Below are 57671 nucleotides of genomic sequence, written 5' to 3'. Positions count from 1 at the left end.
TTTCTGCTCCATAGCTTAATTGTTCGTGATACAGAGCAATCAGCTTGCGCACCCACGTGTTTTCTTCATCCGATAGCTGCTCGCTTACCTTGCCTGCCTTTTGAAGATGCGGAAGTGTTAACGCAACAACCTGATCAAGATCAAGTGCTTTCACGTATTGGTTATTCACCCATTTTAGTTTATGCATATCGAATAGAGCTGGTGACTTAGAAAGTCGGTTTACATCGAAAATGTCGATGAATTGCTCTTTTGTAAACAGTTCTTCTTCGCCCACTGGAGACCATCCAAGTAGTGCAATGAAGTTGAACAGGGCTTCTGGTAAATAGCCCAAGTTTTTATATTGCTCGATGAATTGAATAATGGATTCATCACGCTTGCTTAATTTCTTGCGGTTCTCGTTCACAATCAGCGTCATATGTCCGAATAGCGGAACATCCCAGCCAAATGCATTGAAGATCATGATTTGTTTAGGCGTATTCGAAATGTGATCCTCTCCGCGGAGAATGTGAGTCATTTTCATCAAATAATCATCCACTGCTACAGCGAAGTTATAAGTTGGCGTCCCATCTTTCTTCACAATGACAAAGTCACCGATGCCGTCTGTCTCAAATGAAATATCGCCTTTGACCATGTCGTCAAATTTGATGATTTCTCCTTTTGGCACTCGGAAGCGGATGCTTGGCTCTCTTCCTTCAGCAATCAGCTTGTCCTCTTCTTCTTTTGATAAATGACTGCATTTACCAGAATATCGAGGCATTTCACTGCGGGCGATTTGTGCTTCACGCTCTTCCTCTAGCTCTTCAGCCGTACAATAGCACTTATACGCCAAGTCCTTCTCTAGCAGCTCGTCATAATACTTTTTATAAATATCATTACGCTCTGATTGTCTGTAAGGGCCGTAGCCGCCATCTTTATCAATGCTCTCATCCCACTCAATACCGAGCCATTGCAGGTGGCGAAGCTGGCTTTCTTCTCCGCCTTCTACATTACGCTTTTGATCCGTATCTTCGATTCGAATAATAAATTTGCCGCCTTGACTGCGTGCGAACAAATAGTTGAAAAGAGCCGTTCTAGCATTCCCAATATGTAAATGACCAGTTGGACTCGGTGCATAACGAACACGCACTTCATTTCCCATGAGTTTAACTTCCTTTCATCTGCATCATGTTGTCTGACACCAATTTTTTATAAACGTATTTTATCATCAAATCTCATTCTCATCAAAATGAGTTTTACTTTTTCTGAAGAAGCACCGTTGCCTGAGAGGCAATTCCTTCGCCTCTTCCTGTAAATCCGAGTTTCTCTGTCGTTGTTGCTTTCACATTCACCTGTGTGACATCTGCCTCAAGCGCTTCAGCAATCTTCTCACACATTGGTTGAATGTAAGGTGCCATTTTGGGCTTTTGCGCCATGATGGTGCAATCAATATTCACAAGTGTGTAGCCTTTTTCCTTTACTAGTGCCCACACATGCTGCAGTAATTTAAAAGAATCCGCATCCTTAAACTCAGGATCTGTGTCTGGGAAATGTCTGCCGATATCTCCTTCAGCAATCGCACCTAGGCAGGCATCTGCCACTGTGTGAAGCAGTACATCAGCGTCTGAATGCCCAAGCAGCCCCTTTTCATAAGGGATGGTGACCCCGCCGATAATCAAAGGTCTCCCCTCTGTTAATTGATGTACATCAAAGCCTTGTCCTATTCTCAACATGATCTAGTACCCTCTTTCCGCATCCATAATTGCCTTGGCAACCAATAAATCATCCGGTGTCGTCAGCTTAATATTGGTGTAATCTCCTTGGACAATATACACGTTTTCACCATGTAATTGTTCCACAAGACTGGCGTCGTCTGTTCCAAGGAAACCGGTCCGCTCTGCATATTCATGCGCCTCTTTTAAAATAGAATGACGAAAAGCTTGTGGGGTCTGGACTGCCCACAAGCTCTGACGTTCAATGGTTTGTTCCACTTTGCCTTCTTGAACGCGTTTGATTGTGTCTTTCACTGGTACCGCTACAACTGCGGAGCCTTTTTCAATCGCTGCTTTAACGAGCAAGTCAATCTGTGTATGCTTAATAAAAGGCCTTGCCCCATCATGAACAAGCACGATGTCCGCATCTTTCACAGCCTTTAATCCTTCGTATACACTTTGCTGACGTTCTTCACCGCCAGTGACAAGTGAAACAGGCGTTTGAAAAGCGTGTACCTTGAGTAGCCTTTCAAAGTCTTGACGCTCCTCTTCATTGATCGCTAGGATCATGCGTTTGCATTGCGAATGAGCGTCAAATACCTTTAGTGTATGAATAATGACCGGCATTCTTTTCAGCTCAATAAAAAGCTTATTGCGGCCGGCCTTCATTCGTTTCCCCTGCCCCGCAGCCGGAATAACTACTTCATAATACATGTTCGTTCTCCCTTTAGAGCGCCTTCTCCAGAAGTTTTGGCTTCGCAAAAATCATTCTTCCAGCAGCAGTCTGCAGCACACTTGTGACGAGCACTTCGATGTCTTTTCCAATGTAATTGCGTCCTTCTTCGACCACAATCATCGTACCGTCATCTAAGTAAGCAACACCTTGGTTATGCTCTTTCCCATCTTTAATGACCTGTACCTTCATTTCTTCCCCAGGCAGCACAACCGGTTTCACCGCATTGGCTAGATCATTGATGTTTAACACTGCTACTTTTTGAAGTTCGCATACTTTATTTAAATTAAAATCATTTGTCACAACAACACCTGAAGTTAATTTAGCGAGCTTCACAAGCTTGCTATCAACCTCTTGAATGTCTTCAAAGTCACCTTCGTAAATTTCAACTTTGATATCTAATTCTTTTTGAATACGATTTAAAATATCAAGACCTCTTCGGCCTCTATTTCTCTTTAATACATCAGAAGAGTCTGCAATATGCTGTAATTCCTCGAGCACAAATTGAGGAATGACCATGACACCTTCTAAGAATCCAGTTTGACAAATATCTGCGATTCTTCCATCAATGATAACACTTGTGTCTAAAATTTTCAGCTTTTTATCTTCTATTTCAGGTTCATCATCGGCTGCTCCTTTTTTCTTGGTGACCTTTGCAGATCGGGAGAACAGCCCCATCATTTCATCCTTCTTTTTAAACCCTACCTGAAATCCAAGGTATCCTAAAAAGAAAGCCAGGAAAATCGGAATAATAGTACCAAAAATATGATATGGGATATTGTTTAGCGGGATCACGTTTACAATAAGATATGCTAGAATAAGTCCAAATACTAATCCGAAACTTCCAGAAATAAGATCAGGAAGAGGCGCCTTTAATAGAGAATCCTCGATCCATTTCACCCAATTAACCACATAGCCTGTGCACCATTTACCGATGATAAAGAACACAGCGGCTCCTATTAGTGCTGAAGAGTAAGCATTTGTTATAAAAGGTATGTCCTTTACATTTAACAGCAGAAATAACTCTGGAATGATAAAAATCCCTACAACTGCACCAAAAATGATAAAAAACGCCTGAACGATTCTTTTTAACATACCTTCACCTCCTTTATTTTTCATCTGTCAATCCACCCTCACCTGACATTGATATATGTTTAAGTTTCCTATCATGATCAATAGAAAACAAAAGCATCATTAATATACCCATATTCATCCATTTTTAACCGTGTTTAGAGAAAATTTCTCTTCTTACAGCTGTCGGTCGATATAATGTTTTTCTTGCAGCCTCTTTAATCCTTTTTTTATCTTTTTCGCTCTTACTTCTCCAATTCCTTCTACTTCATCCAAATCTTGTACATCTGCTTCCATAATTCGATCTAACACACCGAACGCTTCAACCACGTTTTCGACGATTGGCATAGGCAATCTAGGGATTTTGTGAAGCAATCTATAGCCTCTTGTGTACACATATTCGTCAATATTTGTAGAAGCTGGATAGCCAAGTAACTTGTACAGAATGGAGTCATCTAAAAGCTCAAAGCTAGACATATCTTGGAGCTGTTTAAGCAGAACATACGGATCTTTAATTTTTTCTTTCACGTAATCTTTAATAAATAAAGCCGCTTCCTGCTCCATATCTGTAATCAATTCATTGACTTGCAGACGGATCAAATGTCCTTCTGTTCCGAGCTCTTTGATATACATATTGATTTCATTTTTGATTCTAAGCACCATCTCGTAACGATGCAGCACGGATAATACATCACCAAAGGTCACAAGCTCTTCAAATTCTAGGGCGCTTAGCGCAGAAATGGCGTGATCTAAAATGGTTTTATATTTCTCAAGTGTTTGTATGGCTTGGTTGGCCTTCGTTAAAATAAAACCAATATCTTTCAGCGTGTAACGACGATTCCCTTGGTATAAGGTAATGACATTCCTCCGTTCAGAAATCGCAATGATTAAGCAACCTGTCTGCTTCGCTACACGTTCAGCAGTACGGTGTCTCATGCCCGTTTCCGATGAATGGATGGTTGCATCTGGCATGAGCTGTGTATTCGCATACAAGATCTTTTGACCAGAATCGCTTAAAATAATGGCCCCATCCATTTTCGCCAATTCATATAAGTGTGCTGGAGAGAAGGCAGAATTAATGTGAAATCCTCCATCGACAACACTCTTTACTTTGTCGTTATAACCAACAACAATAAGCCCGCCAGTATTGGCTCTCAGGACATTTTCGATCCCAGCCCGAAGAGGTGTCCCTGGTGCCACAAACTGTACGATATCTAAGAGATCGAGTTCTTTCGCTCCTTTTTTCTCTTTTTCCATTTCTATGATCCCCCTAGTGAAATTCGAAGTGCCTCCGCTACATTTTCTACACCAACTAACTCAATCCCTCTCGGCTTTTTCCATCCATCTATATTCGCCTGAGGAATAAACATTCGCTTAAATCCTAGTTTCGCAGCTTCCTGCACACGCTGTTCAATTCTTGATACTCTTCTGACTTCTCCCGTCAAACCGACCTCTCCTATAAAGCAATCCGCTTGATGCGGCGCTGCGTCTTTAAAGCTCGATGCAATGCTGACCGCAATGGCCAAGTCAATTGCTGGTTCGTCAAGCTTCACACCGCCTGCGACCTTTAAATACGCATCCTGGTTTTGCAGCAGTAGTCCAACACGTTTTTCTAAAACCGCCATGAGTAGTGACACTCGATTATGATCAAGACCAGTGGCCATTCTACGCGGATTTCCGAAGCTTGTCGGTGAAATTAATGCTTGTATTTCGACAAGAACAGGTCTTGTTCCTTCCATTGAGGCAACAACACACGAACCAGATACACCTGCCGAACGTTCTTCTAAGAAAATTTCGGATGGGTTTAATACTTCCGTGAGCCCTTCCTCTCTCATTTCAAAAATCCCTAGTTCATTCGTCGAACCAAATCGGTTTTTCACCGCACGCAAGATACGAAACGTATGGTGACGCTCGCCTTCAAAATAAAGAACCGTGTCCACCATATGCTCTAAAAGGCGTGGACCTGCGATCGAGCCTTCTTTGGTCACGTGACCAACGATAAATATTGGAATACCATTTGTCTTGGCAATCTTCATCAGCTGTGCTGTACATTCTCTCACTTGAGATACAGACCCAGGAGCTGACGTAATATCGCTTTGATAAACGGTTTGAATCGAATCCACCACGACAAAAGCGGGTTTCATCTCTTGTATAGCAGACGTTATATACTCCATATCGGTTTCAGCCAAAACATGTAAAGAGGTGCTTTTTATGCCAAGGCGGTCCGCTCTTAGCTTCGTTTGTTTAATGGACTCCTCACCAGATATGTATAATACATTCTGATTTTTGTCTGAGAGCTGTGCTGATACTTGTAATAATAATGTGGACTTCCCAATCCCAGGATCTCCGCCAATGAGAACAAGAGAGCCTTTGACAATTCCACTTCCTAATACTCGGTTAAATTCTTCTAAATTCGTTTTGATTCGGGGTTCATCAGATGTTTCAATTGCAGATATAGGTGAAGGTTTTTGAATGGTTTGAACAGAATGATTAAAAGCACTTCGACGGTTTGCCGGCTCTTTGCGAACGACCTCTTCTGTCATACTGTTCCACGTGCCGCAGCCTGGACATTTCCCCATCCATTTGGCTGACTCATAACCGCACGATTGGCATATAAATTTTGATTTTGTCTTAGCCATAGATTGAAGAATACAACTCCTTATACTGGTCAGAAAATAAGTAAAGGGAGGCATACACCTGACTGGTATGCCTCACACTTTTTTCTTACTATATTAGTTCGTAGCAGCCGTCGTTTTTACGACAATTTCTCCATCTTCCACATCTAATACGATATGTTGACCTTTTTCAATATTACCCTTCAGAAGCTCCTCAGAAAGTCGATCCTCCACATGCTTTTGAATCGCTCTTCTTAACGGACGCGCACCGTACTCAAGGTCTACACCTTCGTCGGCAATCTTCGCTTTTGCTGCTTCTGTCAATTCAATTGAAAGGTCTTGTTCTTTTAATCGTTTCGTCAATTGATCAGACATGAGAGAAACGATCTCTTTTAAATGTTTCTTTTCAAGTGAATGGAAGACAATGATTTCATCAATACGGTTGATGAATTCTGGTCTAAACGCACGTTTCAACTCGCCCATCACTTTGCCTTTCATATCTTTGTAATTTTGACCTTCATCCTGCACGTTAAAGCCAACATATTTATTTCGCTTCAGTTCACTAGCTCCAACGTTGGATGTCATGATCAAAATCGTATTTCTAAAGTCAACGGTACGCCCTTTAGAATCAGTCAGACGACCATCCTCTAACACTTGCAGTAAGATGTTGAATACATCTGGATGCGCCTTTTCAATCTCGTCTAAAAGCACAACAGAATAAGGTTTTCTTCTCACTTTTTCAGTCAGTTGTCCGCCTTCTTCATAGCCAACATACCCTGGAGGTGACCCCACAAGTCTAGATGTAGAGTGTTTCTCCATGTATTCAGACATATCGATACGGATCATCGCTTCTTCATCACCGAAAATAGACTCTGCGAGTGCTCTTGCAAGCTCCGTTTTACCAACCCCTGTTGGGCCTAAGAAGATAAATGAGCCGATTGGACGTTTTGGATCTTTTAGACCAGCACGCGCACGTCTCACAGCTTTTGCTACAGCGACAACCGCTTCATCCTGCCCGATTACACGAGAATGGAGTAATTGTTCCATATTCAGAAGCTTATCTGTTTCTGTTTGGGCAATTTTTGAAACAGGCACTCCCGTCCAGCTAGAGACAACCATTGCGATATCATCAACTGATACCTCTGAATTCTCCTGTCCTTGCTTTTCTTTCCAAGATTTCTTGGTGACTTCTACTTTTTCACGCAAACGCTGCTCTGTATCGCGAAGAGAAGCTGCTTTTTCAAATTCTTGACTTTGAACAGCCGCATCCTTTTCCTTGCGTACTTCATCTAGCTTTTGCTCTAGTTCTTTTAGGTTAGGCGGTGTTGTGAAAGAACGTAAACGGACTTTCGAACCTGCCTCATCAATTAAATCAATCGCCTTATCTGGAAGGAAACGATCAGAAATATAACGGTCAGACAGCTTCACCGCCGCCTCAATCGCTTCATCTGTGATGGACACACGGTGATGTGCCTCATAACGATCTCTAAGACCTCTTAAGATTTGAATACTTTCATCAACAGATGGCTGATCTACTTGAATTGGCTGGAAACGTCGTTCAAGCGCAGCATCCTTTTCAATATATTTACGGTACTCATCTAACGTTGTCGCCCCGATACATTGAAGCTCTCCACGTGCTAAGGATGGTTTGAGAATGTTAGATGCGTCAATCGCACCCTCTGCTCCACCAGCACCAATCAGTGTATGAAGCTCATCAATGAAGAGAATGATATTTCCTGCCTGACGAATTTCGTCCATGACTTTTTTCAAACGATCCTCAAATTCACCACGATATTTCGTACCCGCTACAACGGTTCCCATATCAAGTGTCATCACTCGTTTATCGCGCAGGATTTCAGGCACTTCATTATGAATAATTTGCTGTGCAAGACCTTCAGCGATGGCTGTTTTACCAACACCAGGCTCACCAATTAGCACAGGGTTATTTTTTGTTCTTCTGCTTAGTACCTCAATGACACGCTGAATTTCTTTGCTTCGTCCAATGACTGGGTCCAAGCTGTCTTCTTTCGCAATAGCTGTTAAATCTCTTGCCAAGCTATCTAATGTTGGTGTATTTGCATTGCTATTAGAACCAGCGGCAGATGCACCTGTTTCATTGCTGCCAAGCAGCTGCAGGACTTGCTGACGTGCTTTATTTAAGCTCACTCCGAGGTTATTTAAAACGCGGGCAGCTACACCCTCTCCCTCGCGAATAAGACCTAATAGAATATGTTCTGTCCCTACATAGGAATGACCTAGCTTTCTTGCTTCATCCATTGAAAGCTCCGTGACCTTCTTCGCTCTAGGCGTATAATGAGGAATAGCTTGAGACACCTCTTGCCCTCTTCCAATCAAGCTTTCGACTTCTTTTTGGATTTTATCTGAAACAAGGCCCAGTGCTTCTAACGCTTTTGCGGCGATGCCCTCACCCTCACGTACTAGACCAAGTAAAATGTGTTCAGTACCAATGTTCTTATGGCCTAGGCGAATGGCTTCTTCTTGTGCAAGTGCTAATACCTTTTGAGCTCTTTCAGTGAATCTTCCAAACATCATATCGTTTCATCCTCCTGTCCATTCCTATGCATTTCTAAACGCAGCCTTTCTCTAATAATCGCTGCTCGTTTTATATCTCGTTCATTTGGCTCCAAAGCTCCTCCAGAATATTGTTGAAGAAAGCCAGGCTGTGTCAAAATCATGAGTTCATTCAGTATATTACTTGAAAGCCCCTTAATGATACCTAAATCAATTCCAAGGCGCACATCTGACAAACACTTAGCTGTTTCCTTTGATTCAATCATGCGACAATTGGACAAAATCCCTAACGAACGGTACACTCTGTCCTCAAGTTCAATTTTAGATGTTTGATATAACGCTTTTCTTGCAGATCGCTCTTGTTCAATGAGCTGAGCGGTCACACTATTTAAATCATCTACAATATCCTCTTCTGATTGACCAAGTGTCATTTGATTTGAAATTTGAAAGATGTTCCCTATTGCTTCGCTGCCTTCACCATAAATTCCTCTGACGACAAGACCTAATTGATTAATCGCCGGAATTATTCGGTTCATTTGTCTTGTGAGGGCTAAAGCTGGTAAATGCATCATGACCGAAGCCCTAATACCTGTACCTACATTGGTTGGACAGCTTGTTAAGTATCCTCGTTTTTCAGAAAACGCATAATCCACTTGCTCTTCAATCCAGTCATCTACCTGGTTAGCCGCTTTCAGTGCATTGGCTAGTTGGAATCCTGGGAATAAGCATTGGATCCGAATATGGTCTTCTTCATTCAGCATCACACTGATTTCTTCATTTTCAGAAAGCAAACAACCACCAAATCTTGATTCTGCTAAGTTTGGGCTGATCAAATGCTTTTCAACAAGTACTCTCTTTGCTAAAGGCTGCGTTTCATTCATTCGAATCAGAACAAAGTTTCCGATGTCCTTCACTTCCTGGCTAGCAAACTTTTGCTCGAATTGCTTGAGAACAGCTTCAGCCTCTTCCTGAGAAAACTGAGTTGGGAAACGAACATGCTCTAGGTTTCGTGCTAGCCTGATTCGACTGCTTAGAACAATGTCACTTTCTGGTCCTTTTTGTTTCATCCATTGACTTAAAGCGTCTTGAATAAAATGCTGGAGCGACATGTTGTTAATCTCCCTCCCTCTGCTGAGATTGTTCATGCTCTAATGCACGAATTTGATCTCGAACTTCCGCTGCTTTTTCAAACTCTTCTTGTTCAATTAACTGCTTCAGTTCTTGCTGCATCAACTCAAGTTTCCGGCGCACATGAAGACTGCCGGCAATCCGTTTAGGCACTTTTCCATGATGGACTGTATTTCCACTATGGACTTTCCTTAAAACAGGGTTCAGATACTGATCAAATGAACGGTAGCATTCTGCACAGCCAAAACGGCCTGTTTTTCTGAATTGTTGAAAGGTTAAGCCACACTTAGGACATTGATCCACTTCTCTTGCTTCTTGAAAAATAGATGATCCCTTATTCGCACTTGTGGTAAAGCTAGGATCAATATTCAATAAACCCGATAATAAGTTGTGAATCGAGAAACCTTGGTTTCCACTCATAGCATATGAATCACTATTTTCTTTTGCACATTGTTCACATATGTGCATTTCCTGTTTTTCTCCATTTATAACTTTCGTAAAGTGAAAAGTGGCTGGTCTCTCATTGCATTCTTGACAAATCAATCTTTTCACCCGCTTTACTTTAATTTCAAAGCATTTAACATCGCTATCATCATCCGAGCCCGCAATTCATCCCGTTCAGGTAAATCAATGTGCAAAACAGAACGGTCCATGACACTGATCATCATCTTTGCTTCTCTTTCAGATAAAATGTTATTTTCGACAAGACGCATGATGATATGATCAGAGGCAGCCTGTGATAAACGATGATATATTTGGGAAATAATGTTGTTCAATAAGTCGACTTCATCATTCATTTTGACTTTAATGATGCGGATATAGCCACCGCCGCCACGCTTACTTTCAACGATATAGCCTCTCTCGCTCGTAAAGCGTGTATTGATAACATAGTTAATTTGTGAAGGTACGCATTGAAACTTATCTGCAATTTCATTGCGCTTAATTTCTAATATTTCTCGACCATTCTGATCCAAGACTTCTTTCAAATACTGCTCGATGATATCAGAAATATTTTGTGCCACTCCGCCTCCTCCTCCATTGACTTTGACTATATTTGACTTTAATCTTACTATAAATTTTTTCGGTCGATTTTTCAAGATAATCGCTCAACTAAGAATATTATTTCCACATTTATATGGTGTCAAACCTCTCAAAAACACAAAAAAAGATCAGTTCCTTATGGAACTGATCCTTAGAAAAGCTTGGCGGCGTCCTACTCTCACAGGGGGAGACCCCCAACTACCATCGGCGCTGAAGAGCTTAACTTCCGTGTTCGGTATGGGAACGGGTGTGACCTCTTCGCTATCGCCACCAAACCTGATGGAGAGAATGTTCTCTCAAAACTAGATAACAATGTTCAAGCTTCACATTAGAATATAGGTTAAGTCCTCGATCTATTAGTATCTGTCAGCTCCACGTGTCACCACGCTTCCACCTCAGACCTATCAACCTGATCATCTTTCAGGGATCTTACTTCCTTGCGGAATGGGAAATCTCATCTTGAGGGGGGCTTCATGCTTAGATGCTTTCAGCACTTATCCCGTCCGCACATAGCTACCCAGCGATGCCCTTGGCAGAACAACTGGTACACCAGCGGTGCGTCCATCCCGGTCCTCTCGTACTAAGGACAGCTCCTCTCAAATTTCCTGCGCCCGCGACGGATAGGGACCGAACTGTCTCACGACGTTCTGAACCCAGCTCGCGTACCGCTTTAATGGGCGAACAGCCCAACCCTTGGGACCGACTACAGCCCCAGGATGCGATGAGCCGACATCGAGGTGCCAAACCTCCCCGTCGATGTGGACTCTTGGGGGAGATAAGCCTGTTATCCCCGGGGTAGCTTTTATCCGTTGAGCGATGGCCCTTCCATGCGGAACCACCGGATCACTAAGCCCGACTTTCGTCCCTGCTCGACTTGTAGGTCTCGCAGTCAAGCTCCCTTGTGCCTTTACACTCTGCGAATGATTTCCAACCATTCTGAGGGAACCTTTGGGCGCCTCCGTTACATTTTAGGAGGCGACCGCCCCAGTCAAACTGCCCACCTGACACTGTCTCCCTGCCCGATAAGGGCAGCGGGTTAGAAGGTCAATACAGCCAGGGTAGTATCCCACCGATGCCTCCACCGAAGCTAGCGCTCCGGTTTCCAAGGCTCCTACCTATCCTGTACAAGCTGTACCAACATTCAATATCAGGCTGCAGTAAAGCTCCACGGGGTCTTTCCGTCCTGTCGCGGGTAACCTGCATCTTCACAGGTACTATAATTTCACCGAGTCTCTCGTTGAGACAGTGCCCAGATCGTTGCGCCTTTCGTGCGGGTCGGAACTTACCCGACAAGGAATTTCGCTACCTTAGGACCGTTATAGTTACGGCCGCCGTTTACTGGGGCTTCAATTCGCACCTTCGCTTACGCTAAGCGCTCCTCTTAACCTTCCAGCACCGGGCAGGCGTCAGCCCCTATACTTCGCCTTACGGCTTCGCAGAGACCTGTGTTTTTGCTAAACAGTCGCCTGGGCCTATTCACTGCGGCTTCTCGGGGCTTTAACACCCTAAGAAGCACCCCTTCTCCCGAAGTTACGGGGTCATTTTGCCGAGTTCCTTAACGAGAGTTCTCTCGATCACCTTAGGATTCTCTCCTCGCCTACCTGTGTCGGTTTGCGGTACGGGCACCTCTCACCTCGCTAGAGGCTTTTCTTGGCAGTGTGGAATCAGGAACTTCGCTACTAAATTTCGCTCGCCATCACAGCTCAGCCTTCACGGGAAACGGATTTGCCTATTTCCCAGCCTAACTGCTTGGACGCGGATATCCAATACCGCGCTTACCCTATCCTCCTGCGTCCCCCCATTGCTCAAATGGTGAGGAGGTGGTACAGGAATATCAACCTGTTGTCCATCGCCTACGCCTTTCGGCCTCGGCTTAGGTCCCGACTAACCCTGAGCGGACGAGCCTTCCTCAGGAAACCTTAGGCATTCGGTGGACGGGATTCTCACCCGTCTTTCGCTACTCATACCGGCATTCTCACTTCTAAGCGCTCCACCAGTCCTTCCGGTCTGACTTCACAGCACTTAGAACGCTCTCCTACCACTGTTCGTAAGAACAGTCCGCAGCTTCGGTGATACGTTTAGCCCCGGTACATTTTCGGCGCAGAGTCACTCGACCAGTGAGCTATTACGCACTCTTTAAATGGTGGCTGCTTCTAAGCCAACATCCTGGTTGTCTAAGCAACTCCACATCCTTTTCCACTTAACGTATACTTTGGGACCTTAGCTGGCGGTCTGGGCTGTTTCCCTTTCGACTACGGATCTTATCACTCGCAGTCTGACTCCCAAGGATAAGTCATCGGCATTCGGAGTTTGACTGAATTCGGTAACCCGGTAGGGGCCCCTAGTCCAATCAGTGCTCTACCTCCGAGACTCTTACCTTGAGGCTAGCCCTAAAGCTATTTCGGAGAGAACCAGCTATCTCCAGGTTCGATTGGCATTTCACCCCTACCCACACCTCATCCCCGCACTTTTCAACGTGCGTGGGTTCGGGCCTCCATTCAGTGTTACCTGAACTTCACCCTGGACATGGGTAGATCACCTGGTTTCGGGTCTACGACCACGTACTCATGCGCCCTATTCAGACTCGCTTTCGCTGCGGCTCCGCATCTTCTGCTTAACCTTGCACGGGATCGTAACTCGCCGGTTCATTCTACAAAAGGCACGCCATCACCCTTTAACGGGCTCTGACTACTTGTAGGCACACGGTTTCAGGATCTATTTCACTCCCCTTCCGGGGTGCTTTTCACCTTTCCCTCACGGTACTGGTTCACTATCGGTCACTAGGGAGTATTTAGCCTTGGGAGATGGTCCTCCCGGATTCCGACGGAATTTCACGTGTTCCGCCGTACTCAGGATCCACTCTGGAGAGAACAACATTTCAGTTACAGGGCTGTTACCTTCTTTGGCGGGCCTTTCCAGACCTCTTCGCTTATATCGTTCCTTTGTAACTCCGTATAGAGTGTCCTACAACCCCAAGAGGCAAGCCTCTTGGTTTGGGCTGTTCCCGTTTCGCTCGCCGCTACTCAGGGAATCGCATTTGCTTTCTCTTCCTCCGGGTACTTAGATGTTTCAGTTCCCCGGGTATGCCTTCTCATACTCTATGTATTCAAGTATGGATACTACTCCATTACGAGCAGTGGGTTTCCCCATTCGGAAATCTCCGGATCAAAGCTTGCTTACAGCTCCCCGAAGCATATCGGTGTTCGTCCCGTCCTTCATCGGCTCCTAGTGCCAAGGCATCCACCGTGCGCCCTTTCTAACTTAACCATTTCTTACTTTAGAAAGAATCACTATGTGTGATGAACTTTGCATTGCATTCAATGTGAATGTATTACTTATTGTTATCTAGTTTTCAAAGAACAATCCTGTCTCGTTAGAGACATGTTTTGAAGGAATGATCCTTCAAAACTAAACAAGACGAAAACGCACACTGCTCCATATATCCTTAGAAAGGAGGTGATCCAGCCGCACCTTCCGATACGGCTACCTTGTTACGACTTCACCCCAATCATCTGCCCCACCTTCGGCGGCTGGCTCCATAAAGGTTACCTCACCGACTTCGGGTGTTGCAAACTCTCGTGGTGTGACGGGCGGTGTGTACAAGGCCCGGGAACGTATTCACCGCGGCATGCTGATCCGCGATTACTAGCGATTCCAGCTTCACGCAGTCGAGTTGCAGACTGCGATCCGAACTGAGAACAGATTTATGGGATTGGCTAAACCTTGCGGTCTCGCAGCCCTTTGTTCTGTCCATTGTAGCACGTGTGTAGCCCAGGTCATAAGGGGCATGATGATTTGACGTCATCCCCACCTTCCTCCGGTTTGTCACCGGCAGTCACCTTAGAGTGCCCAACTAAATGCTGGCAACTAAGATCAAGGGTTGCGCTCGTTGCGGGACTTAACCCAACATCTCACGACACGAGCTGACGACAACCATGCACCACCTGTCACTCTGTCCCCGAAGGGAAAGCCCTATCTCTAGGGTTGTCAGAGGATGTCAAGACCTGGTAAGGTTCTTCGCGTTGCTTCGAATTAAACCACATGCTCCACCGCTTGTGCGGGCCCCCGTCAATTCCTTTGAGTTTCAGTCTTGCGACCGTACTCCCCAGGCGGAGTGCTTAATGCGTTAGCTGCAGCACTAAGGGGCGGAAACCCCCTAACACTTAGCACTCATCGTTTACGGCGTGGACTACCAGGGTATCTAATCCTGTTCGCTCCCCACGCTTTCGCTCCTCAGCGTCAGTTACAGACCAGAGAGTCGCCTTCGCCACTGGTGTTCCTCCACATCTCTACGCATTTCACCGCTACACGTGGAATTCCACTCTCCTCTTCTGCACTCAAGTTTCCCAGTTTCCAATGACCCTCCCCGGTTGAGCCGGGGGCTTTCACATCAGACTTAAGAAACCGCCTGCGAGCCCTTTACGCCCAATAATTCCGGACAACGCTTGCCACCTACGTATTACCGCGGCTGCTGGCACGTAGTTAGCCGTGGCTTTCTGGTTAGGTACCGTCAAGGTGCGAGCAGTTACTCTCGCACTTGTTCTTCCCTAACAACAGAGCTTTACGATCCGAAAACCTTCATCACTCACGCGGCGTTGCTCCGTCAGACTTTCGTCCATTGCGGAAGATTCCCTACTGCTGCCTCCCGTAGGAGTCTGGGCCGTGTCTCAGTCCCAGTGTGGCCGATCACCCTCTCAGGTCGGCTACGCATCGTCGCCTTGGTGAGCCATTACCCCACCAACTAGCTAATGCGCCGCGGGTCCATCTGTAAGTGACAGCCGAAACCGTCTTTCATCCTTGAACCATGCGGTTCAAGGAACTATCCGGTATTAGCTCCGGTTTCCCGGAGTTATCCCAGTCTTACAGGCAGGTTACCCACGTGTTACTCACCCGTCCGCCGCTAACATCCGGGAGCAAGCTCCCTTCTGTTCGCTCGACTTGCATGTATTAGGCACGCCGCCAGCGTTCGTCCTGAGCCAGGATCAAACTCTCCGAAAAAGTACAAAACCGAAGTTTTGTTTTTCGTCAGCGTTTGACTGACTACCTATGATATAACATAGGATTTTTTTATAAAACTCGAATTAACAGGTACGTTTTGTCTTGTTTAGTTTTCAAAGATCATATTGGTGGAGCCTAGCGGGATCGAACCGCTGACCTCCTGCGTGCAAGGCAGGCGCTCTCCCAGCTGAGCTAAGGCCCCATAAAAGATGGTCGGGAAGACAGGATTCGAACCTGCGACCCCTTGGTCCCAAACCAAGTGCTCTACCAAGCTGAGCTACTTCCCGATCTTAATGGCGCGCCCGAGAGGAGTCGAACCCCTAACCTTTTGATCCGTAGTCAAACGCTCTATCCAATTGAGCTACGGGCGCTTATTGTATAATGCCGAGGGCCGGACTTGAACCGGCACGGTAGTCACCTACCGCAGGATTTTAAGTCCTGTGTGTCTGCCAATTCCACCACCCCGGCGTGGATGGTATAAGCGGAAGACGGGATTCGAACCCGCGACCCCCACCTTGGCAAGGTGGTGTTCTACCACTGAACTACTTCCGCATTACAGGATTTCTTTATTTTATTTGGCTATGCGGGTGAAGGGACTTGAACCCCCACGTCATAAAGACACTAGATCCTAAGTCTAGCGCGTCTGCCAATTCCGCCACACCCGCATGAAAATGGTGAGCCATGAAGGACTCGAACCTTCGACCCTCTGATTAAAAGTCAGATGCTCTACCAACTGAGCTAATGGCTCGCTTTAAAAGCGACTTGTCTATCTTACCATATGAAAGTGGTGCCGGCAAGAGGACTTGAACCCCCAACCTACTGATTACAAGTCAGTTGCTCTACCAGTTGAGCTACACCGGCTTTATCTATCCCAACATTATGTAAGAATAAATATGGTGGAGGATGACGGGCTCGAACCGCCGACCCTCTGCTTGTAAGGCAGATGCTCTCCCAGCTGAGCTAATCCTCCATATTGTGTTGTCATTTCGAATGTCTCTCGATCCGACAAGTAGTATTATATAATGATAAGATATTGTTTGTAAAGACTTTTTTAAAATAATTTTCGAATTTATTTTAACGTTGTTTTTTTCATCTTTTCATTAAGGCACCTAAAGAAGTTTACCACTTGTCTCATCATTTTAAAAGTCTTTTTTTCATTTTTTTATGTTTTTTTGTTAAAAACCGCTCTAATAAAGCTTTATTGGTGTGAAATGACCCTTTTCATGCTTTTTATATGCTTGTTTTATTCAATATATCTTCTCATACAAATCATCTAGAGAAGGGGAATCTTTTATTATTTTATTTTTCTGAGAAATCATTTTCGTGTGAAAATATCCGTAAATGATGCTGTTCTTTACTATCTTCAATATTAAAGTGTTACTGGGGCAACAAGTTGTTTGTTGATTCTTTCTTGTTCTTACTTAGAGCGGGTGAAAAAATTAACTGAAGGTGCTATATGTTCTTTGGCAATACTCAGTTATCTAGTGTGTCTCTAAAAAGCCCTCTGTATCTGGATGCCAAAGAAAATTCTTATTGGCTGCTTTCTATGTTTTGATTTTCATCCTAAACGAATTGAACGACCGATCCACACAACAGCTCCGTCGTTCAATGAGAATACATGAAAGTGAGACGAACGGAAGGATTAATTGATCGATGAGGCTTACTACATCATCACTTCTCACTTTACAAAGTGATTTAATAGAAGTAATTTTTTCAAAAACACAAAAAAGACCAGTTCCTTATGGAACTGATCCTTAGAAAAGCTTGGCGGCGTCCTACTCTCACAGGGGGAGACCCCCAACTACCATCGGCGCTGAAGAGCTTAACTTCCGTGTTCGGTATGGGAACGGGTGTGACCTCTTCGCTATCGCCACCAAACCTGATGGAGAGAATGTTCTCTCAAAACTAGATAACAATGTTCAAGCTTCACATTAGAATATAGGTTAAGTCCTCGATCTATTAGTATCTGTCAGCTCCACGTGTCACCACGCTTCCACCTCAGACCTATCAACCTGATCATCTTTCAGGGATCTTACTTCCTTGCGGAATGGGAAATCTCATCTTGAGGGGGGCTTCATGCTTAGATGCTTTCAGCACTTATCCCGTCCGCACATAGCTACCCAGCGATGCCCTTGGCAGAACAACTGGTACACCAGCGGTGCGTCCATCCCGGTCCTCTCGTACTAAGGACAGCTCCTCTCAAATTTCCTGCGCCCGCGACGGATAGGGACCGAACTGTCTCACGACGTTCTGAACCCAGCTCGCGTACCGCTTTAATGGGCGAACAGCCCAACCCTTGGGACCGACTACAGCCCCAGGATGCGATGAGCCGACATCGAGGTGCCAAACCTCCCCGTCGATGTGGACTCTTGGGGGAGATAAGCCTGTTATCCCCGGGGTAGCTTTTATCCGTTGAGCGATGGCCCTTCCATGCGGAACCACCGGATCACTAAGCCCGACTTTCGTCCCTGCTCGACTTGTAGGTCTCGCAGTCAAGCTCCCTTGTGCCTTTACACTCTGCGAATGATTTCCAACCATTCTGAGGGAACCTTTGGGCGCCTCCGTTACATTTTAGGAGGCGACCGCCCCAGTCAAACTGCCCACCTGACACTGTCTCCCTGCCCGATAAGGGCAGCGGGTTAGAAGGTCAATACAGCCAGGGTAGTATCCCACCGATGCCTCCACCGAAGCTAGCGCTCCGGTTTCCAAGGCTCCTACCTATCCTGTACAAGCTGTACCAACATTCAATATCAGGCTGCAGTAAAGCTCCACGGGGTCTTTCCGTCCTGTCGCGGGTAACCTGCATCTTCACAGGTACTATAATTTCACCGAGTCTCTCGTTGAGACAGTGCCCAGATCGTTGCGCCTTTCGTGCGGGTCGGAACTTACCCGACAAGGAATTTCGCTACCTTAGGACCGTTATAGTTACGGCCGCCGTTTACTGGGGCTTCAATTCGCACCTTCGCTTACGCTAAGCGCTCCTCTTAACCTTCCAGCACCGGGCAGGCGTCAGCCCCTATACTTCGCCTTACGGCTTCGCAGAGACCTGTGTTTTTGCTAAACAGTCGCCTGGGCCTATTCACTGCGGCTTCTCGGGGCTTTAACACCCTAAGAAGCACCCCTTCTCCCGAAGTTACGGGGTCATTTTGCCGAGTTCCTTAACGAGAGTTCTCTCGATCACCTTAGGATTCTCTCCTCGCCTACCTGTGTCGGTTTGCGGTACGGGCACCTCTCACCTCGCTAGAGGCTTTTCTTGGCAGTGTGGAATCAGGAACTTCGCTACTAAATTTCGCTCGCCATCACAGCTCAGCCTTCACGGGAAACGGATTTGCCTATTTCCCAGCCTAACTGCTTGGACGCGGATATCCAATACCGCGCTTACCCTATCCTCCTGCGTCCCCCCATTGCTCAAATGGTGAGGAGGTGGTACAGGAATATCAACCTGTTGTCCATCGCCTACGCCTTTCGGCCTCGGCTTAGGTCCCGACTAACCCTGAGCGGACGAGCCTTCCTCAGGAAACCTTAGGCATTCGGTGGACGGGATTCTCACCCGTCTTTCGCTACTCATACCGGCATTCTCACTTCTAAGCGCTCCACCAGTCCTTCCGGTCTGACTTCACAGCACTTAGAACGCTCTCCTACCACTGTTCGTAAGAACAGTCCGCAGCTTCGGTGATACGTTTAGCCCCGGTACATTTTCGGCGCAGAGTCACTCGACCAGTGAGCTATTACGCACTCTTTAAATGGTGGCTGCTTCTAAGCCAACATCCTGGTTGTCTAAGCAACTCCACATCCTTTTCCACTTAACGTATACTTTGGGACCTTAGCTGGCGGTCTGGGCTGTTTCCCTTTCGACTACGGATCTTATCACTCGCAGTCTGACTCCCAAGGATAAGTCATCGGCATTCGGAGTTTGACTGAATTCGGTAACCCGGTAGGGGCCCCTAGTCCAATCAGTGCTCTACCTCCGAGACTCTTACCTTGAGGCTAGCCCTAAAGCTATTTCGGAGAGAACCAGCTATCTCCAGGTTCGATTGGCATTTCACCCCTACCCACACCTCATCCCCGCACTTTTCAACGTGCGTGGGTTCGGGCCTCCATTCAGTGTTACCTGAACTTCACCCTGGACATGGGTAGATCACCTGGTTTCGGGTCTACGACCACGTACTCATGCGCCCTATTCAGACTCGCTTTCGCTGCGGCTCCGCATCTTCTGCTTAACCTTGCACGGGATCGTAACTCGCCGGTTCATTCTACAAAAGGCACGCCATCACCCTTTAACGGGCTCTGACTACTTGTAGGCACACGGTTTCAGGATCTATTTCACTCCCCTTCCGGGGTGCTTTTCACCTTTCCCTCACGGTACTGGTTCACTATCGGTCACTAGGGAGTATTTAGCCTTGGGAGATGGTCCTCCCGGATTCCGACGGAATTTCACGTGTTCCGCCGTACTCAGGATCCACTCTGGAGAGAACAACATTTCAGTTACAGGGCTGTTACCTTCTTTGGCGGGCCTTTCCAGACCTCTTCGCTTATATCGTTCCTTTGTAACTCCGTATAGAGTGTCCTACAACCCCAAGAGGCAAGCCTCTTGGTTTGGGCTGTTCCCGTTTCGCTCGCCGCTACTCAGGGAATCGCATTTGCTTTCTCTTCCTCCGGGTACTTAGATGTTTCAGTTCCCCGGGTATGCCTTCTCATACTCTATGTATTCAAGTATGGATACTACTCCATTACGAGCAGTGGGTTTCCCCATTCGGAAATCTCCGGATCAAAGCTTGCTTACAGCTCCCCGAAGCATATCGGTGTTCGTCCCGTCCTTCATCGGCTCCTAGTGCCAAGGCATCCACCGTGCGCCCTTTCTAACTTAACCATTTCTTACTTTAGAAAGAATCACTATGTGTGATGAACTTTGCATTGCATTCAATGTGAATGTATTACTTATTGTTATCTAGTTTTCAAAGAACAATCCTGTCTCGTTAGAGACATGTTTTGAAGGAATGATCCTTCAAAACTAAACAAGACGAAAACGCACACTGCTCCATATATCCTTAGAAAGGAGGTGATCCAGCCGCACCTTCCGATACGGCTACCTTGTTACGACTTCACCCCAATCATCTGCCCCACCTTCGGCGGCTGGCTCCATAAAGGTTACCTCACCGACTTCGGGTGTTGCAAACTCTCGTGGTGTGACGGGCGGTGTGTACAAGGCCCGGGAACGTATTCACCGCGGCATGCTGATCCGCGATTACTAGCGATTCCAGCTTCACGCAGTCGAGTTGCAGACTGCGATCCGAACTGAGAACAGATTTATGGGATTGGCTAAACCTTGCGGTCTCGCAGCCCTTTGTTCTGTCCATTGTAGCACGTGTGTAGCCCAGGTCATAAGGGGCATGATGATTTGACGTCATCCCCACCTTCCTCCGGTTTGTCACCGGCAGTCACCTTAGAGTGCCCAACTAAATGCTGGCAACTAAGATCAAGGGTTGCGCTCGTTGCGGGACTTAACCCAACATCTCACGACACGAGCTGACGACAACCATGCACCACCTGTCACTCTGTCCCCGAAGGGAAAGCCCTATCTCTAGGGTTGTCAGAGGATGTCAAGACCTGGTAAGGTTCTTCGCGTTGCTTCGAATTAAACCACATGCTCCACCGCTTGTGCGGGCCCCCGTCAATTCCTTTGAGTTTCAGTCTTGCGACCGTACTCCCCAGGCGGAGTGCTTAATGCGTTAGCTGCAGCACTAAGGGGCGGAAACCCCCTAACACTTAGCACTCATCGTTTACGGCGTGGACTACCAGGGTATCTAATCCTGTTCGCTCCCCACGCTTTCGCTCCTCAGCGTCAGTTACAGACCAGAGAGTCGCCTTCGCCACTGGTGTTCCTCCACATCTCTACGCATTTCACCGCTACACGTGGAATTCCACTCTCCTCTTCTGCACTCAAGTTTCCCAGTTTCCAATGACCCTCCCCGGTTGAGCCGGGGGCTTTCACATCAGACTTAAGAAACCGCCTGCGAGCCCTTTACGCCCAATAATTCCGGACAACGCTTGCCACCTACGTATTACCGCGGCTGCTGGCACGTAGTTAGCCGTGGCTTTCTGGTTAGGTACCGTCAAGGTGCGAGCAGTTACTCTCGCACTTGTTCTTCCCTAACAACAGAGCTTTACGATCCGAAAACCTTCATCACTCACGCGGCGTTGCTCCGTCAGACTTTCGTCCATTGCGGAAGATTCCCTACTGCTGCCTCCCGTAGGAGTCTGGGCCGTGTCTCAGTCCCAGTGTGGCCGATCACCCTCTCAGGTCGGCTACGCATCGTCGCCTTGGTGAGCCATTACCCCACCAACTAGCTAATGCGCCGCGGGTCCATCTGTAAGTGACAGCCGAAACCGTCTTTCATCCTTGAACCATGCGGTTCAAGGAACTATCCGGTATTAGCTCCGGTTTCCCGGAGTTATCCCAGTCTTACAGGCAGGTTACCCACGTGTTACTCACCCGTCCGCCGCTAACATCCGGGAGCAAGCTCCCTTCTGTTCGCTCGACTTGCATGTATTAGGCACGCCGCCAGCGTTCGTCCTGAGCCAGGATCAAACTCTCCGAAAAAGTACAAAACCGAAGTTTTGTTTTTCGTCAGCGTTTGACTGACTACCCATGATGTTTCATAGGATTTTTTTATAAAACTCGAATTAACAGGTACGTTTTGTCTTGTTTAGTTTTCAAAGATCATTTTCGTTATCGCTCGTAAGCGACTTTAATATCTTAACATTTCGTATTGGTTAAAGTCAAGAATTTTTTTCAATTTCTTTTTTTAACCTCGTTGCTGTTTTGCGGCAACGAATAATAATATACCATCTTGATTCTTTCCTTGCAATAGTTTTTTTAAAAAAAGTTTCATTTTATGAAAAATAAAAAGCGCCATAGTTAAAATGGCGCTTTAATTGATGTATTAGCGGTTTCTCATTTGTGGGAAAAGCAGTACATCTCTGATTGATGGAGAATTTGTTAATAGCATGATTAACCGGTCGATACCGATTCCTAGTCCGCCTGTTGGAGGCATACCGTATTCTAATGCTTCAACAAAATCGTCATCCATTAGATGCGCTTCGTCATTTCCTTCTTCACGTTCTTTTAATTGAGCTTCAAATCGTTCTCTTTGATCGATTGGATCGTTTAGCTCTGTGAATGCATTAGCATGTTCACGACGTACGATAAATAGCTCAAAGCGATCAGTGAAGCGAGGGTCTTCAGGATTTTTCTTAGCTAATGGAGAAATCTCCACTGGGTGTCCGTAAATAAATGTAGGCTGTACCAATGTTTCCTCAACTTTTTGCTCGAAGAACTCATTGATGATATGACCTACTGTCATGTTTTTCGTAATTTCAATTCCGTGATCAGCTGCATGCTGTTTCGCTTCTTCTACAGACATCTCCTGCCAGAAGTCTACACCAGTTGCTTCTTTGACCGCTTCAACCATATGGAGTCTCTTCCATTCAGGCTTGAGATCAATTTCATCTTCTCCATATTGAATCGTGGTTGTTCCTAGTACCTCTTCGGCAATATGAGCAATCAGGTTTTCAGTTAGGTTCATGATGTCTTTGTAATCTGCGTAAGCTTCGTACAGCTCGATCATAGTGAATTCTGGGTTATGACGAGTTGATACACCTTCGTTACGGAATACACGTCCAATCTCGTATACTTTCTCTAGGCCACCGACAATGAGGCGTTTTAAGTGCAGTTCAATCGCAATACGCATATAGAGCGGCATATCCAGTGCATTATGATGAGTAATGAAAGGACGTGCTGATGCACCACCAGGGATGCTGTGCATTGTTGGTGTTTCAACTTCTAGGTATCCTTTAGAATCTAAGTATCTTCTCATAGATTGAATGATCTTGCTTCGCATGATGAACGTCTGCTTACTTTCTGGATTTACAATCAGGTCAAGGTAACGCTGACGATAACGTTGTTCAACATCTTTAAGTCCATGATATTTATCAGGAAGCGGGCGAAGTGCTTTTGTGAGAACCTCAAAGCTAGTCGCTTTAATAGAAAGTTCTCCTACATTCGTTTTAAATACCGTTCCTGTTACACCGATAATATCGCCTAGGTCTGAGCTTTTGAATAATTCGTAAGCTTCTTCTCCTACACTATCTTTACGAACGTAGATTTGAATTTGTCCTTCTAAGTCTTGTATATGCGCAAAGCCAGCTTTCCCTTTTCCACGCTTTGTCATCATACGTCCAGCGATTGTCACTTGGGCAGACTTTTCTTCTAAGTCATCTTTAGAAAACTCATCGTATTCAGCAATAATTTGTGCAGATTGATGAGACCGGTCATATCGTTCACCGAATGGATCGATACCCTCTTCTCTCATTTTATTCATTTTGTCACGTCTGACCTGGAATTGGTCATTTAATTCTTCGTTATTAAGCCCTTCATTACTCATTTATATCACTCCAATAATGTATTTTGCAGAGAAAAGCAGAAAAACTGCCAGTACATGCACTAGCAGTGAGCTACAAAAAGAAAGATAGTCTTATCCTACTTTTATACTTTGAAGCTCTTTTGCCTCGGCTTCGATCGTAAAGTCATCAAGAACTTGTACAAGCTCCGCTCTCGTTTCACTTTGATTGATTTGATTTCTCACGTCCGCATTGCCTCGGACACCTTTTAAGTACCATGCTGCGTGCTTTCTCATTTCTCTGACAGCCACATGCTCGCCTTTTAGATCAATGAGTCTGTCTAAGTGAAGCTTGCACACTGACATCTTCTCACGTACATTTGGCTCTTCTTTCAGTTCACCCGTTTCTAAATAATGAACCGTTCGATAGATCATCCACGGGTTTCCTAGTGCGGCTCTTCCAATCATGACAGCATCTACACCCGTTTCATCAAGCATACGTTTTGCATCTTGAGGGGTTTTGACATCTCCATTGCCGATGACAGGAATGGAAACAGATTGTTTGACCTCTTTTATAATATCCCAATTCGCTGTTCCTTCGTACATCTGCACACGTGTCCGTCCGTGAAGCGCAACCGCTTGGCCACCTGCTCGTTCAACAGCACGGGCATTGTCGATAGCGAAGATATGATCTTCGTCCCAGCCCATTCTCATTTTCACCGTAACAGGCTTATCTACAGCATCTACAACAGCAGAGACCATTTCATAAATCTTGTTTGGATCAAGCAACCATTTCGCTCCTGCATCACATTTCGTAATCTTCGGTACAGGACAGCCCATGTTGATATCAATAATGTCCGCTGTGGTATTCTGGTCTACAAACTTTGCCGCTTCAACGAGAGTGTCTTTTTCTCCTCCAAATATTTGAAGGCTCAAAGGCTTTTCCCGTTCATCAATGTATAGCATACCCATTGTTCTTGCATTGTTGATCAGGATCGCCTTGTCACTGACCATTTCAGCGCAGACTAAACCTGCTCCAAACTCTTTCACTGTCAGTCTGAAGGCAGAGTTGCAAACACCAGCCATAGGCGCGAGCACCACTTTGTTTTTAATGTCGATATCTCCGATTTTAAACATCATTTCCCCTCCTTCCTTCTTCAAGAATTGGCGATAGTTCTTCCACCGTTATATTTAAAGCATTTGCTATTTGACCAACCAATTGGTTTGTTGGTAATCGATTGCCTCGCTCAATTTCTCCTAAGACAGAGACAGAGATGCCCAGTCTTTTCGCGAACCCTTCCTGAGTATACCCTTTTAGCTTTCGGTATGCACGAATTCTTCTACCCCACATGTCTTTTTCCATATGCTTACACCTTCTTGGTCTGTTACGGCATTTATTTGCACTTCGCCGATTTCTGGGCAAATCTCACTCATCGGAACGAGAACGAATAAACGTTCGTACATTCTAGGATGTGGCACTACAAGCTGTTCTGTTTCAATATTTTCACGATTATAAAGTAAAATGTCAAGGTCAGCCGTTCGCGGTCCCCATCTCACTTCTCTTGTTCTGCCTAACTCTTGCTCGATTTTCTGAGTAAGTGTCAGTAGTTCATTTGGACGAAGCGAGGTGGAAATTTTCACAGCCATATTTAAAAAGTCATCTTGGTTTTCGTAACCTACAGGTGTTGTTTCATATATAGATGAGATTGATTCTACTTGAACCTCTGGATGTTCGTGCAGTTTTTTGACGGCTTCTTTTAAATAGGTTTCCTTTTTCCCTATGTTCGAACCTAAAGCGATGTATGCGGTATTGTTCATGCGCGCGATCTCGTCATTTCAATGGCAACGGACTGATAGTGTCCTGGAATTGGCGGATCTGGTTTGATCACCTTCACTGTACATTCCTGAACTGTCGGGAAGTCCTTTAACACTTGGATTGCAATTCTTTCTGTCAGTGTTTCAACAAGGTTGACGGATTCACCCTCTACAATGCTTTTGCAGATTTGGTAGAGCTCCGCATAATTGATGGTCTCATTGAGGTCATCCGTTTGTCCGGCTTTACTTAAATCAAGTGAAGCTGTTAAATCCACACGGAACCGCTGTCCTAATTTATTTTCTTCTGCAAATACGCCATGGTAGCCGTAAAATTCCATTCCATTTACATATACTTTATCGATGATAAGCGCCTCCCTTATTCAACATGGCATCCATCATTTTTGCCATTCTTGCGATTTCTTTTACATCATGTACGCGAACCATCGCACTGCCTTTTTGAATCCCAAGGCAGACCGTAGCCCCCGTTCCTTCAGTACGTTCTTCCGGTGGCAGGTCTAAGACAGCTCCGATGAATCGTTTTCGAGATGTAGCTAATAGCAGTGGATACCCAAGGTGACAAAAATGTTCGAGCTCATTCATGACCATCAGGTTGTCCTCTTTATTTTTCGCAAACCCTACACCTGGGTCCAATATGATCATGTCATCACGGACACCTGCTTGTTTCGCAATTTGAACACTTTCTTTCAAATCTGCGATCATATCTGAAATTAGATGTGTGTAGTTTCGCTCTGGCCGATTGTGCATTAAAATAATCGGCACATTGTGCTTCGCTGCCACATGCGCCATTTGAGGATCTGCCTTCGCTCCCCATACATCATTAATGATGGAAGCTCCGGCTTTCACTGCTTCATCTGCCACATGGGCTTTATACGTATCAATGGAAATCGGTACATCCAATTCTTTTGTGATCTTTTCAATGACGGGAATGACTCTTGAAAGCTCCTCTTGTTCTGAGACAAATGCCGCTCCTGGGCGAGTCGATTCTCCGCCAATATCAATGATATGCGCCCCGTCTTCTATCAGCTGTGCTGCATGAGCCAGCGCTTTATCCACTTGATTAAACTTTCCTCCATCTGAAAAAGAGTCAGGTGTGACATTTAAAATGCCCATAACCAATGTCTTTTCTTCATAACTAAGGGTGTGGTGCTTGGCTTGTATGATTTTAGGCTGTTTTATCACTTGTTGTGTCATTGTGTCCACCTACTCTTTATGATCTAGACGTTCTTTTGTATATTGTGTTCGCAATTTTGTTGAGAATATCCGGCTGTTTTGGGAAAAGGAGATTTCCCCTATACTTCTGAAAGGCACAATCCCTTGAACAGAATTGGTCATCCATGCCTCATCAGCTGATAGCAAATGGGAGAACGGGTATCGCCCTACTTTTAGTGAAGCCTCCATCGCTTGGAGTGTTTCGATACAATATCGACGAGTGACCCCATTTAAAATGCCTGTATCAAGTGACGGTGTATAAATCACATCGCCTTTTCGCCAAAATACATTGGAGGTAATTCCTTCTGCCACATCATTTTCTTTTGTTAAAAAGATGCCTTCTAACGACGGATCATTTCCCACTTCTCTTTTTGCGAGCATGTTGTTCATATAATGATGAGACTTGAGGCGCCTTGGACCTTCTGGCGTATTTCTCCTTGTTTGAAGAATGACTCCCTGTTTCTCATCTAAAACAGATTCGGGCCGGAATGGAGAGATCATGACAAACACGACAGGCTCTTCATAAGGATCTGCAGAAAATCCATTGCCTCTGCCTGCAGAAACATTGAAACGAATTCTCGCATAACCACCGGCTATTTCGTTTTTATTCAGTAAGGTATGAATGATGTCGAGTACAAATGGTTTCTCTATTGTGGATTCGATGCAAAGGTCACGCAATGATTGATTGAGCCTTTCAAGGTGCCAATCTAACAGAAAGACTTGTCCTGCCAGGCTGGTAAATGTTTCGAATACACCGATGCCATATAGAAAACCATGATCAAAAGGAGAAAGAGTCGCGTCTTTCTCCTCTATATACTGACCGTTCAGATAAATGATCATGCGTTTACTTCATGCCCCTTTTTACGATAGGTTTCAATGAAATTTTTAAGCATCTCTTTTCCGAAGGACGTCATAATCGATTCAGGATGAAACTGTACACTTTCAATCGGCAGCTCTTTATGGCGAATGGCCATGAGCTCGCCTTCCTTTGTGCTGGCTGTTGCGTCAAAGCACTCCGGCAGCGTCTCGTTTTTGACAATTAATGAATGATATCTCGTTGCGACAAGCGGATTTTGGAGTCCAGTGAAGACACCTTTTTCGTCATGAGCAATCTCTGACGTTTTACCATGCATTAAGCGTTCTGCACGAATGACATCCCCGCCAAAAACTTGTGCGATGGATTGATGACCTAGGCACACACCGAAGATCGGAATACTTCCCGCAAAGTGCTTGATCGCCTCCATACTAATTCCCGCTTCATCAGGACTGCATGGCCCCGGGGAAATCATGAGAAAATCTGGCTTGAGTTCTTCAATTTCTTGAATGGTTACTTGATCATTCCGTTTCACGATCAATTCTTCTCCAAGCTCACCTAAATACTGGACCAAGTTGTACGTAAATGAATCATAATTATCAATCATTAATATCATGCTCTGCTCACCTCTAACTCAAAATAGTCTCTTCTTTGCTCAACTGTAATGCTTTTTTCACTGCATAGGCTTTTTTAATCGATTCTTTGTATTCGTGCTTTGGTACAGAATCGATGACGATCCCAGCACCCGACTGCATAAAGGCTTTGCCTTCAGTGCAGTACGCCGTACGAATGACGATGTTAAAGTGCATATCTTGATTGAATCCAAACCAGCCTATAGATCCAGTATAAAGCCCACGCCTTGTTGGCTCAAGCTCTTCTATGATTTCCATTGTTCTCACCTTTGGAGCACCTGTAATTGTTCCGCCTGGGAATACAGCTCTCATGACATCTACTGCATCACAATCATTACGCAGTTCCCCTTGTACGTTGGATACAATGTGCATCACGTGTGAATATTTCTCAATCGCCATAAATTCGTTCACTCTTACTGAGCCATAAGTGGACACGCGTCCAAGGTCATTCCGCTCAAGATCCACGAGCATCACATGCTCCGCGCGTTCTTTTTCATTTTCAATGAGCTCTTTTGCCAGCGCTTGATCCTCAGCATCGTCTTTGCCTCTTGATCTTGTACCCGCAATCGGTCTTGTTTCTAATTGAGTCCCCTTTTTCTTAATCAGCAGCTCTGGAGATCCACAAACAATTTGGAAATCAGGCGTGTGCAGATAAGACATATAAGGAGATGGATTGACTTGACGTAACGTTTTGTATAAATCATACGGATGTGTGTGGAGCTGTTCCTCTTGTCTGATGGATAAATTCACTTGGAACACATCACCGCTTGCGATATATTGCTTAATCTTCTCTACTGCTTCTCCAAAGGTTTCTTCGGTAAAAGGCGCTGCTGGTACAAATTCTGCAGAAAATTCATGAACAGGTGATTGCGCTGATTCTTTTGCAGAGCTTGTCCACTTTTGCTTCAAATCTTCGAGTCTTTGATGAGTGTCACTCACGGGTTCCGCTCCCTCTGTGTGAGTAATCAGCCACAGCACGTTTTCTTCATGATCAAAGACCGCAACATCATTAAACACGAGAAAATAAAGATCTGGTGTTTTCAGGTCATCAATGGACAACATCTTAAAATGTTCAATATATCTAGCATAATCATAGCTTAAAAATCCAATCGCTCCGCCTTGAAAATCAGGGTATTCCTCATTCGTTTCGGTTTGAAGGGTTTGGAACCAATCCGTAAACGCTCTGAATGGATCACCTTCTTTGAACAGCACCTTATCTTGATAATGGATGGTTGTCATCCCGTCTTTACCCTTCGCTTTAGCGATTGGGTGAATGCCAGCAATGCTGTAGGAACCACCGCGAGCACTTTCAAGTAGAACATGGTGTGTTTCGCCAGCAGTTAATTGTTCGTATCTTTTCAAGAATGCATCTTTCGTAAAAGGAATTTTGATGCCCATCGGCCTGCGTTGTGTCATGTTATCATCCTTTTTCATTTTCATTAATCTTATTGTAATGCAATCCAATTTATTTAGAAAATAGTATTTGCTTTCCATCTACAGATTTCATAAAAAAACCCCAGCAAATGCTGGGGTAATCGGTTTAATCGAATTGATAAAGAGGTGTGCTGAGGTAACGTTCCCCATTACTTGGGATAATTGCCAAAACCTTTTTCCCTTTACCAAGCTTCTTCGCTGTTTGAAGTGCTGCGTAAATAGCTGCTCCTGAAGAAATACCGCCGAGGATCCCTTCCTCTTTCGCTGCTCTTCTTGCAAGCTCAAATGCATCTTCGTTTTTCACTTGGATAATGCCGTCATATACTTCCGTGTTCAAGATGGAAGGGATAAACCCTGCTCCAATCCCTTGGATTTTATGCGGGCCTGGCTTTCCGCCTGATAATACAGGAGAATCTGTCGGCTCTACCGCATAAAGCTGAATCGATGGGATGGCTTCTTTTAGGACTTCACCAGCACCCGTAATTGTGCCGCCCGTACCAACACCTGCAATAAATGCATCAAGCTCGCCGTCAAACTGTTCAAGAATTTCTTTTCCTGTAGTACGGCGGTGAATCTCCGCATTGGCTTCGTTGCTAAATTGCTGAGGCATGAAGTAACCGTGCTCTGCTGCCAATTCTTCTGCCTTTTTGATGGCACCTTTCATTCCTTCTGCACCTGGTGTTAATACAAGCTCTGCACCATAAGCGCGTAAAAGGTTGCGGCGCTCCTGACTCATTGTGTCTGGCATCACTAGAATTGCGTTAATTCCTTTAGCTGCCGCTACCATTGCAAGACCGATCCCTGTGTTTCCGCTTGTTGGTTCGATGAGCGTGTCGCCGGCTTTTAAAGTACCTTTCGCTTCTGCATCTTCGATCATCGCTAACGCAATACGATCTTTTACACTGCTGCCCGGGTTCATATATTCAAGTTTCAAGTAGACATCCGCACTGTCTTCATCTACTAAACGGTTTAATTTAACGACTGGTGTATTTCCTATTAGTTCAAAAACTGAATTTGCAATACGAGCCATCACTAACACCTCTATCTCCGAGTAATTTTATTGTATTAATATTAAATTATCAATTTCGAAAAATTTTGTCAATGCTTTTAGTCCTGCTCGCCTTCGTAAAACCATGTGACTTTTGCTTCTTTCCACAGGGTTTTGACATTCGCCTTTTCACCTAGATCTTCCATGGCAATCTGCCTTTTGATCTGATTTTTGACTTCTTCATAAGAGAAGGAGCGGCCATTTAATTTTTCTTTTAGTTGAATAATGGCATACCCATTTTTGGTCTCAATCGGTTCTTTAGTCCATTCATCTGGCTGAAGCTTTTGAGCTTCCTGTATGTATAGGGCTGGGATACTTTCTTGTTCTTCTGTCACAAACCCAAGATCTCCGCCATATGGAGAGGTGTAGCGGTCAATGGAGCGTTCAGCTGCCACCGCCTCGAAGCTAGATCCGCCTTTCAGATCCTTCAATACATTTTCAGCTTCGCCTTTTGTCTTCACGACGATATGACGAATACGGTATGAATCATCATATTGATATAAGTCCTTGTTTTTTTCATAAAAGGATTTCGCTTCTTTTTCGGAAACGACAGCATCTCTCGTTAAAAGCTGCTCTAATAAAATTTGATAACGAATCTGTTCTGTCCAGTCCTTTTCACTCGTATGTCCATCTTCGTAGAAATTATTAGATACCGCTTTAATCATCAGCAATTCACGATTGATTTCTTTTGAGGACACCTCAAGCTTGTTTTCTTTCGCAAGCTGATCGACCACCTTCTGATTAATCATTTGCTCAAGTGTTGCCTTTCCATAGCGGTCTTCCATCTTCTTTAACCATTCTTGACGTGTCACCTTCTCTTTTCCAATCGACGCAATTTCTTCACCGCTCTTCCCGTTTGAAGAAGCCTGTGACATTTGCGACTTTGTTAATACATATGCAATAACACCGGCATTGATCATAAGCAACACAAGGATAAATGTCCATACTACTCTTGCTTTCAGTCTCATCATTCGTCTCCTTTCCATTCAAAAAAGAAAACCCGCTGCTTAGAGCTTAGCGGGTTATTTCTTCACGTAGCTCTTCTAGCTCTTCTTTTGTAAATACATACGTTTCGTTACAAAAATGGCATTGAGCTTCTGCTTGTCCCTCTTGTTCAATCATGTCTTCAATTTCGGCTTTTCCTAGGCTGATAATGCCATTAGCAAAACGTTCTTTTGAGCAGTTACAAGAGAATTCGACAGGTACAGTTTCTAAAATTTGAGGTTTTTCTCCAAGTACTTCTTCTAAAATTTCTTCTGGTGTCATCCCTTTTTCAATGAGTTTAGAAATGGGTTCAATGGTTGAGAGCCGCTTTTCTAGTCTTTCGATGACAGCTTCTTCTGTTCCAGGCAGCAATTGAATGATGAAACCGCCAGCTGCGAGAATCGAGTTATCTGGATTGACGAGAACCCCTACACCAACAGAGGAAGGCACTTGCTCAGAAGAGACAAGATAATAAGTGAAGTCATCTCCAATTTCACCTGAGACGATCTCCGTTTGTCCTGTGAAGTGATCTTTCAGTCCGATATCTTTGACAACACTTAACGTTCCAGATGTCCCGACTGCACGTCTAACATCTAGCTTGCCATGTTCATTTAAGTCAAAGTGGACTTGTGGGTTTGAGACATATCCGCGCACCTGGCCCTTTGCGTTTCCATCAGCAATGATAGCACCGATTGGTCCACCGCCTTCAATTTTGACCGTTAGCTTATTTTCGCCTTTCAGCATAGCACCCATCATGACTGTAGCTGTCATTGTTCTGCCAATCGCTGCTGATGATGTTGGCCATGTATGGTGTCTTCTTTGTGCTTCGTTGATTGTATCTGTTGTGTTTGCAGCATATGCTCGGACTTTTCCGTCATATGCTAACGCTTTAACTAAGTAGTCCATTCGATTTTAAACCTCCTATAGTACACCGACACGATTACGTTCATAAATGAGTTGAAGTCCTTTTAATGTTAAGAACGGATCGACAATATCAATGCAGTCTGATTCATTTCCAATCAATGTCGACAAACCGCCTGTTGCAATGACTTTCGGTGTTTGTTTCGCTTGCTGCTTCATCCGTTTCACTATTCCCTCGACTTGCCCAACATATCCATAAAGGATGCCGGATTGCATTGCACTGATGGTGTTTTTTCCAACAATGTGATCTGGACGGACAATTTCAATTCTTGGCAGCTTCGCCGCTCTTGTATATAAAGCCTCTGTTGAGATGGTAATACCAGGTGCAATTGCCCCACCCATGTATTGTTTTTGTTCATTGATATAGCAGTAGGTTGTCGCTGTGCCAAAGTCTACGACAATGAGAGGTGCCCCATATAGATGAATCGCCGCTACTGCATTCACAATTCGATCAGCCCCGACTTCCTTTGGATTGTCACACATAATGTTTAATCCAGTTTTCATTCCAGGCCCTACAATTTGGGGAGTTATGTGAAAGTACTTCTCGCACATTCTTTCTAATGCAAACATCATTGGCGGGACAACAGACGAAATGATAATTCCTTCTATTTGGTCAAACATCAGCCCGACATAATCAAATAAAGACCTGATAGCCATACCAAATTCATCTTCTGTTTTATGACGGCTTGTTTCAATTCGCCAATGGTAGTTTAGATCGCCATTATGATAAACACCTAAAACGGTATTTGTGTTCCCTACATCTATCACGAGTAACAACTTCATCACCACTTTGAATAGTTTCTCAAAAAGAGCATTTTTCGACTTTCTATCATACCATACACGAATTGAGTTCCATTTGTAAACAATTCGAAACCGATCCATTCAGGAATCGAAATAAAAAAAGCTGCCGGTGATCCCGGCAGCTTTCACAGAAGGAGATTAGATCTCCTCATCTTCTTCTTTTTTCTTGATGTTCACTTTCACATCATCGTTTTTCTCTTCGTCATCTGCGTATACACGCTCTGGAAGCTTTCCAGTTTCGTAAAGAGATTTAATTTGCTCAGCATCTAATGTTTCAACTTCTAGAAGGGCTTGTGCGATGATTTCTAGCTTATCTTTATTCTCAGTGAGAATTTGTTTCGCACGTTCGTAGCTGTCCTTGATGAAACGCTGAATTTCTTGGTCAATTTCGTAAGCGATCGCTTCACTATAATTCGGCTCGTTGTTAAAGTCACGGCCAAGGAATACTTGACCTCCTTGTGCTTGACCGAATTGAAGTGGACCAAGTTTATCAGACATACCGAACTCTGTAACCATTTTTCTTGCAATGCCAGTTGCACGCTGGAAGTCGTTGTGAGCACCTGTACTTACTTCACCAAACGTAATTTCCTCTGCAACACGACCGCCGAGCAAGCCGACAATTTTATCAAGAAGCTCTGGTTTCGTTTGGAAATAACGGTCTTCTCTTGGAAGCATGACCGCATATCCGCCTGCCTGACCACGAGGAACGATCGTTACTTTATGCACCATGTCCGCTTCGTCTAGGATAAGACCAATAACGGTATGACCCGCTTCATGGTAAGCCACGATATTACGTTCTTTCTTCGAAATGACGCGGCTTTTCTTAGCCGGCCCAGCGATGACACGGTCAGTCGCTTCGTCGATATCACGCATATCAATTTTCTTTTTGTTATGACGGGCAGCAACAAGTGCTGCTTCGTTTAGTAAGTTCTCAAGATCTGCTCCAGAGAACCCAGGTGTTCTGCTTGCAATGGCTTTCAAATTCACTGCATCATCAAGCGGTTTGTTTTTCGCATGAACCTTCAGCACTTCTTCACGGCCAATGACATCTGGGCGGTCAACCGTAATTTGACGGTCAAAACGTCCCGGACGCAGCAATGCAGGATCTAGGATATCTGCACGGTTCGTCGCAGCGATGATAATAATACCTTCGTTCGCACTAAAACCATCCATTTCAACAAGAAGCTGGTTAAGCGTTTGTTCACGCTCGTCATGACCACCGCCAAGACCGGCTCCACGCTGACGACCCACTGCATCAATCTCATCAATAAAGATTAAGCATGGTGCATTCTTTTTCGCATTTTCGAATAAATCACGTACACGTGATGCACCGACACCGACGAACATCTCGACGAAGTCAGAACCACTGATGCTGAAGAAAGGAACGCCTGCTTCTCCTGCAGATGCTCTCGCAAGCAATGTTTTACCTGTACCTGGAGGTCCTACTAGTAAAACCCCTTTAGGAATTCTTGCGCCAAGCTCCGCAAATTTACGTGGGTCCTTCAGGAATTCAACCACTTCTACAAGTTCTTGCTTTTCTTCATCTGCACCGGCAACATCTTTAAATTTCACACGTTTCTTCTCTTCTGTGTAAAGCTTCGCCTTACTCTTACCAAAGTTCATAACACGGCTTCCACCGCCCTGAGCTTGGTTCAATAAGAAGAAGAACAGGATAAAGATGATGATGAACGGAATGATGGTTGTCAGGACTTGCAGCCATCCATTTGTTTCAGGTGCTGGTTCTACTTTTACATCTGTATTCTTAAGTGCACTGTAAATCTGGTCAACACCTTGACCATCTGGAACATGGGTAATGAAGTATTGATCTTTCTTCGCGCCATCTAATTGACCACGAATTTCATAAACCCCTCTTACAGGCTGAATGGAGATACTCTCCACTTTTCCCGCACTTAGATTTTGCGAAAATTTGCTGTAAGACATGTTCTCAGGCTTTTGATTAGGGGATCCTAACCAACTGACTACCCCTATCACAAGTAATAAAATAAGTATATAAAAAATCGTATTACGAAAAACCCGATTCATTCCTTACCTCCTCCCACAGTAAGCACAACTATGGTCAATAGTATCATAGAAAATCATTCCAATACAACCAATAACCTCATGTATACGTATGCTGATTAGCCTTCGTAAACAGATGGTTTTAACACTCCAATATACGGGAGGTTTCGGTAACGTTCAGCGAAATCCAATCCATAGCCGACAACAAATGCATCTGGAACTTCAAATCCAACATAATCTGCTTTGATGTCTGCTTTACGACCGCTTGGTTTATCAAGCAATGTCACAATTTTTATGGAGTTTGCTTTACGGTATCGGAAAAGCTCTACCAGATAGCTCAAAGTTAACCCACTGTCGATGATATCTTCCATAATTAAAATATCTCTTCCTTCAACAGAAGTATCTAGATCTTTAATGATCTTTACTTCTCCTGAAGATACGGTAGATTTTCCGTAGCTAGATACATCCATAAAATCAAGTTCTAAATATGTATCAATGTGTTTGATCAGGTCTGCCATGAATGGAAGAGCCCCTTTCAAAACACCAATAGCCAGGGGAAATTTACCATCATAATCGCTGGTTAATGTTGCACCCAGTTCCTTCACTTTTTGCTGGATCTCTTCTTCTGAGATCAAAACCTTTTCAATATCTTGTTTCATGCTTTTGCTTGCCCCCTACAAATTTTCATGCTGTCTATATTGTAATACAATGAGATCGCTGTTTGTCATATCAATTTCTTCAAAAACGGATTTTTTCAGACCTGGGATCCAGATGATTTGATTCTCCGAGTCAGTGACGATCGGCCAGCTGTCTCTTTCTGCAAGAGGCACTTTTTTATCAATAAATATATCCTTCACCTTTTTTGATCCATTCATCCCTTTAAGTTTGATTCGATCACCATTTTTTCGTGAGCGAATGATCAAAGGGAAACGAACATGATCTTTTTGAAGCAAGAAAAAATGGTTTCCGTTCCGTGCATCCTTCGGAACATGATTTGATACCACGATAGACTGCCCATTTGGAAGGAAAAGCTTCTCTCCAAGCTCACCCTTTAAGTGAAGAGCATAAGACTGGTCTAGTACAAGCGATCGTTCAAAGGTAAACATACAGTAATCATAAGACTTGACAGCTTGTAAACCTTTTGGCAAATCTAATGATCCAGACGGTTGTTCAGTATGAGATAACCAGTCCAAAGTCCCTAGAATATGCTGGTTTGAAAACGCTGATTGAGTGTTTTCATAAAGATAGTTTAATATTAGTTGAATGCCTCTTCTTTGTAAAGGCAAAGGCAGGTCAAGCAAAGGCTTCGTTTTGATCTTAATTTGCTTAGGCGATTGATTCGTTATCACTTGGTTCATTTGTTCCTTTGTTAATGCCTGCAAGTATTGCTCATCTTCAGTCAGCATGTCACTTACAAACTGAAAGCTTTCATGTACATGAGGTGCCTCTTCTTTTAACACGGGAAGAATGTGTCTTCTTATCCGGTTTCTCAAGTAGTCATCTGTGTGATTGCTTTGATCAATGACATAGGGAATATGTTCTTTTTCACAAGCGTTCAGCACGTCATCCTTGGAATATTCAATGAGCGGCCGAATCAGCCATCCATCTTGATAAGGACGTTTTGCTTGGATACCTGCGAGTCCTATTCCAACAGTCCCTCTCACAAGCCTCATCATCATTGTTTCTACTTGGTCGTCTCCATGATGTGCAAGCGCTAGAAATTGAGCGTTGTATTGCTCCATCAATTGACGAAAGAAAGCATATCTGCACTCTCTTGCAGCTGCCTGTTTGTTTAAGTGGTTTTCTTTTGCATATTGGGTAACTTGTATGCGGGCCGATTCAAAAGGAATTCCTTGCTCCTTGCAGTACGCCTCAACAAATGCCAAATCAGCAAAGGATTCTTCTCCTCTGAACATGTGATCTACATGGGCTGCAATCAGCTGATAGGAACCTTTTTGACGTTTGTTTAGTTCGTGCAGTAAAAGCATGGAATCTGGTCCGCCAGAAACCCCGACAATGACTGTCGTATTTTCAAGGTAAACATCATGTTTTTTCAAAAATGATTCAATTCTATTCACAACTTCCTCCTCACAAAGAGCAGGTAATTTAAAGATATACATATCCTATCACTTTCAGTAGCTCCAAGCAAAGATGAAGCCTGCTTTTTTACAGGGTCTATAGCAGGAACAAAACTACATATGCACAGTAAAGAGCAAGTACACTGCACACGATAAGAACAGTTTCAAAAAGCCCACCTGATTTTTTGCGTACTGGTGTTCTTTTTGCTGCTGCAACTCTCGATCGTGAAGTCACCTGTTGATTTTGTTGAACAGCGGGCTTTTGCCCGTTTTTTTGCTGCTGCTTCTTTTGAATCGCTTTTCTTGAAGCGATCAGCTGTCCTTCTTTCAGCATCGCACTCTTCATAGCCGCCGCTGATTGATATTTACCTTGTAGAGCAGCCTTTAACACCCTTTCATATCGCTTTAATAAAGGATGTCCTTCAATGGCTCTGTAAAGCTGCTTTTCCGGTTCTGCTCCTTTTTTGAATTCTTTCTTATACGCACAGTTCACCATCACCATGCTTAAGGCAAACAGATCATAAGATGGCTCTGCCTTTCTTGTGCCAAATCCCCAATAGCCTCGATCAAAAAACTCGGTATATTCCTTGATTGCCCTGCCTGCTTTTGTCGTTCCTCCTACATCAATGCACCGAATCGCGGCCGGTGGACCTGACACGATGAGATTATCTGGCTTCAAGTCACCAAAAATCCAGCCTTCTTGATGTAAATGAGCCAGGTTAGATAAAAGCTGAACCATTAAAACAACGATCCACTCATCACCTTTTTGTTTTACAAATTCAAGCAGTAATGGGCCTCTGACATACTCCATCACATAAAAGGAACGCTTTTGAAGCATGCCGGGATAAATCGCATCATCCATATCATAAAAAGAAGGCCCCATGGTTTTCACAGGAGCCTTAGAAAAGGATTTTAATACATTGACTTCAGATGCAATGAGCATACTGTCATCACTCACTTTAAGGGCTACTTGACCATTTGGCGATTCTGCTAGATAGACAATACCGTTCGCCCCTTTTCCTAGCTCTTTTACAATGCGGTAATGATGGTGATGCCATTTCCCTTGAATCACCGTGCCTAACGGAATGTTAGAAGCCGAATTCATCATGCTCTTCCTTTGCTTCAAGCAGCCCTTTACGTGAACGAACTGATTTGAAATGCTGGAGTGCTTCTCGAAGCGCTGGTCCAGTTGGAGTAATTCCTCCCGTGGTCAGTTTCGGGAAAATAGATGACAGTGAATCGAATCGAGGCGTCCAATTCAACACAATTTCAGCATCTGAGTTTTTCCCGGGAAATATACACATCCCAAACTGATTTTCACCAATTCTTGAATTTAAACTAATGGAGAGGTCAATGAGTGCTTCTTTAACGGTAGGCAGCTTCGGTTTCATACTTGCACTTGTATCAACAAGCACAAGTACTTGAAGGTGAACCGTCTCTCCTAACTCATCGACTACTTCCATCACTTCCCCACGCTTATCAGGCGGAAGCTCTTCAATTTCAGTATCTTTGCCAAGTATTTGCTGCAATTCTTTATTCACAACACCTTGTAAAGTTTGTGTCATCGCTTTTTTTGTAACCATTTGTACCGTTTGAGATAACTGCTGGACGTAGACAACTTGATGAATGCCCCCACCTGCGAGGGCAATCCCCTCGACTTCTTTCATTGCTTCATGATCGTGTCTGTTTTCCTCCATAATGCCAATGACATTGACTGTAATCCCTTGTTCCTTTGCCAATGAGGCAATCGCAAGTGGATCTTCCCCGTGATTTGAGCAGCCATCTGTAATCAATAAGATTTGGTTTACGTGACCTTTTCGCATCTTCATTCCTCCTGGGATCGTAACTGAATGCTTTATATCCCCATCATCGCCAGAAGAAATTCATATTATACGATATTTCAAGAAATCTCTTGTTTCTCAAGATAGAATGTCCCCGTCGGAATAGATGCCCATTTTGGTGTATTGTGATCAAGCCTGATGACAACAACCGTCATATCGTCGTCGATTTGACCCGATCTTGTTCGAATGACCTCTTCCATTAATAGATCAGCAATCTCTTGCGGATCTTCTGTTTTAAAGCTTTTCATTTTGCGCTTCACCCAGAGATCATGATTTTCAATATGCTTTGGTCCTTCGAAAATACCATCACTCATCATAATCAGCAGATCTCCTGCCTTCATCTGTTCGCTCACAACCTCCACTTCAAATTCATCAATAATCCCAATCGGCAAGTTGCTCGCTTGTACCTTCATCACCTGATCACCCCGTTTAATAAAGCTGGGTGTTGAACCGATCTTAAGGAACTTACAGCTCGCATCCTGTAAATCAATAATGGATAAATCTAATGTTGAATAGATTTCATCTGTCGTTCGTAAAGATAAAATACTATTAATGGTTTTGATCGCCACTTTTTCATTGATACCTGATGCTAATATTTTTTCTAACAGCTTAATCGTTTCATTGCTTTCAAAATGAGCCCTTGCTCCATTGCCCATTCCATCACTAATAGCCGCGGCATATTTGCCCGCACCCAGCTCCATCATGCTGTAGCTGTCTCCAGACACTAATCCTCCGCCTTTTGCTGCATGCGCTACGCCTGTAGCCACTCGATATGATTTTGCAGAGCCAAATACAACGTGGCAATAGCCTGTTGGGTGCTCTGCACACTGCTCTGCTTTGACTAAAATCTGTTCTTCTAAAATATCTGAGAGCATAGGGGCGATGATTTTTTCACATTCACCATGTCCTTGGCAATATGGGATTCTCATTTCAATATCGACATTCCCCTGCTCCAAGCTATAAATTTCTACTTGCTGAATTTCAATTCCAAAGTGCTGAAGTGCTTCTATCATCTGCTCTTCTTGAATAAAATGCTGTTCTCTTTCCCGTTTTATTTCCCGGGAAAAATCCTCCATCACTTGTGAGACACCCATCAGTTGTTCAGCTACTAGTCGTCTGCTGTCTTGGACTTTTTTCTTCAGGGTCTGGTTGGCTTTATAGTAAGCGATCTCCTCTTCAATCAATTCCTCGACATGTTTTGATTTTGAGCAGTGCTGGCTAAATTTCTTCTTCAATTTCCGGTTTTGCTCGTAGGTTTTTTCATCAGATTCATGCATAACTTGTTTCATCAGTTCATAGGTTGTATCAAAGTTCTGCACCCAGCATTTATTTTTCTTATAGCACGTTTGACAGGATCGTTCTGTGATCGTACTTAAAAAAAGATCTACATCCTCTTCCTGTTTCTTTTCTTCAGGAATGGAATCGTAAAATGTCGCAAAACTCTCAGACAGCGCATGAAATACGTTAGAAAATTGATCTACCTTTTTTGCTGTCACATCTCGTACTTTCCGGGCGTATTGCTGCTGTTCCTGTACATGCTCTACCGTACCAGGAATATATTTCGCTACCTTAGAGGTCACTGATTGTGGCGTGAGCAAGAAGAGCGCAACCGCAATCAGTGATTCATATAGCGTGGTTATGAGTCCTGCTGATCCTTCTCCGTACAAGGAAATAAGTAAGGAACCCACAATTAAGCCAATGGCTGCGCCTGCTTTCTTCCCCTCTTTCAGCAATCCCCCTAATAAACCTGAAAAGGCAAGAAGACTCATCTGATAAAGGTTTCCGATGTTAGCGAGACCGAGAATTAATCCAGTCACGACACCCACTGTACAACCAATACTCGCTCCTCCAATAAAGGCAAAGCTCAGCACTACATATCGTGACAAAATATGCTCTGCCTGCATTCCTTGAAATGTGATGCCAGCCAGACCTGTTAAAACTGAGGCAATCAAAATCATAAAGCAAATAATTTCTTCAACCTTTAAGGAGTGTTTGATTTTCCTGACTGTAAAAATCGGCAGGCTTTGAAGGAAAATCAGTGTCAAAATGAAGGCAAGTCCTGCTTCGACACCCGCCATGACGTAATCGTAGCTTTGCACAGCACCTTGCTCTAGATAAACAAATGCTCCTCTGGTGATCAGCATTGACAGCACAATGACAACCGGCAATGTTTTCACTGGGTCTTTGATAATGAAAGAAACCACCTTGGACATAAGAAGGAATACGATCAGCGACGCAAACACAAACAATGCATTTTGAGGTGATATCGTCATGGCTCCAGCAAGTAAAGCGAGACAAGCAAGCATGGACTTATCTCTTTTGATAAGCAGCATGGAGCCAAAGAAAGGCAGAGCAAACGGCATAATTTCAGATAATATAAAGGCTCGTCCTAATAAAAAACCAAGAACGACATAAATAAACCCTCTATAGAAAAAAAGAGAATGCGTATGATGAAGAAACAGGTTTTTCATCTTTTTTAACCCTGCACTGATTCTTTCAAACCCCGCTCCTGTTAAATCAGTTCTTCTTTCTAGTTTTTCCATCTTTTCATCCCCCACCTGATATTCGTTGCTTGTCATTATAGCGAAGGTGAAAAAGAAATTTTGTCAAAAGAAGTTGTCGTTTCCATAAAACGTTCGACGCTTTATTCGTCAAAGAGGCATACTTTCTTGAAAGTCGATGTCTTTCATCAGAATTTTACGAAGACACAAAAAAACAGCTTTCCTAAAGAAAGCTGTTTTCGAAGATGACCCGTACGGGATTCGAACCCGTGTTACCGCCGTGAAAGGGCGGTGTCTTAACCGCTTGACCAACGGGCCTTGCTTTTATGTTCTAATAAAAAGGATAGCGGCGGAGGGGATCGAACCCCCGACCTCACGGGTATGAACCGTACGCTCTAGCCAGCTGAGCTACACCGCCATAATAAAAATGCGCTAAGAAGCACAAGATCTATAATACAAAGGAATCGCTTGTCCGTCAATAGGAAGTTTTAAATTAAATGACGAAACCTCAAAAAATGTCGTATGGATCAAGAAAAAAAGCACCTGCGGACAGCAGGTGCTTTGTTGTGAAAGATATATAGAAAGCAGCAACAAGTTAACCTCTTCTTGCTCCGCGTCCCCCACGTTTTGATTCCGTGTTACGTTTTAAAGATGTTAAGCGGTCTTCACTATCTTTTAAGAATTTGTTCATTTTTTGCTCAAACGATTCCTTTGGACGGAAATCATTTCTGACCGGTCTTGATTGTTGTTGAGGACGATCTTTTGCTTTTTTAATGGACAAGCCGATTTTACCGTCTTTTTCAACGTTAATCACTTTCACTTCAACTTGTTCACCGACTTTTAAATGCTCATTAATATCTTTTACATAGTTATCGGCTACCTCACTGATATGAACGAGACCAGTTGAACCGCCTGGCAACTCCACAAAAGCTCCAAAATTTGTAATGCCCGTAACTTTCCCTTGTAACTTGCTGCCAACTTCAATCGACATAAAAAAAGTGCTCCTCCTTAGACTTATAAAAAAATCTCATTTGTTCAATTATACATAAACTGAATTTTAAGTGTCAACAAGGCTAATCGCTCTTATTGCCCACATCAAAGATTTTTTCGCCTTTTTTGGACATATAATAGTCCCGTCGTGCCAGTTCGAGTACGTATTCCTTGCTTTTCAGCTTTTTAATTTCATCAGAAATATCTTCCTGCTTTGTTTGTAATTGCTTTAATTCTTTTTCGAGCGCAACCTTCTTCTCTTCTTTTTCCTTTAATGAGGACGATTGCGACCAGAGGGCACTTGTTACCAAGACAGCAAACATGAGCACGATCACACCAAACACGGTAAGCCTTCTAAGGAGTCCTCGGCGTTTGCGTTTTAAGCGCTGTGCTTGCTGTTCCATTTGTTTTTGGTAATCATTTTGAATTTGTGCGATATTTCTTTTTCTCTTGTTCAAGGTTGAAGGCCTCCTCTCTTACTTTGTCCAGAATTGTTTCCATTTCGTTTTGATGGTACCAGATAATTTCTTGGTCCCTTGTAAAATTCCTGCTCCTTTAGAGAAAAACAATCTCATTGATGTTCGCCATTTTTCGGGAATCCGATGAATAATGGTCACATTAAGTAACCAGATGAGCGGATAACAAACAATGGACAGCACCTTCCACACGAGCCGAAACGTAAAACGAACAAGACGTAAGAGCGAGTGGAACAAGAACAGTATAACACTTATGACCATTGTGACAATCCAACGGATCGGCTGGAAGACGATCGACATGACCAGCCTTTTAAGGATGAGAACGGTTTGATAAATACACATCGTGATAAACTTGAGAATATTCATATACAGCTGTTTCATCAATGCCTGATACATCGAGAAACCTAGTGCAACGGCTAGAAAGATATAAAGCCTGAATTCTCCCTCATTTGTCAGCAGCAGAACATAAAAGAATAAGAGACCCTGTACCAGCCAAAAAAGGAGATCATGTATAATCAAAAGCCATTTTGCTGTCTTTTCCCGATTCACAAACAGCTTGTACGTATCAAGCGATGCGCCCAGCCAGATGCCCATCGCTACCATCGAAAGCATCGTATAAAACTGGACTGTCAGCGTCATTTAAACAGCTTGCTAAAAAACCCTTTAGCTTTCTCCCCGTGCTGCTCATCTACATAAATTAAGTCAAAGACACGTCCTTTAATCGACACAACGCCTTTTTCGACGTCTAGGTTTTTCATTTGCAGATTTTCTCCGCGGATAGCGAGAATTCCCATGACCGTCTCAAGCAGAAATTCTTCATTATCAAAGCTTTCCACCTGTTTGACGCCGGTAATATCTAAATGCTTTCTGTTTCGCATTGTGATATTGTGTTCCGCTTCTGATGACAGCTTCGTGCCTTGAGGTTGATTATAATATTGATTCATTTATACATCCCCCATATCTCATACTTGCATTGTTACTGCATTGTATGTGACAGGAGGATCATTTAGAACAAGCCCTATTCTGCTGTTTTTTCTTCTTTTAGCACAGTATACATGCCAGCGGCTTCTTCTTTTTTCGTCGTGTCCTTTAACTCATTGACTTGAACCGTCACAAGTTTTTGACCAAAACGGATTTTAAGCTCGTCTCCTTCTTTCACGTCAGAGCTGGCTTTCGCCTGTGTGCCGTTAATAGAAATTCTGCCTTGATCAGCTACTTCTTTTGCCAATGTTCTTCTTTTGATTAAACGGGACACTTTTAAAAATTTATCTAATCTCATGTATGCTCACCTCTTTCTATACGTTTGGCATCGTTCCATAGATCGTCCATTTCCTCTAGCGTTAAGTCCTCTAATGAACGTCCCATGTCCTTTGCTTTTTGTTCAATATGCTGAAAGCGTCGCATGAATTTTGTGTTGGCGGAAGCGAGCGCCGTTTCAGGCTCTAGCTGATAGAACCTTCCAATGTTGACGAGAACAAACAAAAGATCTCCAAATTCGTCTTTCATCTGCTTCGTTGCACTTTCGTCCGGCTTCTCTGCCACTTCAACGAGAAATTCCTGCTTTTCTTCTTCGTATTTGTTCCAAATATCTTTCACATCTGTCCAATCAAAGCCTACTTTGGCGGCTTTCTTTTGGAGCTTATATGCCTTTGTTAATGCTGGAAGCGTCGCCGGGATGGATTGCAACATAGAGGCTGCCCGCTCCGGCTTCTCCTGCTGCTTGATTTTTTCCCAGTTGACGACCACTTCTTCTGCTTCAGACACATTTGTGTCGCCAAACACATGGGGATGTCTACGAACCATTTTTTCTGTGACATGCTGGATGACGTCATCAATTGAGAAAAAGCCGTCATCTTCACCAATTTGAGCATGAAGTAACACCTGCAGCATCACATCTCCGAGCTCTTCCACCATATGGTCTGGATCATCTTCATCTATCGCTTCAAGCAGTTCATAGCATTCTTCAATTAAATAGGGTTTGAGTGACTCATTGGTTTGTTTTTGATCCCATGGACAGCCGCCCGGACCTCTTAATGTACGGATGACGTCACGGAAGGTGTCAAATTGTTGATAAAGCAGCTTTTCATCTTGAATCGGAGGCACATAAACACTCGTTAAGTTATTTATCGACACATCTCGATCAAGTTCAAATAAAGGAACGGCAGTAATCTGTTCCAGGCTGCTTCCAGCCGCCGTCACAATATAGACTTCATAATCGTCTGGAAGCTTTTCCATCAGCGTGAGTTTCACATTCGAAGCGGTGATCTGATCATATACCTGACAAATGAGGACATGCTGGGTCAATTTCAGATCGTCCGCTCTCATATCTCCTGCATCAACGAATTGGAATCCCTCGATTGGGTCGATCTGCAAGGAGTTAAACGTCGCATCCAAAAAGCTTTGTCCACCAGCAACAGACACCTCAATCCCGCGCTCTTGCTGTTGAGAAACTAATAGCTGGACGGTCTTTTCTGCGACAAATGGGTGACCTGGTACTGCGTACACAATCTCCTTTTCCGCAGCCTCTGCAAATAAAATTTCCGTGATTTCCTGATAGACCGAATCAAACTCATCGTGCTTTTCATAAATTTCATCAAAAAAGGTCAGCGATGGGACCTCCTGCATCAACTCTGCGGTAAGCGGATGGTCCTGCGTTCTCATAAATACTTCTTTCGCCTGCGTCAGCTGCTTGTATACACCGAGCGTCAGCTGATCCATGTCGCCTGCCCCAAGACCGACGACGGTAATCTTACCTGCCATTTTGATTCCCTCTCATCTGTTTAAAATATAAAATCTTTTCTCCTAATGGAATGAGTCTCCATTCCTCGTCCGTAAATACTTCTAGCTTAAGAATACTATATAAAAAGGCGAAACCACCAATAAAAACTGACGTCAGGCTCTCTAAAACGGAAAAAGGACGTTTTTCAAAGGGAATGACCCAAGAAAACAGTGCCTGATACCCTATTAAGACGATGGCCATGAAAGCGGCCGATAAAAGAATTTTCACTGGAAACAGCTCTCTCAACGAAATCCATCCTTTATACCTCAAATAAACGGCATTGAGCAGAGCGGCAGCGAGGAAACCGCACACGGTTGACCATGCGGCACCATAGATGCCAAATAGCGGCACAAGTGCAAGCGTGAGTATCCATTTCACCAGCACACTGAGAATCACCACAACAGCCGGATACACAGTATGCCCGAGACCTTGAAGTAAAGCTGCTTGCGTAATCGCTATCGATGTAAATGCGATGGAAATACAGAATATTTGCAGCGCATCGGTACCTAAATCATTACGAAAAAGCATGGTATTGACTGGCGAAAGAATACAAATCAGCCCAACTGCTGAACCAATCCCTAAAACCGACGTGGTTTTAAACGATGTCCATACTTTTTGCCTGATCGCTTCATGCTCTCCATTCCTCATGGCCGCTGATAAAAATGGCACAAGAGAGGTCCCGATGCTAATGGCAAACACTGTCCCTAGCTGTAAAAACGGCTGCCCTCGGTCATACACACCTTTTGCCGCCTTTGCCGCGGCTTCACTCAGTCCCTCACTGCGCAGCAACGCATACAGATGAAAGGCATCAATCATTTGCATCCATAAAATGAGCAGTCCGCTGACACAAATCGTGAATGTATACAGCACCAAACTCTTCAAAACATCCTTTTTCCGAAGTGTCGCCTGCTTAACTGTCATAGGTGCAGAAGACTGTTTTCGGTAAGTCAGCCAAAGAAAAAGAAGTAGTACAAGCGAGGACGCGCTTCCCACTATGGAGGAGAAGACCGCACCCGCACCCGTTTCATAAAGCGAATAACCGTGCCTGACGAAATAGAAGGATAAAACAAGCAGGACGCCTACCCTGATGAGCTGCTCAACCAATTGAGAAACAGCCGTTGGAAGCATCATACCGTCACTCTGAAAAACGCCTCTCAGCATCACGGTAAGCGGCAGGAATAAAAACACGAAAGCACTCATTTGGATGAGCAGGATTAATTGACTGTCCGCCATAAGGCTCGCAATTCTACCTGCCCCTATGTAAAGACAAAGAAATAAGACCAGGCTCAGTAAAGTGATATAGACCAAAGATACCCTTGTAATGATCCTTCGATTTTCTTCCCCATGCTCACTCAGAAGCTTGGACACCATGACAGGAAACCCTGTGGTGCCGAGCATGATCGCAATACCAAGGAAGGGGTACACTTGCTGATAAATATAAAACCCTGTGTCTCCTACGATGTTCTGGAACGGAACACGATAAACGGCACTTAGTACCTTTGATAACAAGCCTGCGATGGTCAAAATCACCGCACCTTGGAAAAGCCAATGCGGCTGATTCACAGCATTTTTCATGGATGACTCCTTTAAAAATAGATCTACAGTTAAACGCACTCATTATATCATACGTGAATGAAAAGCCGTTTCTTTCTAAGGAGTAGACGGCATATTCCCCGTTTTGTTTCATTCCATATAAAAAACGCCGACAAAATCAAATGATTTCATCGGCATTCTTTCGTTTCATCAAAATGATATAGAATTATTAGACCTAGTGTTCCATTTGACGGGCTAAGAAGCCAGCTGCTGTTTCTGCCGCTTTATGCTCCACTTCCCCCATTGAACGCTCTTTAGAAAATAAGACGACGGCGCCAATCGGATCTCCGTTTGCAACAATAGGTGCAATGGTATAAGCAGATACGTCATCATCAATACCATCGACAAGTTGAATTTCTTTTTTGCTTTCTTCTAATACAGAATTACGCTGGTCCATTGTTCGTTCAAGTAAATCACTGATGGATTTGTTTAAGTACTCTTTTTTCGAACTGCCGGATACAGCAATATACGTATCTCGATCACAAATCAGGATGGAATGACCCAAACTGTCGAATAATGCATCAGCATATTCCTTCGCAAAGTCTCCTAGCTCACTAATCGGCGAATATTTCTTCAAAATGACTTCTCCATCGCGGTCGACGAAAATCTCAAGCGGATCTCCTTCCCGGATGCGCAATGTTCTGCGAATCTCCTTCGGAATAACCACTCTACCTAGATCATCGATGCGGCGTACAATTCCAGTTGCTTTCATTCACTGCTGCCTCTCTTTCGTTAGATGATGTGTTGGGTGAATGGAGCAAAAGCGTCCACTTTATGCAACATTCACCACTTGACCCTGAGATTAGTATCCGTCACATCAACCGTAATATACACGAGAGACAAACAAATTTTTATGAAGATGGAATGGTTTCTTTTTTCACATCTTGAAGACCTCGAAGCATATTCAGAACAATATCTAGCCATTCTTCCGTCTTCTTGCCTTTCGTTTGGACAGAAATAATTAGCTTGCTGCCTTCCATTCCTAGGCCAATATCACGGCCATATTTACTGCCGAGGGCAAATAATTTTTGACCGTCGATTTCACTGCTTGCTTGCTCTTCAAGGGTGAGTCTGACAATCCCTTTCTCCATCTTGATCAATTCGACACGTTCCTGCACTGCGTATACTTTCATCGTCGCAATTGTGAACAAGTCCGCCACTTCTTGCGGATATTCACCGAATCGGTCGATCATTTCATCTTGAAGCTCTTTTCTCTCTTCAATTGATCCAATCGCTCTGAATTGTTTATACATCTCGATCTTTTGCTTCCCATCCGAAATGTATGTGTCCGGGATGTAAGCATCGATTTGCAGATCGATTTCCGGTTCGAATTTATCTTGAGCCGTTGTATCGCCTCTTCTTTCTTCAATGGCTTCTTTCAGCATTTGAGAATAGAGGTCGAATCCAACAGAATCAATGAATCCATGCTGCTGTGCACCAAGTAAATTTCCTGCTCCTCGAATCGTTAAATCACGCATCGCAATTTTAAATCCTGATCCGAGCTCTGTGAATTCTTTAATAGCTTGAAGTCTCTTCTCTGCTACTTCAGACAGAACTTTATCTTTTCTATACGTGAAATAAGCATATGCGACACGATTCGAGCGTCCTACTCGTCCTCTTAGCTGGTACAGCTGAGAAAGCCCCATTTTATCGGCATCGTGGACGATGAGCGTGTTCACATTTGGAATGTCGACTCCCGTTTCAATGATGGTGGTACTGACCAATACATCTGATTCACCTTCAAGGAAATTGATCATCACTGATTCCAGCTCGTTCTCACTCATTTTCCCATGTGCATAGCTGACTTTCGCATCTGGAACTAGCATGGAGATTTCATCTGCTTTGCGTTCAATATCCTCGACACGGTTGTACAGGAAGTACACTTGACCACCGCGTGCTAGTTCTCGCTCAATCGCTTCTCTGACTAAAGCGCCATTGTACTCGACCACATAGGTTTGAACAGGGAAACGGTTTTCAGGCGGTGTTTCAATAACCGATAAATCCCGTACGCCAAGCATAGACATATGCAGCGTACGCGGAATTGGCGTAGCCGTTAATGTCAGTACATCGATATTGGCTTTCATCTGTTTAATTTTCTCTTTATGGGTCACACCAAAACGCTGCTCTTCATCAATAATCAACAGACCTAAGTCCTTATAGACAATATCTTTAGAAAGCAAACGATGTGTACCGATAACCATATCTATCGTTCCATTTTTCAACCCTTTTAACGTTTCGGTTGTTTCTTTTCTTGTACGGAAACGGCTCAGCTGAGCAATTTTGACCGGATAGTCTTGGAATCGGTCCATAATCGTGTCAAAATGCTGCTGCGCTAAGATGGTTGTTGGCACAAGCAGAGCAACCTGCTTCCCGTCAGCAATCGCTTTGAAGGCGGCTCGAATCGCCACTTCTGTTTTTCCGTATCCCACATCTCCACAAAGCAGGCGGTCCATTGGACGCTCCCGCTCCATGTCTTGTTTGATTTCATGAATCGAACGGATTTGATCATCTGTTTCCTGGTAAGGGAACGCTGATTCAAACTGGCGCTGCATCTCATGATCAGGTGAGAAGGCATACCCTTTGCTTGCCTCACGTTCTGCATACAGCTTAATGAGATCATCTGCAATGTCCTGAACAGAAGTTTCTACTTTTTTCTTCACGCGTTTCCAGTCACTACCGCCTAGTTTGTACAGCTTTGGTTCTTTACCTTCTGATCCAACATACTTCTGTACCTGATCAATTTGTTCAACCGGTACATAAAGCTTGTCGCTTCCTTGATAATGAATATTTAAATAATCTTTATGAATGCCGCCGATTTCAAGCGTTTCAATTCCTAAATACTTACCGATCCCGTGGTTAATGTGCACCACATAATCGCCGACTTGAAGCTCTGAATAGCTCTTAATTCGCTCTGCATTGGTCAGCTTTTGCTTACGTGCCTGCTTCTTCACACGTTTCTTGAAGAGCTCGCCTTCTGTGATCACGGCAATTTTTGATAACGGCAGTTCAAAGCCTGTTTGCAGCTCACCTTGTAAAATATACACCTGTCCGCTTACAAGCTCTGCGTCCGGCTTGGCAAGAGCAGCTTCAATGTCATAATCATGTAAGACAGAAGACAGTTTGTCTGTCCGTTCTTCATCCGCACCTAAGAAGACAACTGTGTATTGTTGTTTTTTGTAGCGTTCAATTTCACTCGCAAGCACATTCATCTGCCCGTGGAAATTCTGCATTTGCTTACTAGATACATTGACGATATTTTGCGGATTTGTCTGCTGGACATGTCTCAGGAACAAGGAGTAGTACAGAATCGACCGCGATTGCTGATTGATTAGTTGTTGGAACGGGAAAGAAAGGGATAAATCATGAAGAATATTGCCTTCTTCAAGCAGGCTAATTGTCCAATCCACTTCTTCCTGCTCAAGCTGTTCTTCCATCTCCTGAATCCTGCTAATTTCATCTAAAATAATAATCGTATCCTGTGATGTGTAATCTAGCAAACTAGCAGGTTTTTCATAGAAATAGGACAGGTACTTCGTCATTTCCTGTGTCACGATACCTTCTAGCAGCTTCTCTCGATCAGCAGAAATATGTTGATGCAGCAATTCTTTTTGCTGGTCCGAGTTGAATTTCTTTAAGCTCTTCGCAAGTCCTTGATCAAGCTGTTCAATGGCTCTCACTCGTTCAGGCCCTCTCACAATCAGCTCTTTTGCGGGACCGATTTTAATTTCTTGAAGTGTTTCTAATGAACGCTGTGTATCCGAGTGGAACGTTCGAATTGAGTCTACTTCTGTATCAAACAGCTCAATACGAATTGGATGATCTTCCGTTAACGAATAAATATCAATGATTCCTCCGCGCACACTAAAATCTCCGGGCGCAGCAACCATCGACGTCCGGTCATAACCGATTTGTACAAGCTGTTTTGAAAACGCCTCCAAATCAATTTCTTCACCAAGCTTTAAATGGATCTGACTCTCCTTCCAGAGCTCAACTGGCGGAAGCATTCGACGCACCGCAGCAGCCGGGGTGACGATAATGGGGTTTTCTCCATTCGCCAGCCGGTTCAGAACATCTAGACGCTGTGCTCTGAGCTCAGGGCTCGCAACGGCAATTTCTGAAGCAATGAGTTCATTCACAGGATAAAGAAGGACCGAGCGATCTGACAGCACACTGGCAAGATCATCTGTTACCTTCTGCGCTTGATACAAGTTGTGAGTCACAATAAACATCGGCCGCTTAAGTTCGTCTGATATAGCGGCTGTAAATAAAGATCTGACGGAGCCTGATAGTCCGGCGAGCAGCTGTGCTTTTAACCCTTCCTTTAGCCCATTAAAAATGGACTGAAAATCATCACTTTGTTTGATAAATGATTGTATATTTTTCATTTGGCTCCTCCTCCCTGCTTGTTTAAAACAGAAAAACGCTTTGGTCTATTATCTACACCAAAGCTTTTTATTGAATAAAGGTATGATACTGATGGTAATCAGGATTTCTTTCGAGCGCCTCTTGGCAATCCTCACAAATGGTTTGTACATGTAAATCACCATTTTCCCTATAAGAAATCATATCGTTTCTTTCCTCATTTGTTAAGTGATGAAATCCAAGTGCTTCACTTTGAACAGCGGATTCATCTAGACTGCCAACCTTTACACCACAGTGCCGGCAGTAATAATGCAAAGCCATACGTGATCCTCCCATGCTGAGATTTTATGATCAGTATGTGCTTTGCTTATCATTCTTATACCTTTTTGTTAAAATCATTCATCACTTCCAAAAATGGCTTAGTTAAAGCCGCCTCACAAGCTTCGACAGACGCCTGAATGGCTGATGCAATGTCAGGCTGCTCCTCTTCTGAAAAGCGTCCTAGCACGTAATCGACGACCTTCATGCCATTTTGAGGGCGTCCAATGCCGATACGGAATCGATCAAACTCAGGTGACCCTAAATGCTGAATCAACGATTTGATTCCATTATGCCCGCCAGCACTTCCTTTTGTACGCAAACGAATCCGGCCAGTTGGCAAATCAAGATCATCATAGATGACTTTCAAATGTTCAAGAGGAATATCATAGTAATCCATTAGCGGACGCACGCATTCTCCTGATAAGTTCATATATGTAAGCGGCTTTACAAGTAGAACCTTTTGCCCTGAAACAAACCCTGTTCCAAACAGTCCATGGAATTTTGATTGATTTAAAGGGATGTCCCATTTTTTCGATAATTCATCTATTGTCATAAACCCGACGTTATGTCTTGTTTTTTCATATTCTTTTCCTGGATTACCTAATCCAACAAATGCAATCATGAAACCAATAACCTCCTTTGTCACAAAGCACACGCCTAAAAAATGAGCCAATTGGATTGCCTCATGTAAAAACGTATGAATTCTTTTCATTCTAGCACAAAAGACGCAACCGCGGGAGGGTTACGTCTCTAAATGCCCAGTTATTCTCCATCGTTATCCTTTTCTTTAATGGCCTCAGGTTCTTTTGGTTCCTCTGCGCTATCTGGTTCAGGAACCTCTGATTGCTGAGGTGGTAAAATGGATGCCACGACTTCTTCTGGATCGTTATTCACTTGATATGATGACTGAACAGACAAATCAGCGACTGTTAGGACATCATTCACTTCTAAGCTTGTAATATCTGCTTCAATATGCTGAGGGATATCTTTTGGTTTCGCTGTAATGGATAGTTCAAATAGTGGCTGCTGAAGCACACCGCCATCTTTAACTCCTTTAGATTCGCCAATCAGCTGTACAGGTACATCTGCTTCAATTTCACGCTGTAAGTCGACTACTTGGAAATCTGCATGGACAAGCTCATTTTTCAGCGGATCTGTTTGTAATTCTGTGACCATCACGGATTTTGTTTCACCGTTCACGTCTAATGTGATGATTGTATTCTTCCCTTCATCACGTAAGGTCTTTAATAAATCGATGCTGTCTAGTGAAACAGCCAGGTTGTCTGTATTTTTTCCGTATATGACACCAGGAACGTGTCCTGAATGACGGATTTTTTGCAGTGTGGAACGTTTGAAATCAGTTCTTTTATTTGCTTTTAAAGTTGCCATATTCAGCACCATCCTATTTCATTTTTGTCACTACTCTCATAATTACCCATAACCGAATCATTTTAAACTTATTTGCTGTGAATGATGATAGCAAAAAGACCCCAAGCGGATGCCTAGGGCCTTTTTTAATCAGAAAATTAACTGAAAAGGTAGCTCACAGATTCTTCTTCATGTACACGGATGATGGCTTCTGCAAGCAAAGGCCCAACTGAAAGTGGAATGAATTTTCCAACTTTCTTGTCATCTGTTAAGTGAATACTGTTTGTCACAACTAATTCTTTAATTTTAGAATTTGTGATACGTTCTACTGCTGGTCCAGACAATACTGGGTGAGTACAGCAAGCATATACTTCAGCCGCTCCATTTTCCACAAGTGCATTTGCAGCAAGTGTAATGGTACCAGCTGTATCAATGATATCATCGATGAGAATCGCCGTTTTGCCTTCAATGTTACCAATGATGTTCATCACTTCAGCAACGTTTGGCTTTGGACGACGTTTGTCGATAATTGCGATTGGCGCTTTCAGGCGATCTGCCATTTTACGCGCACGTGTTACACCACCGTGGTCAGGAGACACAACGACGATATCATTCAAGTTTTTCTGTTCGAAATAGTTTGTTAAGATTGGCACAGCCATTAAGTTATCGATTGGAATATCAAAGAAACCTTGGATTTGCGGCGCATGAAGATCAAGTGCAATGACACGTGTAGCACCCGCTGTTTCAAGTAAGTTCGCAAAAAGCTTCGCAGTGATTGGCTCACGAGGTTTTGCCTTACGATCTTGACGTGCATATCCGTAATAAGGGATCACAATATTGACCGTTTTCGCAGAAGCGCGTTTTAGTGCATCTACCATAATGAGCAGCTCCATGATGTGCTCATTCACTGGCGCACTAGTGGATTGAATGACATAACAATCACAGCCACGAATACTTTCTTCAATATTGATTTGGACTTCACCGTCACTAAAGCGTTTAACAGAGCTCTTTCCTACATCAACTCCGATACGATCGGCAATTTCTTTCGCAAGTTCAGGGTTTGAATTCAAAGAGAATATCTTTAAATTCGCATCAGCATAACGATTAGACATGGTAAACCTCCGGGTATTTGGATTATTTTTTATGAATATTTTTCACATAATCTTCTTTATTGACTTGTCTTGCTCTAGCAATAGACAATGCATCCTGCGGTACATCTTCTGTAACCGTTGAACCAGCTGCAACATATGCCCCTTTTCCGACAGTGACTGGTGCCACGAGATTAGAATTACAGCCAATAAAAGCGCCATCTTCAATCTTCGTTAAGAATTTGTTCTTCCCATCATAATTGACTGTAATAGAGCCACAGCCAAGGTTTACATCAGTTCCGACCTCTGCATCTCCAATATAGCTTAGATGAGATGCTTTGCTGCGGTCACCGATAACCGTTTTCTTGATTTCGACAAAATTCCCGATCTTCACTTCATCGCCAATTTTCGACAACGGGCGAATATGAGCAAACGGCCCAATTGTCACATCGACTCCAACCTCACTATCGCAGACGACAGATTGCTTAATCACTGTGCGGTCTCCGACGATGCTGTCAACAATTTCAGTGTTTGGTCCAATAGTGGCGTCTGCACCGATTTTCACATTCCCTTTGATGACCGTCCCAGGATAAATCATTGTATCTTCACCGATAACCGCATCAGGTGAAATATACGTGTTCTCAGGATCAATCAAGGTCACACCATTCTTCATATGCTGATGATTAATACGTCGCTTCATGAATTGCTCTGCTTGTGATAGAGCGATACGATCATTGACTCCAAGTGTTTCTTCAAAATGCGGTGTTTGATATGCAGCTACTGTTTGCCCTTCATTCTTTAAGATTTCAATGACGTCTGGCAAATAGTATTCGCCCTGTGCATTTTCATTCGACACTTGCTCAATCACACGGAAGAGATCTTCATTTGAAAAACAATAAGTCCCTGTATTAATTTCATTCACTTGACGTTCCGCATCATTCGCATCTTTATGCTCCACAATTTTCACGACAGCACCGGTTTCGTCACGAATAATACGACCATAACCTGTCGGGTCATCCGCATGTGCTGTTAAAATAGTGACTTTCGCTTGATGTTTTTGATGCTCGCTCAACATAGCTTCCATTGTCTCCGCTGTCAATAATGGCGTATCACCACAAATGACAATGGTTGTTCCCTTTTCCTGCGCAAGGAACGACTTTGCTTGTTTGACGGCATGTGCTGTTCCCAGCTGTTCTTCTTGAAGTGCATACTCACTTCTGTCTCCAAGCTGCTCTTTAACGTTCTCTGCTCCATGACCGACAATCGTCACTAGCTTGGCTAAAGAAAGCTTTAACGCTTCATCTGCCACATGCTCGACCATTGGCTTTCCGCAAACTGGATGAAGTACTTTGTATAGCTTTGACTTCATTCTCGTTCCTTTTCCCGCTGCTAAAATCACTGCGAACCGCTTATCCATTGATTGGCCTCCAATATCCCTATTATCCATAGAAAAATATATCCTAAATAAGGACTGATTTCAAGGATACATGAGGAAGTACAATATTTTTCTAACGGATGAAACATATAAGACACATGAAAGACACATGAGGAAAAACGCAAAAAAGACAGCATTTAAAAGAAAACATTCCATTTTCTCTTAAAGCTGTCTTTTTGGTTTTACTTATGGTTAAGAAGCTCCAGCTTCTTCATATTCAATTGTTTCTTCCTCTTCGCCTAAGCGATGATATTCATTTAATACAGCATCTTGGATTTTCCCCCGAGTACCTGAATTAATTGGATGTGCAATATCGCGAAACTCTCCATCAGGCGTGCGTTTGCTAGGCATTGCAACAAACAACCCATTGTTTCCATCAATCACACGAATATCATGAACAACAAATTCGTGGTCCAGCGTGATGGATGCAATCGCCCTCATGCGACCATCGGTATTCACGCGGCGTAATCTTACGTCAGTAACTTCCACAGTAGTTCACCACCTTTTCCCAATATAAAAGCATTACTTAGGTATTCAACGATTGTGGTGATTCTCCTGCTCTTTTTTTAAACTTTTTTTGAAATATCGGGATATTTATACATTTTTTGTCATTTTAGTGACGACGCTTACATTCTTTGCGTGAAAAAAAGACATCATAATGATGTCTTTTCCTGCATATGATGAAACCAAACGGCTTTCGTTAAGATTGCCTGTTTACTTTACTAATGCAATCACTTCAATTTCTACGAGTGCATCCTTAGGAAGTCTTGCTACTTCCACACAAGAACGGGCTGGCTTATGTGTATGGAAATACTCACCGTACACTTCATTTACTTCTGCGAATTGTTCCATATCCTTGATAAAAACTGTTGCTTTCACAACTGTCTCAAAGGAAGCACCTGCTGCTTCAAGTACGGCCTTAAGATTACGGAACAC

The 57671-nt window shown here is 43.8% G+C and carries 45 protein-coding genes, 11 tRNA genes and 6 rRNA genes (2 of these 62 cut by a window edge); all 62 read right to left on the bottom strand.

Going from position 1 to position 57671, the window contains the following annotated elements; translation table 11 throughout:
• Positions 1-1138: the 5' portion of a glutamate--tRNA ligase gene (gene gltX / locus MKY18_RS00615; RefSeq protein WP_044139661.1), read on the bottom strand. It extends 314 nt beyond the left edge of the window; only the first 1138 of its 1452 coding nucleotides appear in the window; it begins with the start codon at positions 1136-1138; its stop codon lies off the left edge, out of view.
• A 94-nt stretch (positions 1139-1232) separates the two neighbouring features.
• On the bottom strand, positions 1233-1709 hold the full coding sequence (ispF, locus tag MKY18_RS00610) for a 2-C-methyl-D-erythritol 2,4-cyclodiphosphate synthase (protein WP_003216928.1): 477 nt from the start codon (positions 1707-1709) through the stop codon (positions 1233-1235).
• A 3-nt stretch (positions 1710-1712) separates the two neighbouring features.
• The gene (ispD, locus tag MKY18_RS00605) at positions 1713-2402 is read right to left on the bottom strand and encodes a 2-C-methyl-D-erythritol 4-phosphate cytidylyltransferase (protein WP_034665643.1); all 690 of its coding nucleotides are present in this window, start codon (positions 2400-2402) and stop codon (positions 1713-1715) included.
• Between the two features lie 13 nt (positions 2403-2415).
• Positions 2416-3516, bottom strand: a complete 1101-nt coding sequence (locus MKY18_RS00600) for a PIN/TRAM domain-containing protein (protein WP_185108910.1) — start codon at positions 3514-3516, stop codon at positions 2416-2418.
• A gap of 153 nt (positions 3517-3669) precedes the next feature.
• On the bottom strand, positions 3670-4749 hold the full coding sequence (disA, locus tag MKY18_RS00595) for a DNA integrity scanning diadenylate cyclase DisA (RefSeq protein ID WP_106066797.1): 1080 nt from the start codon (positions 4747-4749) through the stop codon (positions 3670-3672).
• A gap of 2 nt (positions 4750-4751) precedes the next feature.
• Positions 4752-6131 carry a DNA repair protein RadA gene (radA, locus tag MKY18_RS00590; RefSeq protein WP_034620767.1) on the bottom strand — a complete coding sequence of 460 codons (1380 nt, stop codon included), beginning with the start codon at positions 6129-6131 and terminating at the stop codon, positions 4752-4754.
• 93 nt (positions 6132-6224) lie between these two features.
• Positions 6225-8660 carry an ATP-dependent protease ATP-binding subunit ClpC gene (gene clpC, locus MKY18_RS00585; protein ID WP_034665649.1) on the bottom strand — a complete coding sequence of 812 codons (2436 nt, stop codon included), beginning with the start codon at positions 8658-8660 and terminating at the stop codon, positions 6225-6227.
• Positions 8657-9748, bottom strand: a complete 1092-nt coding sequence (locus tag MKY18_RS00580; RefSeq protein WP_065097645.1) for a protein arginine kinase — start codon at positions 9746-9748, stop codon at positions 8657-8659. The genes clpC and MKY18_RS00580 overlap by 4 nt, the downstream gene beginning before the upstream one ends.
• A 4-nt stretch (positions 9749-9752) precedes the next feature.
• Entirely contained in the window at positions 9753-10310 is a 558-nt protein-coding gene (locus tag MKY18_RS00575) for a UvrB/UvrC motif-containing protein (RefSeq protein WP_034620770.1), read from the bottom strand.
• A 14-nt stretch (positions 10311-10324) separates the two neighbouring features.
• Complete coding sequence (locus tag MKY18_RS00570) at positions 10325-10789, bottom strand: CtsR family transcriptional regulator (RefSeq protein ID WP_060697832.1); 465 nt, start codon at positions 10787-10789, stop codon at positions 10325-10327.
• 178 nt (positions 10790-10967) lie between these two features.
• Positions 10968-11083 (bottom strand): 5S ribosomal RNA (gene rrf, locus MKY18_RS00565).
• A 61-nt stretch (positions 11084-11144) separates the two neighbouring features.
• Positions 11145-14075: ribosomal RNA gene (locus MKY18_RS00560) — 23S ribosomal RNA — on the bottom strand.
• A 182-nt stretch (positions 14076-14257) separates the two neighbouring features.
• A 16S ribosomal RNA gene (locus MKY18_RS00555) occupies positions 14258-15806 on the bottom strand.
• Between the two features lie 126 nt (positions 15807-15932).
• Positions 15933-16008 (bottom strand) — tRNA-Ala (locus tag MKY18_RS00550).
• An 8-nt stretch (positions 16009-16016) separates the two neighbouring features.
• Positions 16017-16093, bottom strand: a tRNA-Pro gene (locus MKY18_RS00545).
• Between the two features lie 7 nt (positions 16094-16100).
• A tRNA-Arg gene (locus tag MKY18_RS00540) sits at positions 16101-16177 on the bottom strand.
• Positions 16178-16188: 11 nt separating this feature from the next.
• Positions 16189-16274: transfer RNA gene (locus MKY18_RS00535), tRNA-Leu, on the bottom strand.
• A gap of 12 nt (positions 16275-16286) precedes the next feature.
• Positions 16287-16358: transfer RNA gene (locus MKY18_RS00530), tRNA-Gly, on the bottom strand.
• Positions 16359-16388: 30 nt separating this feature from the next.
• A tRNA-Leu gene (locus MKY18_RS00525) sits at positions 16389-16471 on the bottom strand.
• Positions 16472-16478: 7 nt separating this feature from the next.
• Positions 16479-16554 (bottom strand) — tRNA-Lys (locus tag MKY18_RS00520).
• 37 nt (positions 16555-16591) lie between these two features.
• Positions 16592-16667 (bottom strand) — tRNA-Thr (locus tag MKY18_RS00515).
• Positions 16668-16700: 33 nt separating this feature from the next.
• Positions 16701-16776 (bottom strand) — tRNA-Val (locus MKY18_RS00510).
• A 792-nt stretch (positions 16777-17568) separates the two neighbouring features.
• Positions 17569-17684, bottom strand: a 5S ribosomal RNA gene (gene rrf, locus MKY18_RS00505).
• A gap of 61 nt (positions 17685-17745) precedes the next feature.
• Positions 17746-20676 (bottom strand): 23S ribosomal RNA (locus MKY18_RS00500).
• Between the two features lie 182 nt (positions 20677-20858).
• A 16S ribosomal RNA gene (locus MKY18_RS00495) occupies positions 20859-22407 on the bottom strand.
• Together the 16S, 23S and 5S rRNA genes with 9 tRNA genes alongside form the textbook arrangement of a ribosomal RNA operon.
• Positions 22408-22750: 343 nt before the next feature.
• Positions 22751-24250, bottom strand: a complete 1500-nt coding sequence (gene lysS, locus MKY18_RS00490) for a lysine--tRNA ligase (RefSeq protein WP_065097646.1) — start codon at positions 24248-24250, stop codon at positions 22751-22753.
• A gap of 90 nt (positions 24251-24340) precedes the next feature.
• Positions 24341-25342: a tRNA dihydrouridine synthase DusB gene (dusB, locus tag MKY18_RS00485; RefSeq protein WP_034665771.1), complete on the bottom strand. Its 1002-nt coding sequence runs from the start codon at positions 25340-25342 to the stop codon at positions 24341-24343.
• Complete coding sequence (locus MKY18_RS00480; protein ID WP_044140418.1) at positions 25335-25568, bottom strand: helix-turn-helix transcriptional regulator; 234 nt, start codon at positions 25566-25568, stop codon at positions 25335-25337. The genes dusB and MKY18_RS00480 overlap by 8 nt, the downstream gene beginning before the upstream one ends.
• The gene (gene folK / locus MKY18_RS00475; protein WP_065097647.1) at positions 25520-26023 is read right to left on the bottom strand and encodes a 2-amino-4-hydroxy-6-hydroxymethyldihydropteridine diphosphokinase; all 504 of its coding nucleotides are present in this window, start codon (positions 26021-26023) and stop codon (positions 25520-25522) included. The genes MKY18_RS00480 and folK overlap by 49 nt, the downstream gene beginning before the upstream one ends.
• Entirely contained in the window at positions 26020-26382 is a 363-nt protein-coding gene (gene folB, locus MKY18_RS00470) for a dihydroneopterin aldolase (RefSeq protein ID WP_080772974.1), read from the bottom strand. The genes folK and folB overlap by 4 nt, the downstream gene beginning before the upstream one ends.
• Positions 26375-27232, bottom strand: coding sequence for a dihydropteroate synthase (gene folP, locus MKY18_RS00465; protein ID WP_044140415.1), 858 nt, complete (start codon positions 27230-27232; stop codon positions 26375-26377). Before folP ends, folB begins: the two co-directional genes overlap by 8 nt.
• A 9-nt stretch (positions 27233-27241) precedes the next feature.
• Positions 27242-28090 (bottom strand): aminodeoxychorismate lyase, encoded by an 849-nt coding sequence (gene pabC / locus MKY18_RS00460; RefSeq protein ID WP_106067686.1) that lies wholly within the window; start codon positions 28088-28090, stop codon positions 27242-27244.
• The gene (gene pabA, locus MKY18_RS00455; RefSeq protein ID WP_106067687.1) at positions 28087-28680 is read right to left on the bottom strand and encodes an aminodeoxychorismate/anthranilate synthase component II; all 594 of its coding nucleotides are present in this window, start codon (positions 28678-28680) and stop codon (positions 28087-28089) included. Before pabA ends, pabC begins: the two co-directional genes overlap by 4 nt.
• 13 nt (positions 28681-28693) lie before the next feature.
• Positions 28694-30112, bottom strand: a complete 1419-nt coding sequence (locus tag MKY18_RS00450) for an anthranilate synthase component I family protein (RefSeq protein ID WP_106067688.1) — start codon at positions 30110-30112, stop codon at positions 28694-28696.
• A gap of 124 nt (positions 30113-30236) precedes the next feature.
• Entirely contained in the window at positions 30237-31160 is a 924-nt protein-coding gene (cysK, locus tag MKY18_RS00445; RefSeq protein WP_106067689.1) for a cysteine synthase A, read from the bottom strand.
• A gap of 77 nt (positions 31161-31237) precedes the next feature.
• Positions 31238-32140: a peptidyl-prolyl cis-trans isomerase gene (locus MKY18_RS00440; RefSeq protein WP_223252889.1), complete on the bottom strand. Its 903-nt coding sequence runs from the start codon at positions 32138-32140 to the stop codon at positions 31238-31240.
• Positions 32141-32192: 52 nt separating this feature from the next.
• Entirely contained in the window at positions 32193-33068 is an 876-nt protein-coding gene (gene hslO, locus MKY18_RS00435; protein WP_342497661.1) for an Hsp33 family molecular chaperone HslO, read from the bottom strand.
• A gap of 15 nt (positions 33069-33083) precedes the next feature.
• Entirely contained in the window at positions 33084-33860 is a 777-nt protein-coding gene (locus tag MKY18_RS00430) for a type III pantothenate kinase (protein WP_008341820.1), read from the bottom strand.
• Between the two features lie 162 nt (positions 33861-34022).
• Entirely contained in the window at positions 34023-35927 is a 1905-nt protein-coding gene (gene ftsH, locus MKY18_RS00425; RefSeq protein WP_044140407.1) for an ATP-dependent zinc metalloprotease FtsH, read from the bottom strand.
• 95 nt (positions 35928-36022) lie between these two features.
• Positions 36023-36562, bottom strand: a complete 540-nt coding sequence (hpt, locus tag MKY18_RS00420) for a hypoxanthine phosphoribosyltransferase (RefSeq protein ID WP_003217950.1) — start codon at positions 36560-36562, stop codon at positions 36023-36025.
• Between the two features lie 15 nt (positions 36563-36577).
• Complete coding sequence (tilS, locus tag MKY18_RS00415; protein WP_342497660.1) at positions 36578-37981, bottom strand: tRNA lysidine(34) synthetase TilS; 1404 nt, start codon at positions 37979-37981, stop codon at positions 36578-36580.
• 97 nt (positions 37982-38078) lie between these two features.
• Positions 38079-39086: a protein kinase family protein gene (locus MKY18_RS00410; protein WP_113768763.1), complete on the bottom strand. Its 1008-nt coding sequence runs from the start codon at positions 39084-39086 to the stop codon at positions 38079-38081.
• Complete coding sequence (locus MKY18_RS00405) at positions 39070-39804, bottom strand: VWA domain-containing protein (RefSeq protein WP_003217969.1); 735 nt, start codon at positions 39802-39804, stop codon at positions 39070-39072. The genes MKY18_RS00410 and MKY18_RS00405 overlap by 17 nt, the downstream gene beginning before the upstream one ends.
• Positions 39805-39881: 77 nt before the next feature.
• On the bottom strand, positions 39882-42365 hold the full coding sequence (gene spoIIE, locus MKY18_RS00400) for a stage II sporulation protein E (RefSeq protein WP_065097654.1): 2484 nt from the start codon (positions 42363-42365) through the stop codon (positions 39882-39884).
• A 204-nt stretch (positions 42366-42569) separates the two neighbouring features.
• Positions 42570-42641: transfer RNA gene (locus MKY18_RS00395), tRNA-Glu, on the bottom strand.
• A gap of 26 nt (positions 42642-42667) precedes the next feature.
• Positions 42668-42741: transfer RNA gene (locus tag MKY18_RS00390), tRNA-Met, on the bottom strand.
• Between the two features lie 177 nt (positions 42742-42918).
• On the bottom strand, positions 42919-43314 hold the full coding sequence (locus tag MKY18_RS00385; RefSeq protein ID WP_044140403.1) for a S1 domain-containing RNA-binding protein: 396 nt from the start codon (positions 43312-43314) through the stop codon (positions 42919-42921).
• A gap of 82 nt (positions 43315-43396) precedes the next feature.
• Positions 43397-43771, bottom strand: a complete 375-nt coding sequence (locus tag MKY18_RS00380; RefSeq protein WP_003217952.1) for a septum formation initiator family protein — start codon at positions 43769-43771, stop codon at positions 43397-43399.
• Between the two features lie 18 nt (positions 43772-43789).
• A complete protein-coding gene (gene yabQ / locus MKY18_RS00375; RefSeq protein WP_003217942.1) occupies positions 43790-44428 on the bottom strand; it encodes a spore cortex biosynthesis protein YabQ in 639 nt (212 codons plus the stop codon).
• A complete protein-coding gene (gene yabP / locus MKY18_RS00370) occupies positions 44425-44733 on the bottom strand; it encodes a sporulation protein YabP (RefSeq protein ID WP_003217974.1) in 309 nt (102 codons plus the stop codon). The genes yabQ and yabP overlap by 4 nt, the downstream gene beginning before the upstream one ends.
• 74 nt (positions 44734-44807) lie before the next feature.
• Positions 44808-45068 carry an RNA-binding S4 domain-containing protein gene (locus tag MKY18_RS00365; RefSeq protein ID WP_003217975.1) on the bottom strand — a complete coding sequence of 87 codons (261 nt, stop codon included), beginning with the start codon at positions 45066-45068 and terminating at the stop codon, positions 44808-44810.
• A complete protein-coding gene (mazG, locus tag MKY18_RS00360) occupies positions 45065-46549 on the bottom strand; it encodes a nucleoside triphosphate pyrophosphohydrolase (RefSeq protein ID WP_268454975.1) in 1485 nt (494 codons plus the stop codon). Before mazG ends, MKY18_RS00365 begins: the two co-directional genes overlap by 4 nt.
• Positions 46539-48143, bottom strand: a complete 1605-nt coding sequence (locus tag MKY18_RS00355) for a polysaccharide biosynthesis protein (protein WP_185108680.1) — start codon at positions 48141-48143, stop codon at positions 46539-46541. The genes mazG and MKY18_RS00355 overlap by 11 nt, the downstream gene beginning before the upstream one ends.
• Positions 48144-48336: 193 nt before the next feature.
• On the bottom strand, positions 48337-48873 hold the full coding sequence (gene spoVT, locus MKY18_RS00350) for a stage V sporulation protein T (RefSeq protein ID WP_003217990.1): 537 nt from the start codon (positions 48871-48873) through the stop codon (positions 48337-48339).
• Between the two features lie 139 nt (positions 48874-49012).
• Positions 49013-52546 (bottom strand): transcription-repair coupling factor, encoded by a 3534-nt coding sequence (gene mfd, locus MKY18_RS00345; protein ID WP_113768767.1) that lies wholly within the window; start codon positions 52544-52546, stop codon positions 49013-49015.
• A 67-nt stretch (positions 52547-52613) separates the two neighbouring features.
• Positions 52614-52844: an anti-sigma-F factor Fin family protein gene (locus MKY18_RS00340; protein WP_003217967.1), complete on the bottom strand. Its 231-nt coding sequence runs from the start codon at positions 52842-52844 to the stop codon at positions 52614-52616.
• 55 nt (positions 52845-52899) lie between these two features.
• Entirely contained in the window at positions 52900-53466 is a 567-nt protein-coding gene (pth, locus tag MKY18_RS00335) for an aminoacyl-tRNA hydrolase (RefSeq protein WP_065097674.1), read from the bottom strand.
• Between the two features lie 140 nt (positions 53467-53606).
• Entirely contained in the window at positions 53607-54233 is a 627-nt protein-coding gene (locus MKY18_RS00330) for a 50S ribosomal protein L25/general stress protein Ctc (protein WP_283924090.1), read from the bottom strand.
• A 137-nt stretch (positions 54234-54370) separates the two neighbouring features.
• Entirely contained in the window at positions 54371-55324 is a 954-nt protein-coding gene (locus MKY18_RS00325) for a ribose-phosphate diphosphokinase (protein WP_003217907.1), read from the bottom strand.
• A gap of 22 nt (positions 55325-55346) precedes the next feature.
• On the bottom strand, positions 55347-56717 hold the full coding sequence (gene glmU / locus MKY18_RS00320; RefSeq protein ID WP_106067698.1) for a bifunctional UDP-N-acetylglucosamine diphosphorylase/glucosamine-1-phosphate N-acetyltransferase GlmU: 1371 nt from the start codon (positions 56715-56717) through the stop codon (positions 55347-55349).
• A gap of 210 nt (positions 56718-56927) precedes the next feature.
• Positions 56928-57224: a septation regulator SpoVG gene (gene spoVG / locus MKY18_RS00315; protein WP_034324487.1), complete on the bottom strand. Its 297-nt coding sequence runs from the start codon at positions 57222-57224 to the stop codon at positions 56928-56930.
• 225 nt (positions 57225-57449) lie between these two features.
• Positions 57450-57671, bottom strand: partial view of a 2-iminobutanoate/2-iminopropanoate deaminase gene (ridA, locus tag MKY18_RS00310; RefSeq protein WP_342497659.1) — the 3' portion only. The gene runs 156 nt beyond the window's last position; 222 of the gene's 378 nt are visible here — the last part of the coding sequence; its start codon lies beyond the right edge, outside the window — the gene reads right to left on this strand; its stop codon occupies positions 57450-57452.

Source organism: Bacillus sp. FSL R7-0672 (assembly GCF_038601465.1).
Taxonomy (GTDB): Bacteria; Bacillota; Bacilli; order Bacillales; family Bacillaceae; genus Bacillus; species Bacillus pumilus.
Note: the sequence above shows the minus strand (reverse complement) of the source record. Positions and strands in the feature narration are given on the sequence as shown.

Coding starts and splice junctions, on each gene's coding strand:
- ispF (WP_003216928.1), bottom strand. CDS start 1,709: ATGTTGAGAATAGGACAAGGCTTTGATGTACATCAATTAACAGAGGGG.
- ispD (WP_034665643.1), bottom strand. CDS start 2,402: ATGTATTATGAAGTAGTTATTCCGGCTGCGGGGCAGGGGAAACGAATG.
- MKY18_RS00600 (WP_185108910.1), bottom strand. CDS start 3,516: ATGTTAAAAAGAATCGTTCAGGCGTTTTTTATCATTTTTGGTGCAGTT.
- disA (WP_106066797.1), bottom strand. CDS start 4,749: ATGGAAAAAGAGAAAAAAGGAGCGAAAGAACTCGATCTCTTAGATATC.
- radA (WP_034620767.1), bottom strand. CDS start 6,131: ATGGCTAAGACAAAATCAAAATTTATATGCCAATCGTGCGGTTATGAG.
- clpC (WP_034665649.1), bottom strand. CDS start 8,660: ATGATGTTTGGAAGATTCACTGAAAGAGCTCAAAAGGTATTAGCACTT.
- MKY18_RS00580 (WP_065097645.1), bottom strand. CDS start 9,748: ATGTCGCTCCAGCATTTTATTCAAGACGCTTTAAGTCAATGGATGAAA.
- lysS (WP_065097646.1), bottom strand. CDS start 24,250: ATGAGTAATGAAGGGCTTAATAACGAAGAATTAAATGACCAATTCCAG.
- dusB (WP_034665771.1), bottom strand. CDS start 25,342: ATGTTTAAAATCGGAGATATCGACATTAAAAACAAAGTGGTGCTCGCG.
- MKY18_RS00480 (WP_044140418.1), bottom strand. CDS start 25,568: ATGGAAAAAGACATGTGGGGTAGAAGAATTCGTGCATACCGAAAGCTA.
- folK (WP_065097647.1), bottom strand. CDS start 26,023: ATGAACAATACCGCATACATCGCTTTAGGTTCGAACATAGGGAAAAAG.
- folP (WP_044140415.1), bottom strand. CDS start 27,232: ATGACACAACAAGTGATAAAACAGCCTAAAATCATACAAGCCAAGCAC.
- pabC (WP_106067686.1), bottom strand. CDS start 28,090: ATGATCATTTATCTGAACGGTCAGTATATAGAGGAGAAAGACGCGACT.
- pabA (WP_106067687.1), bottom strand. CDS start 28,680: ATGATATTAATGATTGATAATTATGATTCATTTACGTACAACTTGGTC.
- MKY18_RS00450 (WP_106067688.1), bottom strand. CDS start 30,112: ATGACACAACGCAGGCCGATGGGCATCAAAATTCCTTTTACGAAAGAT.
- cysK (WP_106067689.1), bottom strand. CDS start 31,160: ATGGCTCGTATTGCAAATTCAGTTTTTGAACTAATAGGAAATACACCA.
- hslO (WP_342497661.1), bottom strand. CDS start 33,068: ATGGACTACTTAGTTAAAGCGTTAGCATATGACGGAAAAGTCCGAGCA.
- ftsH (WP_044140407.1), bottom strand. CDS start 35,927: ATGAATCGGGTTTTTCGTAATACGATTTTTTATATACTTATTTTATTA.
- hpt (WP_003217950.1), bottom strand. CDS start 36,562: ATGAAACAAGATATTGAAAAGGTTTTGATCTCAGAAGAAGAGATCCAG.
- MKY18_RS00410 (WP_113768763.1), bottom strand. CDS start 39,086: ATGAATTCGGCTTCTAACATTCCGTTAGGCACGGTGATTCAAGGGAAA.
- MKY18_RS00405 (WP_003217969.1), bottom strand. CDS start 39,804: ATGCGAAAAGGTCACGTAAACCAAATCTTATTGATTACAGATGGCTGC.
- spoIIE (WP_065097654.1), bottom strand. CDS start 42,365: ATGGAAAAACTAGAAAGAAGAACTGATTTAACAGGAGCGGGGTTTGAA.
- MKY18_RS00385 (WP_044140403.1), bottom strand. CDS start 43,314: ATGTCGATTGAAGTTGGCAGCAAGTTACAAGGGAAAGTTACGGGCATT.
- yabQ (WP_003217942.1), bottom strand. CDS start 44,428: ATGACGCTGACAGTCCAGTTTTATACGATGCTTTCGATGGTAGCGATG.
- yabP (WP_003217974.1), bottom strand. CDS start 44,733: ATGAATCAATATTATAATCAACCTCAAGGCACGAAGCTGTCATCAGAA.
- MKY18_RS00365 (WP_003217975.1), bottom strand. CDS start 45,068: ATGAGATTAGATAAATTTTTAAAAGTGTCCCGTTTAATCAAAAGAAGA.
- mazG (WP_268454975.1), bottom strand. CDS start 46,549: ATGGCAGGTAAGATTACCGTCGTCGGTCTTGGGGCAGGCGACATGGAT.
- MKY18_RS00355 (WP_185108680.1), bottom strand. CDS start 48,143: ATGAAAAATGCTGTGAATCAGCCGCATTGGCTTTTCCAAGGTGCGGTG.
- spoVT (WP_003217990.1), bottom strand. CDS start 48,873: ATGAAAGCAACTGGAATTGTACGCCGCATCGATGATCTAGGTAGAGTG.
- mfd (WP_113768767.1), bottom strand. CDS start 52,546: ATGAAAAATATACAATCATTTATCAAACAAAGTGATGATTTTCAGTCC.
- MKY18_RS00340 (WP_003217967.1), bottom strand. CDS start 52,844: ATGGCTTTGCATTATTACTGCCGGCACTGTGGTGTAAAGGTTGGCAGT.
- pth (WP_065097674.1), bottom strand. CDS start 53,466: ATGATTGCATTTGTTGGATTAGGTAATCCAGGAAAAGAATATGAAAAA.
- MKY18_RS00330 (WP_283924090.1), bottom strand. CDS start 54,233: ATGGCAACTTTAAAAGCAAATAAAAGAACTGATTTCAAACGTTCCACA.
- MKY18_RS00325 (WP_003217907.1), bottom strand. CDS start 55,324: ATGTCTAATCGTTATGCTGATGCGAATTTAAAGATATTCTCTTTGAAT.
- glmU (WP_106067698.1), bottom strand. CDS start 56,717: ATGGATAAGCGGTTCGCAGTGATTTTAGCAGCGGGAAAAGGAACGAGA.